At 51.7% G+C, this 57,336-nt stretch carries 60 protein-coding genes and 1 pseudogene (2 of these 61 only partly in view); 6 read left to right on the top strand and 55 right to left on the bottom strand.

All coding sequences use genetic code 11. From position 1 onward, the window contains the following. Positions 1–140 carry the end of an AraC family transcriptional regulator gene (locus tag AB1I67_RS18645; RefSeq protein WP_367031578.1) on the top strand. 736 nt of this gene lie to the left of the window's left edge, so only the last 140 of its 876 coding nucleotides appear in the window; the start codon falls outside the window, past its left edge; it ends in the stop codon at positions 138–140. Positions 141–169: 29 nt separating this feature from the next. Here the strand turns inward: AB1I67_RS18645 and lepB are convergent, their stop codons facing one another. From lepB to AB1I67_RS18670, 5 genes are read right to left on the bottom strand one after another with little or no spacing between them, the layout of a single operon-like run. Continuing rightward, positions 170–715 carry a signal peptidase I gene (lepB, locus tag AB1I67_RS18650; protein WP_367031580.1) on the bottom strand — a complete coding sequence of 182 codons (546 nt, stop codon included), beginning with the start codon at positions 713–715 and terminating at the stop codon, positions 170–172. A gap of 23 nt (positions 716–738) precedes the next feature. After that, entirely contained in the window at positions 739–978 is a 240-nt protein-coding gene (locus AB1I67_RS18655; protein ID WP_367031581.1) for a hypothetical protein, read from the bottom strand. A 17-nt stretch (positions 979–995) separates the two neighbouring features. Next, on the bottom strand, positions 996–1,223 hold the full coding sequence (locus AB1I67_RS18660) for a hypothetical protein (protein ID WP_367031583.1): 228 nt from the start codon (positions 1,221–1,223) through the stop codon (positions 996–998). Positions 1,224–1,245: 22 nt separating this feature from the next. After that, entirely contained in the window at positions 1,246–1,452 is a 207-nt protein-coding gene (locus AB1I67_RS18665; RefSeq protein ID WP_367031585.1) for a DUF4177 domain-containing protein, read from the bottom strand. A gap of 52 nt (positions 1,453–1,504) precedes the next feature. Further along, a complete protein-coding gene (locus tag AB1I67_RS18670; protein WP_367031586.1) occupies positions 1,505–2,509 on the bottom strand; it encodes a hypothetical protein in 1,005 nt (334 codons plus the stop codon). 354 nt (positions 2,510–2,863) lie between these two features. Here AB1I67_RS18670 and AB1I67_RS18675 point away from each other — a divergent pair, with 354 nt between their 5' ends. Both AB1I67_RS18675 and AB1I67_RS18680 read left to right on the top strand, forming a co-directional pair. Beyond that, positions 2,864–3,061 (top strand): helix-turn-helix transcriptional regulator, encoded by a 198-nt coding sequence (locus AB1I67_RS18675; protein WP_367031588.1) that lies wholly within the window; start codon positions 2,864–2,866, stop codon positions 3,059–3,061. A gap of 2 nt (positions 3,062–3,063) precedes the next feature. Continuing rightward, positions 3,064–3,549: a hypothetical protein gene (locus AB1I67_RS18680; RefSeq protein ID WP_367031589.1), complete on the top strand. Its 486-nt coding sequence runs from the start codon at positions 3,064–3,066 to the stop codon at positions 3,547–3,549. A gap of 78 nt (positions 3,550–3,627) precedes the next feature. Here AB1I67_RS18680 and AB1I67_RS18685 read toward each other — a convergent pair whose 3' ends face one another. From AB1I67_RS18685 to AB1I67_RS18700, 4 genes are all read right to left on the bottom strand, one after another. Continuing rightward, positions 3,628–3,801 carry a hypothetical protein gene (locus tag AB1I67_RS18685; RefSeq protein ID WP_367031590.1) on the bottom strand — a complete coding sequence of 58 codons (174 nt, stop codon included), beginning with the start codon at positions 3,799–3,801 and terminating at the stop codon, positions 3,628–3,630. A 391-nt stretch (positions 3,802–4,192) separates the two neighbouring features. Next, the gene (locus AB1I67_RS18690) at positions 4,193–5,125 is read right to left on the bottom strand and encodes a ketopantoate reductase family protein (RefSeq protein ID WP_367031591.1); all 933 of its coding nucleotides are present in this window, start codon (positions 5,123–5,125) and stop codon (positions 4,193–4,195) included. A 47-nt stretch (positions 5,126–5,172) separates the two neighbouring features. Continuing rightward, entirely contained in the window at positions 5,173–5,529 is a 357-nt protein-coding gene (locus tag AB1I67_RS18695; RefSeq protein WP_367031592.1) for an MGMT family protein, read from the bottom strand. Positions 5,530–5,601: 72 nt separating this feature from the next. Beyond that, entirely contained in the window at positions 5,602–6,969 is a 1,368-nt protein-coding gene (locus tag AB1I67_RS18700) for an MATE family efflux transporter (RefSeq protein WP_367031593.1), read from the bottom strand. Positions 6,970–7,172: 203 nt separating this feature from the next. Between AB1I67_RS18700 and AB1I67_RS18705 the strand changes: the two genes are divergently transcribed. Next, positions 7,173–8,081, top strand: a complete 909-nt coding sequence (locus AB1I67_RS18705; protein WP_367031595.1) for a hypothetical protein — start codon at positions 7,173–7,175, stop codon at positions 8,079–8,081. Between the two features lie 105 nt (positions 8,082–8,186). Here AB1I67_RS18705 and AB1I67_RS18710 read toward each other — a convergent pair. The 34 genes and pseudogenes from AB1I67_RS18710 to AB1I67_RS18875 form a co-directional block, all read right to left on the bottom strand. Then, positions 8,187–8,883, bottom strand: a pseudogene (locus AB1I67_RS18710) (response regulator transcription factor). Further along, positions 8,873–9,988 (bottom strand): DUF4118 domain-containing protein, encoded by a 1,116-nt coding sequence (locus AB1I67_RS18715; protein ID WP_367031596.1) that lies wholly within the window; start codon positions 9,986–9,988, stop codon positions 8,873–8,875. The pseudogene AB1I67_RS18710 and the gene AB1I67_RS18715 overlap by 11 nt, the downstream one beginning before the upstream one ends. Positions 9,989–10,119: 131 nt before the next feature. Further along, positions 10,120–10,872 carry a triose-phosphate isomerase gene (gene tpiA / locus AB1I67_RS18720; RefSeq protein WP_367031598.1) on the bottom strand — a complete coding sequence of 251 codons (753 nt, stop codon included), beginning with the start codon at positions 10,870–10,872 and terminating at the stop codon, positions 10,120–10,122. Between the two features lie 48 nt (positions 10,873–10,920). After that, positions 10,921–12,132 (bottom strand): phosphoglycerate kinase, encoded by a 1,212-nt coding sequence (locus AB1I67_RS18725; RefSeq protein WP_367031600.1) that lies wholly within the window; start codon positions 12,130–12,132, stop codon positions 10,921–10,923. A 210-nt stretch (positions 12,133–12,342) separates the two neighbouring features. Next, positions 12,343–13,371, bottom strand: coding sequence for a type I glyceraldehyde-3-phosphate dehydrogenase (gene gap / locus AB1I67_RS18730; protein ID WP_367031602.1), 1,029 nt, complete (start codon positions 13,369–13,371; stop codon positions 12,343–12,345). Between the two features lie 126 nt (positions 13,372–13,497). Continuing rightward, on the bottom strand, positions 13,498–15,168 hold the full coding sequence (locus AB1I67_RS18735) for a Na/Pi cotransporter family protein (protein ID WP_367031604.1): 1,671 nt from the start codon (positions 15,166–15,168) through the stop codon (positions 13,498–13,500). A 772-nt stretch (positions 15,169–15,940) separates the two neighbouring features. After that, positions 15,941–17,398, bottom strand: coding sequence for a M14 family zinc carboxypeptidase (locus AB1I67_RS18740; RefSeq protein WP_367031605.1), 1,458 nt, complete (start codon positions 17,396–17,398; stop codon positions 15,941–15,943). Further along, positions 17,388–19,511, bottom strand: a complete 2,124-nt coding sequence (locus AB1I67_RS18745; RefSeq protein ID WP_367031606.1) for a polyribonucleotide nucleotidyltransferase — start codon at positions 19,509–19,511, stop codon at positions 17,388–17,390. The genes AB1I67_RS18740 and AB1I67_RS18745 overlap by 11 nt, the downstream gene beginning before the upstream one ends. Positions 19,512–19,720: 209 nt before the next feature. Further along, complete coding sequence (rpsO, locus tag AB1I67_RS18750) at positions 19,721–19,987, bottom strand: 30S ribosomal protein S15 (RefSeq protein WP_367031607.1); 267 nt, start codon at positions 19,985–19,987, stop codon at positions 19,721–19,723. A 333-nt stretch (positions 19,988–20,320) separates the two neighbouring features. Beyond that, entirely contained in the window at positions 20,321–20,674 is a 354-nt protein-coding gene (locus AB1I67_RS18755; protein WP_367031608.1) for a LytTR family DNA-binding domain-containing protein, read from the bottom strand. A gap of 197 nt (positions 20,675–20,871) precedes the next feature. Then, positions 20,872–21,333, bottom strand: a complete 462-nt coding sequence (locus AB1I67_RS18760; RefSeq protein WP_367031609.1) for a divergent PAP2 family protein — start codon at positions 21,331–21,333, stop codon at positions 20,872–20,874. Continuing rightward, entirely contained in the window at positions 21,308–21,892 is a 585-nt protein-coding gene (locus tag AB1I67_RS18765; protein WP_367031610.1) for an HD domain-containing protein, read from the bottom strand. Before AB1I67_RS18765 ends, AB1I67_RS18760 begins: the two co-directional genes overlap by 26 nt. A 59-nt stretch (positions 21,893–21,951) precedes the next feature. Beyond that, positions 21,952–23,394, bottom strand: a complete 1,443-nt coding sequence (gene glgA, locus AB1I67_RS18770; protein WP_367031612.1) for a glycogen synthase GlgA — start codon at positions 23,392–23,394, stop codon at positions 21,952–21,954. Positions 23,395–23,496: 102 nt separating this feature from the next. After that, complete coding sequence (gene spo0A / locus AB1I67_RS18775; protein ID WP_367031613.1) at positions 23,497–24,303, bottom strand: sporulation transcription factor Spo0A; 807 nt, start codon at positions 24,301–24,303, stop codon at positions 23,497–23,499. Between the two features lie 176 nt (positions 24,304–24,479). Then, entirely contained in the window at positions 24,480–24,953 is a 474-nt protein-coding gene (locus tag AB1I67_RS18780) for a hypothetical protein (RefSeq protein WP_367031614.1), read from the bottom strand. Between the two features lie 94 nt (positions 24,954–25,047). Next, complete coding sequence (locus AB1I67_RS18785; RefSeq protein WP_367031616.1) at positions 25,048–25,344, bottom strand: 4Fe-4S cluster-binding domain-containing protein; 297 nt, start codon at positions 25,342–25,344, stop codon at positions 25,048–25,050. A 248-nt stretch (positions 25,345–25,592) separates the two neighbouring features. Then, the gene (locus AB1I67_RS18790) at positions 25,593–26,054 is read right to left on the bottom strand and encodes a YbhB/YbcL family Raf kinase inhibitor-like protein (protein ID WP_367031617.1); all 462 of its coding nucleotides are present in this window, start codon (positions 26,052–26,054) and stop codon (positions 25,593–25,595) included. 953 nt (positions 26,055–27,007) lie between these two features. Then, positions 27,008–28,285, bottom strand: coding sequence for a SpoIVB peptidase (spoIVB, locus tag AB1I67_RS18795; protein WP_367031619.1), 1,278 nt, complete (start codon positions 28,283–28,285; stop codon positions 27,008–27,010). 331 nt (positions 28,286–28,616) lie between these two features. Next, positions 28,617–30,293, bottom strand: coding sequence for a DNA repair protein RecN (gene recN, locus AB1I67_RS18800; RefSeq protein ID WP_367031621.1), 1,677 nt, complete (start codon positions 30,291–30,293; stop codon positions 28,617–28,619). A gap of 12 nt (positions 30,294–30,305) precedes the next feature. After that, a complete protein-coding gene (gene argR, locus AB1I67_RS18805) occupies positions 30,306–30,755 on the bottom strand; it encodes an arginine repressor (protein WP_367031623.1) in 450 nt (149 codons plus the stop codon). A gap of 16 nt (positions 30,756–30,771) precedes the next feature. After that, complete coding sequence (locus AB1I67_RS18810; protein WP_367031624.1) at positions 30,772–31,623, bottom strand: NAD(+)/NADH kinase; 852 nt, start codon at positions 31,621–31,623, stop codon at positions 30,772–30,774. A gap of 42 nt (positions 31,624–31,665) precedes the next feature. Further along, positions 31,666–32,577 (bottom strand): TlyA family RNA methyltransferase, encoded by a 912-nt coding sequence (locus AB1I67_RS18815; protein ID WP_367031626.1) that lies wholly within the window; start codon positions 32,575–32,577, stop codon positions 31,666–31,668. Next, positions 32,574–34,466 carry a 1-deoxy-D-xylulose-5-phosphate synthase gene (gene dxs / locus AB1I67_RS18820; protein ID WP_367031627.1) on the bottom strand — a complete coding sequence of 631 codons (1,893 nt, stop codon included), beginning with the start codon at positions 34,464–34,466 and terminating at the stop codon, positions 32,574–32,576. Before dxs ends, AB1I67_RS18815 begins: the two co-directional genes overlap by 4 nt. A gap of 83 nt (positions 34,467–34,549) precedes the next feature. Further along, positions 34,550–35,431, bottom strand: coding sequence for a polyprenyl synthetase family protein (locus tag AB1I67_RS18825; protein ID WP_367032660.1), 882 nt, complete (start codon positions 35,429–35,431; stop codon positions 34,550–34,552). 46 nt (positions 35,432–35,477) lie between these two features. Further along, a complete protein-coding gene (xseB, locus tag AB1I67_RS18830; protein WP_367031628.1) occupies positions 35,478–35,681 on the bottom strand; it encodes an exodeoxyribonuclease VII small subunit in 204 nt (67 codons plus the stop codon). 57 nt (positions 35,682–35,738) lie between these two features. Further along, complete coding sequence (gene xseA, locus AB1I67_RS18835) at positions 35,739–36,938, bottom strand: exodeoxyribonuclease VII large subunit (protein ID WP_367031630.1); 1,200 nt, start codon at positions 36,936–36,938, stop codon at positions 35,739–35,741. Between the two features lies 1 nt (position 36,939). Further along, positions 36,940–37,392: a transcription antitermination factor NusB gene (nusB, locus tag AB1I67_RS18840; RefSeq protein ID WP_367031632.1), complete on the bottom strand. Its 453-nt coding sequence runs from the start codon at positions 37,390–37,392 to the stop codon at positions 36,940–36,942. Positions 37,393–37,863: 471 nt separating this feature from the next. Further along, positions 37,864–39,180, bottom strand: a complete 1,317-nt coding sequence (locus AB1I67_RS18845) for an L-serine ammonia-lyase, iron-sulfur-dependent, subunit alpha (RefSeq protein ID WP_367032661.1) — start codon at positions 39,178–39,180, stop codon at positions 37,864–37,866. Positions 39,181–39,352: 172 nt separating this feature from the next. Next, positions 39,353–39,739, bottom strand: coding sequence for a RidA family protein (locus AB1I67_RS18850; protein ID WP_367031633.1), 387 nt, complete (start codon positions 39,737–39,739; stop codon positions 39,353–39,355). Between the two features lie 41 nt (positions 39,740–39,780). Continuing rightward, the gene (locus AB1I67_RS18855; protein ID WP_367031635.1) at positions 39,781–40,038 is read right to left on the bottom strand and encodes a glutaredoxin; all 258 of its coding nucleotides are present in this window, start codon (positions 40,036–40,038) and stop codon (positions 39,781–39,783) included. Between the two features lie 76 nt (positions 40,039–40,114). Next, complete coding sequence (locus AB1I67_RS18860) at positions 40,115–41,362, bottom strand: dicarboxylate/amino acid:cation symporter (RefSeq protein WP_367031636.1); 1,248 nt, start codon at positions 41,360–41,362, stop codon at positions 40,115–40,117. Positions 41,363–41,404: 42 nt separating this feature from the next. After that, the gene (locus tag AB1I67_RS18865) at positions 41,405–42,580 is read right to left on the bottom strand and encodes a MalY/PatB family protein (protein WP_367031637.1); all 1,176 of its coding nucleotides are present in this window, start codon (positions 42,578–42,580) and stop codon (positions 41,405–41,407) included. 354 nt (positions 42,581–42,934) lie between these two features. After that, complete coding sequence (locus tag AB1I67_RS18870) at positions 42,935–45,013, bottom strand: sigma 54-interacting transcriptional regulator (RefSeq protein WP_367031639.1); 2,079 nt, start codon at positions 45,011–45,013, stop codon at positions 42,935–42,937. After that, a complete protein-coding gene (locus AB1I67_RS18875; protein ID WP_367031641.1) occupies positions 45,010–46,386 on the bottom strand; it encodes an L-serine ammonia-lyase, iron-sulfur-dependent, subunit alpha in 1,377 nt (458 codons plus the stop codon). The genes AB1I67_RS18870 and AB1I67_RS18875 overlap by 4 nt, the downstream gene beginning before the upstream one ends. 136 nt (positions 46,387–46,522) lie before the next feature. Here AB1I67_RS18875 and AB1I67_RS18880 point away from each other — a divergent pair, with 136 nt between their 5' ends. Then, positions 46,523–46,951 carry a DMT family transporter gene (locus AB1I67_RS18880; protein WP_367031643.1) on the top strand — a complete coding sequence of 143 codons (429 nt, stop codon included), beginning with the start codon at positions 46,523–46,525 and terminating at the stop codon, positions 46,949–46,951. Positions 46,952–47,080: 129 nt separating this feature from the next. Here AB1I67_RS18880 and AB1I67_RS18885 read toward each other — a convergent pair whose 3' ends face one another. From AB1I67_RS18885 to AB1I67_RS18905, 5 genes are all read right to left on the bottom strand, one after another. Beyond that, entirely contained in the window at positions 47,081–48,100 is a 1,020-nt protein-coding gene (locus AB1I67_RS18885) for a cytidylate kinase-like family protein (protein WP_367031644.1), read from the bottom strand. Between the two features lie 15 nt (positions 48,101–48,115). After that, the gene (locus AB1I67_RS18890) at positions 48,116–49,558 is read right to left on the bottom strand and encodes a sodium:proton antiporter (protein ID WP_367031645.1); all 1,443 of its coding nucleotides are present in this window, start codon (positions 49,556–49,558) and stop codon (positions 48,116–48,118) included. Positions 49,559–49,788: 230 nt separating this feature from the next. Next, complete coding sequence (locus AB1I67_RS18895; protein WP_367031646.1) at positions 49,789–50,175, bottom strand: Asp23/Gls24 family envelope stress response protein; 387 nt, start codon at positions 50,173–50,175, stop codon at positions 49,789–49,791. A 77-nt stretch (positions 50,176–50,252) separates the two neighbouring features. Beyond that, positions 50,253–51,056, bottom strand: a complete 804-nt coding sequence (locus tag AB1I67_RS18900; protein ID WP_367031647.1) for a SpoIIIAH-like family protein — start codon at positions 51,054–51,056, stop codon at positions 50,253–50,255. A 258-nt stretch (positions 51,057–51,314) separates the two neighbouring features. Next, positions 51,315–51,659, bottom strand: a complete 345-nt coding sequence (locus tag AB1I67_RS18905) for a helix-turn-helix domain-containing protein (RefSeq protein ID WP_367031649.1) — start codon at positions 51,657–51,659, stop codon at positions 51,315–51,317. 114 nt (positions 51,660–51,773) lie between these two features. Between AB1I67_RS18905 and AB1I67_RS18910 the strand changes: the two genes are divergently transcribed. Further along, positions 51,774–52,682, top strand: a complete 909-nt coding sequence (locus AB1I67_RS18910) for a PhzF family isomerase (protein ID WP_367031651.1) — start codon at positions 51,774–51,776, stop codon at positions 52,680–52,682. A 43-nt stretch (positions 52,683–52,725) separates the two neighbouring features. On the opposite strand, the gene AB1I67_RS18915 is transcribed toward AB1I67_RS18910, so the two are convergent. From AB1I67_RS18915 to spoIIIAA, 7 genes are all read right to left on the bottom strand, one after another. Then, positions 52,726–53,370, bottom strand: coding sequence for a stage III sporulation protein AG (locus AB1I67_RS18915; protein ID WP_367031652.1), 645 nt, complete (start codon positions 53,368–53,370; stop codon positions 52,726–52,728). Then, positions 53,342–54,025, bottom strand: a complete 684-nt coding sequence (locus AB1I67_RS18920; RefSeq protein WP_367031653.1) for a stage III sporulation protein AF — start codon at positions 54,023–54,025, stop codon at positions 53,342–53,344. The genes AB1I67_RS18915 and AB1I67_RS18920 overlap by 29 nt, the downstream gene beginning before the upstream one ends. Before the next feature lie 19 nt (positions 54,026–54,044). Then, positions 54,045–55,130, bottom strand: a complete 1,086-nt coding sequence (locus AB1I67_RS18925; RefSeq protein WP_367031655.1) for a stage III sporulation protein AE — start codon at positions 55,128–55,130, stop codon at positions 54,045–54,047. 113 nt (positions 55,131–55,243) lie between these two features. Further along, a complete protein-coding gene (gene spoIIIAD / locus AB1I67_RS18930) occupies positions 55,244–55,630 on the bottom strand; it encodes a stage III sporulation protein AD (RefSeq protein WP_367031657.1) in 387 nt (128 codons plus the stop codon). An 8-nt stretch (positions 55,631–55,638) separates the two neighbouring features. Then, positions 55,639–55,833, bottom strand: a complete 195-nt coding sequence (spoIIIAC, locus tag AB1I67_RS18935) for a stage III sporulation protein AC (protein ID WP_103228610.1) — start codon at positions 55,831–55,833, stop codon at positions 55,639–55,641. A gap of 23 nt (positions 55,834–55,856) precedes the next feature. After that, entirely contained in the window at positions 55,857–56,399 is a 543-nt protein-coding gene (locus AB1I67_RS18940; protein WP_367031659.1) for a stage III sporulation protein AB, read from the bottom strand. Next, positions 56,396–57,336, bottom strand: the 3' portion of a protein-coding gene (gene spoIIIAA, locus AB1I67_RS18945; RefSeq protein ID WP_367031660.1) for a stage III sporulation protein AA. The gene runs 25 nt beyond the window's last position; only the last 941 of its 966 coding nucleotides appear in the window; the start codon falls outside the window, past its right edge — the gene reads right to left on this strand; the stop codon is at positions 56,396–56,398. Before spoIIIAA ends, AB1I67_RS18940 begins: the two co-directional genes overlap by 4 nt.

Genomic DNA, 57,336 nt, shown 5'->3' on the forward strand with positions numbered 1-57,336 from the left:
CACGCGAACTGCTCGGCACTGATATCCCGCTCACGGATATCTGCTACCGCTGCGGCTTCCAGAACTACTCCTCCTTCTTCCGCGCATACAAGGCCGAATTCGACGAAGCGCCGCGTGCGGGGCGGCGTCATGACCGCTGACCTGGATATCCCCCGCCCACAGCATACTCCTACCGGAGCTTCCCAACAGATGGATAATAGCGGAAAACCACTTTTGCGATGATCTCCTTCTTCGGCACATAAGGATCTCCCCACCCCCGCGCATCAGCAGAATGGTTCCGGTTATCCCCCAGCATCAGATAGCAGCCCTCCGGAACCTCAAAGTGATAATCCTCCGAGTCCATCTCCTCCGGCAGATACGGCTCTGCAAGCGGCTCCTTTGCCCCATCAATATAAATGCGGCTGCCAAGAATATCCACAGTCTCTCCCGGCAGTCCGATGACCCGTTTGACCAGCCTTGTCTTATCCTTCCCCGGTTCCGCCTTGTGGTCAAAGATCACGATATCCCCCCGCTCCGGCTCACGGCCAAAACGGTAAGAAAGCCTGGAGCCGACGATCCTGTCCCCGGTCATGATCGTCTTTTCCATGGAGTCAGAAGGAACTGTGCTGTTGGCGATCAGGCAGGAATTAGTAAAGAGCGCGATCGCTGCCGCTGCTGCAAGGATCTTGATCCACTCCAGGATTTCTTTTTTCATATCAAACGGTTTATCCGCCATATCTTTTACACCTCGCATCTGTTTTATCGATCAGAGTCCTGCTCTGAATGCGCTCCTTCCAGCTCCCTGATCCGTCTTTCCAGTTCATCCACCCGTTCTTCCTGACTGATCCAGACACAGATCAGAACAGCCATCAAAAATGCAATGGACGCAGCAGTACGGTATGGATGTTGGCTGAAATAAAACAAATGAAACCCGCCAAAGAAAAAGAACATTGCCATAAATACAAAGCACATGAAAAAAGTCTGTATAAACCGCTTCAATATTGTCACCTCCAAACCTATTTTAACAGCTTCCGGATCAGGATCTTTCCAATAATACAAAGCGTCAAAGCCGCCGCCAAAAGCACACCATACATAAGTATCCCTGTATACCATGGAGCTGACTGCCATTCGTAGATCATTGGATGGGTCTTATAGTCCCAGTACGTAAATCCGGCATATCCGAAAAATCCGCCGATCAAACAGCCAGCCAGCAAATTGATCCATTGATTCAAACGTTTATACATACCAGGACCCTCCTTCGCTCAGCTATTCCTCTTTTTGAAATATCAGCGATATGGTTTCCATATCTCCCGTCCCCCTTGTTTCCAACGGAACATACCCGGTGTATTCCCAACCGCTCTCGATTTTATCTTTGATCATATCCTCAATCCCTTCGAAACTGTATTTACTCCCCTTCCCCAAACCATACCCAACCAATACAGAACTGACTTTTACAAATTCTACCTTCCTCATGGCCCTTATCCCTCCTTCTATCTATTCTATCCCATCTATCATCACATTTTGTCTATATCAACCAGTTCCCCAAATGGACACCGATGCCCGGCAATAAATAATTGAGCCCGATCCCCAGCAAAAAGCTGGTCAGATTCGCCGTAATCGTAAAGATCAGGATCCGGCGCTGTCCACAGGATACAAGCCGTCTGCGGTAAACCAGATATTCTACATAAACCACCCCCGCTTCACCGGCTGCCACAAAAATCAGATAGGGGATCTGGAGTACAGAGGTTCCAACGAACAACAACAGGTTAAAAATAATATTACTTATAAAATTCACCAGAAATACAACCGGCCACGGCCGAATCCGGAAAAAGAAGGCAACCACAGATTCCGTCACCGCGTTAAGTACCGCCCTCACGGTCAGGTAAACCATACCCAACAACAGAAATAAGACAAGCACCACAAAGCTTCCCAGCCTGGCTCCTTTATAAATATCGGGAGATAACCGGCCTGCAGCGCAATCATAGTCAATTACGCCTGTCAGATACGCATGCCTGCCAGGTTTGACAGACGCCGCATCAGATACAGACAGGACATTTCCCTCACGATCTACCAAAGCCGCCTTGATCGTACCGAAATTGCGCTGAATATATTGAAGATGCGTCTCACTTCCCGCATAAGCCCCGCTGCCAAAAGAAAGGGGGTGAGCCACTCCGTTTCCATCACCGTCCTTCTGCATTTTCATCCTGGAAACAGCATTTACCATATGAAAAGAATAGCTGATGTACCCCTCCCCATCCCGATACTGCACAATCGGCGCTTCCTCTGTCAGGCCAGTCTCATCCGCCGCCGGCTGGTTAAAGCTGCAGTAATAAGGATCATCCTGAGACATAGGGATCAGAAGCTCCAGATATACAGCCTCTTCCGGAACATTCTCAGGCGAAATCATAAGGTAGCTGGCCGCAGCCGGACTGTTCGCCAGGCTCACGCTCATGCCAAACCTCAGCACAATGGCAAAAACGAATACAAAAAGAAGCAGACCAAACCCTCTTCTGCACTTAAAATTGCTCACGCTCATTTATCCTTTCTCAAATATTTCAGACAGCACGCAATAAATAAGATAAGCGCAATCAGCTTGGCGATGTTAAAAACCAGACTAAACGCCAGTGTCACAAAACCTGTAACCATCACGATAATACACCTCCTCGAAATCCGGACCAGTTTTCTTTTATTATAGAATGTCCCGCCTGGAAATAATAGTGGCGTAAATATTAAGATTCCTTACAAAAACACAGATCTATTTAAAAAACATTATAAAACAAAATAGTAAAATCAAAATGTAAAATTCACTTGACATTATATGTAAAGCACGCTATACTATTTTTGTAAAGCAAACATTACATTTTCAAGAAAGGAGCCTGCATCTTTGGAATCGAGAATACAGGAACTTAGAAAAAGCAGCAAGATCACACAGGAAGAGCTTGCCGAAGCAGTCGGCGTGACCAGGCAGACGATCATATCCCTGGAGAACGGCAAGTACAACGCATCTCTGCAGCTGGCCCACCGGATCGCCCGGTTCTTTGGCCTGAGTATAGAAGACATATTTTTATTTGAGGAGGAATGAACATGTGGTTGAACCAGTTATTTACAGAAACACCGATTGATTTTGACAGGCGCTGCCGTAACCGGATTGCCCTGGGCGTCCTTATTGCAGTTTTAGGCGCAGTTACACTCCTGCTTCCATTTGCCGTCAAACATCTCCCCGTACTTTTCCTGGAACCGGGATGGCAGGATTATGTCCCTGACTTTTATACCGGCCTGGGATTCGGACTTCTCGCCGCAGGGATCATCACTGCACTGAAAAATAACCGCTACCTTAAAAATCCCGGTTTAAAAAAAGCCCGTGAAATCTACGAGACGGACGAGCGGAACCGGATGCTGGGCCTGCGGTGCTGGGCTTATGCCGGATACAGCATGTTTCTCGCATTGTATCTCGGTGTGATCATCAGCGGCTTCATAAGCCTGACCGCCATGAAGGTGCTCTTTGCCGTCGCAGCTGTTTTCAGCCTTCTGCTGCTGATCTTCAAAAGGCTGCTGCAACGTTCCATGTAATAAACCATAAAAACGCCGCTGCGCTGCGCCGGATAACCAGGCCCTGCCCCAGATATTCAGCCAGCACAGCAGCGCTTATCAAAACTCTGCCTCTGTTCTCATCTTCTTCATACTCGCCTTAGACCGCCAGAATTCCCTTTGCCTCGCAATCTTAAGCCTTATAAACCGTTCAAACGCTTCAGGCTCATCAATGACCGGCATGATCTCTTCCAGAAGCTCCGTCTCCCATCTGCTGTGCTGAAATTCAACCACAATAAAAAACCACCCGCTATCATCAATCCATATCCTCGATGAGCCCCCCGCTCCCCTCTACGCAGCCCCATCCCATCAGCCACAAGCCACCCCAGCGGAGCCAGAGCACAGGCCGGTAAGGGGCACGCGGGAATTGGGATGCGGGCTGGGGATGCATCTTGCGGAGGCCTGGAAACACTTAGACCCTGGCGCCAGAAAATCCGGGGGCGTATCCTGATGCACAACATCAGGATACGAGGGGACCGGAGAAGCGAATTCATCAAGAATTCGGTTCGACTGTCCCCGCTCCCCCGGATTTTCCGGTGTCAGGGTCTTAGCGTTTCCCGCCGACGGCAAACAGCATCACCGGCCCGCATCCCAATTCCCGCGTGCCCCTTACTGGCCGTACCTCTCACCGCCCGTACCTCTCCTCCAAAACCCGAATGGCATGATACAAAAATTCATTAAGCGGCGTCGCCACTCCAACCTCTTTCCCCAGGCGGACCACAGTCCCGCCGAACATCTCCACCTCGGTCTTTCTCCCATGCTCGATATCCTGCAGGGTAGACGGCTTATTGTCAAACGGCACCTTCTTTAAATGATCCAGATGCTTTACCGCATAATCCTCATCAATATCAATGCCCTTCTTCCGTGCTATATCAATTACCTCTTTCGCCACCATCACCCGCAGCGCATTGGCATGCTCACTGGCTCCCCAGGCTCCAAACGGTATCCCCAGGACTGCCGCCACCTGATTCTCACTGACATTGCAGACGTATTTCATCCAGATGGCTTTCTCCATATCCTTCTGAATGACCGGCCGGATCCCGGCCTGCTCGAACAGTTTCTTAACCGCCAGCACATTTGCGGACAGCTCCTCATTACGCCTCTCCCCAAATTCCACACAAGCCGTTGCCGGATTGAATGAAACCTGGTTGCCGTCCATCACTACGCTGAGCCTCACCAGCGAATAAAGAAGCCTGTCCCAGCCATAGACAGCCGCCACCCGTTCCTCGCTCTCGATCCCATTTAAAGGCGACATCAATATGGTATCCGGCCCAATCTGGTTTTTGATATCCTCAAGTGCCTGGGAAAGCCCGGTCATTTTCGTAATGATGACCGCCAGATCAGCATACCCGGTCCGTTCTTCCGGGGAAACAATGTGGAAATGGTATGGCTTCCCATTGATCACAACGCCGTCCCGCTCCAGGCGCGCCTTCCGCTCGCCCCCCGCGATCACCCGCAGCCCATCCCCCAGTACCGGTTGCAGGCAGCTGGAAAGATAACTGCCAATAGCCCCCAGGCCGATCAGGGCCACCGTTTTGATCTCTTTGATCTGATTCATCTGCATTCTCCTCCTGTCTCCAGAATCCTATTGAAATACTCTGCTGTTTAAATGCCCTGTTCCTTAAAGTATTCCCGGAACCACAGCGCCTCCTCCAGAGTATTCTTCCATCCATATGTCTTCATATCCACCCGGTTGTCCCGGTCAGGATATATGCCCTCTGCTTCCAACAGCCTCCTCTGGGTATCCGGCCCGTCAAAAGACTGCGCACCGGTCAAATAGCCTTTGGAATTGACTACCCGGTGTGCGGGCGCCTCCTTTCCTGCCAACCCGCGGTTCAAAGCATATCCGACCTGCCGAGCATTCCCCGGCATCCCGCAGAGAAGAGCAATCTGCCCGTAAGAAGATACATTTCCTCGCGGAATTCCCCCGCAAACAACCTCAACCCGTTTATAAAAATCCATATTTCCTCCCCAAAATACCGCTGCAATCAAATATCCGTATGCCGCAAAACGGCCTGCCGCGCCGGACCTCCATCAGACTGCCTGCTTCTTCCTGATCTTCAGCTTGCTGAAAAACAGATAATACACCGCAAACAGCACCGTTGTAGTCACCCAGGTCAGCGGATAGCTGAACATGATAGTGAAAATATTTCTGGAAAGCGGCACCACACACAGGATCCATATCACACGCAGCGCGCAGACTCCGAAACAGCACAGCATCATGGGGATCCAGCAGTCTCCCACGCCCCGCAGCGCGCCGGAAAGGATCTCAATCGCTACATAGGTCACATAAACCGGAGACAAATAACGCATCATGGCAATCCCGATCTGGATCACATCTGCATCCGTCGTAAACAGCTCATAGCCGTAGACGCCCCAGTTATAGATCAGAACTGACATTCCCACAGAAGCGATCACGGACATGGCCATGCAGACCCGCACTCCGCTGCGCACCCGTTCATGCTTACCAGCCCCATAATTCTGGCCCACAAAGGTCGTGACTGCGATGCCAAAGGAACTCACCATCATCCAGAATACCGCATCGATCTTACTGTATGCCGTCCATGCAGCCACTGTATTGGTCCCAAGGGAGTTGATCCCCGTCTGAATGATCACATTGGACGCCCCATACATGACCGACTGCAGTCCTGCCGGGAAACCAATCCGGATGATCCGCTTCAGCATCCGCTCATCCAGTCTGACCTGCGGCCATTCCAGGCGATACATGTCCTTAGTACGCATCAGGCAGACCACCACCAGCACTGCGCTCAGTACCTGTGACAGGATCGTAGCCAGTGCCGCCCCCAGAACCTCCAGCTTGAAAACCACCACCAGGATCACGTCCAGAGCAATATTCACCAGACAGCTGGCCATCAGGAAATAGAGAGGCCTTCTGGAATCCCCCACAGCCCTTAAGATCGCTGCACCAGTATTATAGATCAGATTTCCTATGATACCTGCAAAATAAACGCGGATATAGAGCACCGACATATCCAGTACATCCTCCGGCGTGCCCATGGCTTCCAGCATCGCAGGCGCCAGCCAGATCCCCAGCACCATGATGACAGCTCCTGACAGGATGGAAAACGCTACTGCCGTATGCACCGCATACCCGACCATCTCCGGCCGCTTCGCCCCATAGTACTGGGAAATGATCACCGATGCGCCGGAAGAAAGGCCCACAAAAAAACCCACCACCATCTGAGTCAGCATACCCGTGGAACCGCCTACCGCCGAGAGTGCTTCCTTGCCCACAAACCTGCCCACGATCATGGCATCCGCCGCATTATAAAGCTGCTGAAAAAAAGTCCCGAACAGGATCGGGAAGAAAAACAACAGGATCTGCTGCCAGATAACCCCTTCTGTTATCTGATTCTGTCTGGCAATTTCCGTACGCTCCATATATGTAACCTCACCACATTTTTCATTTGTTTATCGCCGCAAATATCGTATACCAGGATTACTATAGCTCATTTCCCCATCTCAGTCAAGCATGGCCACGGTTATCTTCTTTAATCTTCTTTAATAAATAAAGCAAAATTAAAAATATCTTAAAGCATTCCTGTACAAGGCTTGATATAATACTCAAAATGGAGGTTTTTACTATGCAAAAAGCTTATTTTCTGCTTGTGCTCGCCGCAGGGATACTATCCTTTTCCGGCTGCGCCGGCCCCAATATAAATGATCCCCATGGTACTACTGCAGAAAGCGTTTCCCTTTCCCAGGCCCCCGCCGTAGCTGCGGCTGCACCGGCAAACAGCAGCAGTTCAGCGTCCGAAGCCTCGCAGCAGGAAAAGGACGTCCTGCCCCAGATGATCTATATGAGAGACACCTGCATGACTTCTACCGGAAGAACAGCGGTCGTCACCTGCGGGACAGAAGACGGGACGATAGAAGTACTTGTTCCCCCCACAGAACGCCCGGCAGAAAATGGACAGGCCAACTTTGACTGCCAGGGCAGTTCCTACATCAGCCTTGCCGATGGAGCTGCCGCGGTACACCTTGACGGCTCCTATATTCTGTTCCTTGCCGACGACACAGTGGAATATCATGGAATTTACAAAAAGAAGAGCGATGTGTCGGAAGACACCTTAAAATGGCTGGATTTTTACTATTCACTGCCGGAGTCAGGACGTGATGCCCTGTCCATGGTACCTTCCGAATTTGCAGGCGAGATGTTTCCCTCTGCTGCTGTAGCAGAGACCGATGCCGGCGACATCTCCTATCTGGACGCGCTTACTGAAGAAGAAGTCCTGCAGACAGAAGCCCTGGCACAACAGTATTTTATAGAAGATGCCCCTATGTTTGAAGGTGTGGACCAGATCTATCCTGTCACCGCCGATACCACCCTGTATGGCAATGCAGGTCTGGAAGGGGAATATTCCCTGGGCAACATTATCATCTACAAGGTACTGACCGTGAAGGACCGCAGGGACGGCAACCCTTTCCGGTTTATCAGTATTGCCCGCAATTCCAAATCTGACGATTGGAAAGTCATCAACTGCGGATATTAAACTGTTGGTACTGTTTTATTTTTCCGCTCTCTTATCCAGAATTGACGTTCATGTATCAGAAAAGGTGTCCCGCCCACATTTTGTGCAGGCGAAGACACCTTTTTATTATTCCTTCATCCGGTATCCCACTCCGATCTCCGTAAAGATATAGTGCGGCTCCGCTGGATTCTTTTCCAGTTTCCGCCGGATATTTGCCATATTCACCCTCAGGATCTGATTGTCCGTATCTGCATACGGCCCCCAGATATCTTTTAGGATAAAATCATACGTAAGCACCTTTCCTGCATTCCGGGCAAGCAGAGACACCAGCTTATACTCGATCTGGGTCAGATGAATGTCCTGCCCCTCCAAAGTCACAAGGCGCTTGTCAAAATCGATCACCAGTCCATCCCGGGAGTATACAGGTTTGGCTGACTGCATATTGCCTGTCTGCGCGCTGTGCCGCAGAGCCGTACGGATACGCGCAAGAAGCTCGTCTGAGCCAAAGGGCTTGGTAATATAGTCATCCGCCCCCTTGTCCAGCGCCTCCACCTTTTCCTTCTCCTGGGTCCTGGCTGAGATCACAATCACAGGTACACTGGAAAAGCCGCGGATACGCTCGGAGCACCTCCATACCGTCCACATCCGGCAGTCCCAGGTCCAGCAGGATCATATCCGGGTGATGGGATGTGCACAGGGACAGACCGGACATACCATTCAGCGCCCGGACCGCCTTATAACCATTTGAAATCACAATCGTCTCGATATAATTACCAATATTCTTCTCATCCTCAACAATCAAAATCGTCTGTTTATTCATCATCTTCTTTTCCCTCTCCCAATGGTAATGTAAAAACAAATTCCGCTCCCCGCTCCCGGTTGGCTGCCTCGATCGTCCCGTGGTGTGCTGTGATAATGGTCTTGCAGATCGTCAGTCCAATACCCATGCCCTTGTGAGAATCCCCACTGGCGTTGCGCTCCATACCACAGCCGTCGAATATTGTATCCAGGCGCTGAGGATCTATCCCCTTTCCATAATCCCGTATATGGAATTCCACAAATCCCTCTTCTTTTTCCACATACAGCTCGACCGCATCCTCTACTCCCGAATGGTAAACTGCATTCTCCAACAGATTGATGATAACCTGCTCGATCAACATAGCGTCCATCGGCACCATCAGGAATTCATCTGGAACATGCACTTCTACCCGCGCCTTCGGCAAACGTCTGCGGAGCCGCTGCACCGCCTCTGAAACCACTTCCTCCAAAGGCTCCGGGCTGGTGCTTACCCGCGCATCCCCTACTCGGATCCGCGTTACCGAAAGCAGATTTTCCACCATATTGAGCAGCCAGTTAGCATCCTCACGGATGCTGTCTACCATCTCGGCCTTTTTCTCCCGGCTCAGTTTCGACTCATTATCCAGATATGTATTGGCGAGACCGATGATACTGGTCAGAGGAGTCCGAAGATCATGGGATACTGCGCGCAGCAGATTGGCGCGCATGGTCTCCTTTTCCGCTTCCATCAACAGCTTTTCCCGTTCATTTAGCATCTGGCTCTGTTTCTTAAACTTGGTAGTCATTGTGCTGGTAATGCCAGACACCAGCATCATTCCCACAAAAGTTACCGGATATCCGTCTATGGTAAAATTCAGATTCATATAGGGATAAGTAAACACATAATTCACAAAGATAACACCAAACACAGCCGCCACGATCCCCGGTATATATCCCACCGTATAGCGCGCCACCATCATCACTGCCAGCACATAGATAATAGCCACCGTGGTAGAGTTCCTGCTGTAATGGAAAAATGCCTGTGCCACCAGGGTAGAAATTCCCATGATCGCTACTGTGACACCTATATTGGTGAGGAGGGTGCGTTTATCCATCCGGGATTTTTCTTCCCTGTGCTTTCTCCTGTCCATGACTCTCTCCTGTCCATATCGACAACGCTTTATGATATCAGCCGCCGTTTTTTCACATCAAAAATGGGACAGAAAGCTAACAGCTCCTGTCCCAATCCATTTTACTACAAATCTTAATCCATGTACATAAATTATTTGTTATAATTTACGATTGCACCAAAATCCGGTTTTAAGGAAGCTCCGCCAACCAGGCCGCCGTCGATGTCTGCCTGAGCAAACAGCTCCGGTGCGCTGGATGCAGATACAGAACCGCCGTACTGGATGCGGACAGCTGCTGCAGTGGCTTCATCATAAATCTCGCCGATGCACACACGGATCGCTGCACATACTTCCTGTGCCTGCTCTGTGGTCGCTACCTTGCCTGTTCCGATCGCCCAGATCGGCTCATAAGCGATCACAGCAGTCTTGGCCTGATCTGCAGTCACATTCAGGAAAGCGATCTTGATCTGCTGACGGATCCAGTCGATCGTGATCCCCTGCTCTCTCTGGGTCAGGCTCTCGCCGCAGCAGATGATCGGGGTCAAGCCGTGCTCAAATGCCTTCAGGACTTTCTTATTTACGGTCTCATCGGTCTCTGCAAAGTACTCTCTGCGCTCAGAATGTCCAATGATCACATATTTAACGCCTGCATCCACAAGCATAGCCGGAGAGATCTCGCCGGTATAGGCACCCTTCTCCTCATAGTACATATTTTCTGCACCAATGTTGATATTGGTTCCCTTTGCAGCCTCCATTGCCGGAATAATGTCGATAGCCGGCACACAGAACACCACGTCAACCTCGTCGTTTGCAACCAGCGGTTTTAAAGTCTCAACCAGGCCAACTGCCTCGGACGGCGTCATGTTCATCTTCCAGTTGCCTGCAATGATTTTCTTTCTGGACATATTGTTTATTCTCCCTTTTGATTGTATTGAAGATCAATGTTCAATGCGTCAGCGCGCATCTGCTGCTGCTACGCCCGGAAGCTCCTTGCCCTCTAAGAACTCTAAGGAAGCACCGCCGCCGGTGGAAATATGGGTCATCTTGTCTGCAAAGCCCAGTCTCTTAACTGCATTTACAGAATCGCCGCCGCCGATCACGGTGGTTGCATCCTGAAGCTCAGCTACTGCACGGCAGATCTCCAGAGTACCCTCTGCGAAGTTGGAGAACTCAAATACGCCCATCGGCCCATTCCAAACTACGGTCTTGGCGCCTTCTAAAGCCTTCTTGTACAGCTCGATGGTCTTCGGTCCGATATCAAAGCCTGACCAGCCTGCATCGATGGTCTCCACCACCTTGCGCTCAGTATCGTTGGAGAACTCTTTGCCCTCTACATGGTCAACCGGCAGGAGCAGGTTCACGCCTTTGTCTTTTGCTTTCTGGATCATCTCCAGAGCATAGTCTAACTTGTCCGCCTCGCACAGGGAATTACCGATCTCCTGACCCTGTGCCTTTGCGAAGGTATATGCCATACCGCCGCCGATGATCAGGGTATCTACCTTATCGAGCAGGTTGTTGATCACGTTGATCTTGTCGGATACTTTCGCACCGCCCAGGATTGCCACAAACGGGCGAACCGGGTTCTCAACAGCTTCGCCTAAGAACTTGATCTCTTTCTCCATCAGATAGCCAACCACGTTCTCCTTGCAGCATTTTGCAACGCCGACGTTGGAGCAGTGAGCTCTGTGAGCGGTACCGAATGCATCGTTTACAAAGATGCCGTCGCACAGGGATGCCAGCTCTTTTGCATAATCCTCAGCAGCCGGGTCCTTGCCGTACTTGGTCTCTTCGCCGCGGTAACGGGTATTCTGGAGCAGCAGCACCTCGCCGTCCTTCAACTCCTCAGCCATCTTCTGGGTCTCCGGGCCGGTAACCTTCGGATCATCAGCAAACTTTACGGTAACGCCCAATCTCTCAGACAGTGCCGGAGCAACCGGCGCCAGGCTCATCTCCGGAAGCGGCTCACCCTTCGGCTTGCCCAAATGGGAACACAGGATCACACGGGCGCCCTGGTCAAGAAGCTTCTTGATCGTCGGGATCGCGCCGTCGATACGGTTATAGTTCTGGATAACGCCCTCTTTTAACGGAACGTTGAAATCGCAGCGTACCAGGACTCTCTTGCCCTGTAAATCTTTTAAATCGTCAACAGTTTTTTTGTTCAACATAGTGTTGCCCCTTTCTTGTATACAATATTCTTTTACATCAGAAAAAGGTCCGGTCCTTTTTAGACCGGACCCTTATTGAGTCTTAACTGTATGATGATAATGATGTTCCACCCGACTAAGGCTCGAAAGAACCTCGCCAAGTCTCGGGAACAGCTTTCACACTAACCTCACCTTTCGCCTGACGGCTCGGGTTCGCCAAGTGTTCAATACTTACAGCTCAGCGAAGTACTTAATGGTGCGAACCATCTGGCTGGTGTAAGAATTCTCATTGTCATACCAGGAAACAACCTGTACCTGATATAAATCATCGCCAATCTTGGAAACCATGGTCTGGGTTGCATCGAACAGGGAACCGAACTTCATGCCGATAACGTCAGAAGAAACGATCGGATCCTCATTGTAGCCGAAGGATGCAGAAGCTGCTGCCTTCATAGCTGCGTTGATGCCCTCTTTGGTCACGTCAGCGCCCTTAACCACTGCGGTTAAGATGGTGGTGGAACCGGTCGGTACCGGAACACGCTGTGCAGAACCGATCAGCTTGCCGTTCAGCTCCGGAATAACCAGGCCGATTGCTTTTGCTGCGCCGGTGGAGTTCGGAACGATGTTAGCTGCGCCAGCTCTTGCTCTGCGCAGATCGCCTTTTCTGTGCGGGCCATCCAGGATCATCTGGTCGCCGGTGTATGCATGAATGGTGCTCATGATACCAGACTGGATCGGAGCATAATCATTCAGAGCCTTAGCCATCGGAGCCAGGCAGTTGGTGGTACAGGAAGCTGCGGAAATGATGGTGTCATCCTTGGTCAGAACGTTCTCATTTACGCTGAATACGATAGTCGGCAGATCGTTGCCAGCCGGTGCGGAGATAACAACCTTCTTAGCGCCTGCATCGATATGAGCCTGAGACTTGTCCTTAGAGCAGTAGAAACCGGTACACTCTAATACTACGTCAACGCCAACCTCTGCCCACGGAAGATCTGCTGCGTTCTTCTCTGCGTAGATCTTGATCTCTTTGCCGTCTACAGTGATGGAACCCTCGCCAGCCTCTACAGTGTGCAGGCCCTCGCCCAAACGTCCGCAGTAGCCGCCCTGAGCGGTATCATATTTTAATAAGTGAGCCAACATCTTCGGATCGGTTAAATCATTGATAGCTACTACCTCATAACCCTCTGCTCCAAACATCTGTCTGAAAGCCAGACGGCCGATACGACCAAAACCATTGATTGCTACTTTTACTGCCATGATTCATTCCTCCTACATTGTTAAAAATTTAATGATTGTTAAATTATAATCAACCTACCTTCTATTTTACCTAATTATACATAAAATAGCAAGAGGTTTTTTCCTATTTTACGAACTCTTTAAAAATTACATTTCATCTTTCACATAACCAGCCAGATTGTAGGCATGATCAGACACTCTCTCCAGGTTGCTGATGATATCCAGGAACACAACACCGGCAGAAGGCTTGCACACGCCGTTGGATAAACGCTCGATATGCTTCTCCCGCAGCTCCTCTTCCTGGCTGTCCACATCATCCTCATACTGGCTCACCTTGCGGACCGAATCCATGTTGCCGGTCTGACGTGCATCGATGGCGTACTGGAATGATTTGATCACGCTGGCGCCAATCGATTTCAAATCATCAAAACCGGTCTCAGAAAAGTCCAGATGATGCTCCACCATATACTCCGCCTGCTCTGCCAGGTTTTCCGCATGATCACCGATGCGCTCGATATCGCTGACGCTGTAGAATAAGTTGTTGACGACCTTTTTCTGCTTTTCTGTCAGGGACAGATTATCCACCTTGATCAGATACTCTGTCAGCATCTTCTCCATATTGTCGATGGTTTTCTCCGTTTTATACACGGTTTCCACTTCTTCCAGATTTTCAGTCAATATGGCATCCAAAGCACGCTTTACATTATCCAGGGTGATCTGCCCCATATGGACCACTTCAAGAGCCGCAGTCTCCACCGCAAATGCCGGAGACTCGAAAATACGCTCATCCAGATGTTTGAACGTAGCCGCAGTCTCCTCGTCCTCCACCGGTACAGTCTCCGGCTTCTCCTTGACCACCAGCCCGGACAGCTTCACCAGCTGGTTTGCGAACGGGAACAGCAGCGTAGTCATACTCAAGTTAAACACCGTATGGAATATGGAAATCTGTACCGCACTGATATTAGAAGCGGCAAAGGCCGGACGCAGCGCAAACAACACAAACCCAAGGGTTCCAAACAGTACAGCACCAATAATATTAAACGTCAGATGCATCACAGCTGCCCGCTTCGCCGTGCGGGACCCGCCCATACTGGAGAGCATAGCCGTCACACAAGACCCGATATTCTGTCCCAAAGTAATATAAATAGCCGCATTAGTCGTAACGATCCCATTCATGGCAAGGGTCTGCAAAATACCCACAGATGCAGAAGAACTCTGCAATAACGCCGTCACCAGCGCACCGATCAGCATCCCCAGCAGAGGATTGCCGCCCAGCACCTCAAACGCCTTTGCAAAGATCGGAGCATCCGTATAAGGCGAAATAGATCCCGACATAAAGTCCAGCCCAATAAACAGCAGTCCCAGACCGATCATGATCTCGCCCACTGTCTTTTTCTTCTGGCTCTTTGCAAACACCAGCAAAAGTGCGCCGATCCCAATAATACATGGAGCATAAAAGCCCGGTTTCATGATCTCGAACGCATCCCCCAGCTGGCTCATGGATACGATCCACGCCGTGATGGTAGTACCGATATTGGCACCCATGATCACTCCCACCGCCTGAGTCAGGTTCAGTACACCAGCACTAACAAAACCGACCACCATAACAGTCGTAGCGCCGCTGCTCTGAATGATCGCCGTGATCAACGCGCCCAGCGCAATAGCCAGCAGCCGGTTATTGGTCAGCATCCCCAGAAAACTGCTCATCTTACTCCCCGCCGTCTTCTGCATACCATCCGCCATGATGTTCATACCATACAAAAACATCCCCAGCCCGCCTAAAAAACCAAATGCATTTGAAATGTCATTAATTGACATATCTTCCTCCTCATACCCACTTCGTACTTTTATTCATTTTCCTTATCCTGCAAAAAACGCATACACGCTAATGATAACATACAGCCAACTCTTATTTCAACCAGAATTAACAGAATGTTAAATTTTAGGCTAATTTGTGTAAATTTTTCCAATTCCCCCACCCCAAATTGTCACTTCAACAAAACCACAGCACAAAAAACAGACGCAAAAAACAGGATTTCAAAACGTTAAAATGGAATTTCACTTAAGAAACAAAAATAAAAGACACTTCAAGGATTCAAGATAAAAAACAGTTAAGAATTTTTAAACTTTTTAAGATTCAGAAAACTTTAAAACTCAAAAAAATTCTAAGGTTTTTAAGGTTTTAAGGTTTTAAGGTTTTAAGGTTTTAAGGTTTTAAGGTTTTAAGGTTTTAAGGTTTTAAGGTTTTAAGGTTTTAAGGTTTTAAGGTTTTCCTCCCCAGCGGCCGCCAGGAAACAGGCCGGGAATGGGCGCCGGGGCCTGGGATGCGGGCAGGGACTGCATATTGCGGAGGCCTGGAAGCACTTAGCTTCTGGCAGCAAAAAAAGCGGGGGCGCAGTTTGATGCACAACATCAAACTGCGAAGGGACCGGAGAAGCGAATTCATCAAGAATTCGGTTCGACTGTCCCTGGTACCCCGCTTTTTTGCTGTCAGGAGCTTAGAGCTTCCCGCCGACGACAATCCAGCAGTCCCGGCCCGCATCCCAGGCCCCGGCGCCCATTCCCGGCCGTCCCCCCTGCGGCCGCCCCATTAATGCTCCAAAGCAAACTTCATAACCACCGCCCACACTTCATTGTTGCGGTTCCAAACATCCGTAAACTCCGAAACCGGCATCGGGCAGGAAACGCTTCCCACCTCCAAAGTCAGGCTTGGCACTGGACTATCGTTAATCTGCACCCAGTCCTTAAATCCACCATGACCGCTGCTTCCCGCCAGCCGGTATCCGGTCTTCCCAGAAACCATATTCGCCAGATCTCTGGACTGGTCAGTCACTTTGTTGCCCGGATAATCCCAGTAAATAATATTTCCCATGCTGTGATAGCTGATAGTCGCCGCCCAGCTGCGGGAACTGATCAGATTGGCAAGCGCCTGGCTCTCAGGCTCCGAAAGAGCGCTGGTCCCGCGGTAGGTTGCATAGGACGGAGCCGGAGCCGATGTCACCTGCTCCCAGTTTGCCGGAAAATTCTGATTCAGATCTACACCGCGCCCGTTCGCCTTCCAGTAATCCAGATAGCGGTCAAATGCGGCGCTGGTCCTGCCAAGGGACTGGTCGCTTGCGTAGCACTGGTTGATCGTCTGCCTGAGCTGTTCAGAACGGATCGCGCTGATTCCAAACTGGCTCAGGCTGATACCGTCCGGATTCACCATGGGAACATAGTGGATAGCCACCTGATTGAACATATCAGACAGAGGGCGTCCCTCATAGCTTCCGCTGGAATAAAATGCCAGGCCGTATTCGAGCTGTTTCATCACCAAAAGCGGCGTCATATACTCCCTTGCATGGATTCCTGCGTGGATCAGCACATGCTTCGGCGCGTTGGGGTTGCCCACCACGATCTCATAGATACTCCTTCCGTCAAAGGTTGTACCGATCACGTTCGTCTTCATCAGGCTGCTGTAACGGGACTGCAGATTTCTGATGTCACGGCTCATCTGATCATAGGAGTATTTCTCTGCAACTGATACAACCGGATTCTGGACTGTGCCTGCAAAACCGTCAACACCTTTGCTTACTTCCGGCACAACCACCATACCCGGACCTCCTGCCATACCGCCCGGTCCGATGACTGGGGAACCCAGTCCCGCCGTCACTGTACCGGAGCCTGCCACAACGGTGCTGCTTCCAGGAGCAGGTCCCGCCGGGGCGCCTGAAGTAACCGTTGTACTGCCGCTATTGGACGAACCCGATGTCACGGTCGTGCTGCTTCCACTGCCCTCTGGCTGAGAGGAACCCGCCGTCACCGTCGAACTGCTTCCGCCGCCCTCTGGCTGAGATGCTCCCGCCGTCACCGTCGTGCTGGCCTGCGTACTCTCCGCCTGGGCAGGAACTGCCGTCTCCGTCTGGTTTTCCACTACAGCCTGGCCAATATTTTCTTCACCGGGCGCAAGTCCTGTCACCACGGTCTCTGTCTCTGCAAATGCCATAAAGGAACTACTGGCTACCATAACGGCAGCCAGCATTCCTGTAACTATTTTTTTAATCTTCATGCTCTTTTTTGTCATTGTCCTTTTTTGCAAGGTCTCCCGGTTTCATGCTCAGGCTGATTTTGCCCATCTTGTCTACATCCAGCACCTTCACCGTCACCATGTCGCCGATGTTCACCACATCCTCGACCTTCTCCACACGCTTGTCGGAAAGTCTGGAGATATGGATCATTCCATCTTTTTTCGGTTTCAGCTCTACAAATGCTCCGAACGGCATGATCCGCACAACCTTGCCGGTGATGACCTGGCCCGGCTCGATGTCGGTCACGATGCTCTTCACAATGCTCTTGGCCTTCTCGATCATCTCCTTGTCGGTGCCGCAGATCGATACATTGCCTTCCTCGGAAATATCAATCTTCACGCCGGTCTCTTCGATGATCTTGTTGATGGTGCTGCCCTGTTTGCCGACAACATCGCCGATCTTCTGAGGATCGATGCTGATGGAGTCAATCTTCGGAGCGTATTTGCCCACTTCTTTTCTCGGCTCAGAGATAGCCGGCTTCATACAGGTGTCCATAATGAACATCCGCGCTTCGCGGCATCTTGCGATGGCACCTTCTACGATCGCTCTGGTCAGCCCATGGATCTTGATGTCCATCTGGATCGCAGTGATTCCGTCTTCCGTACCAGTCACCTTGAAATCCATATCGCCGAAGAAATCTTCCAGGCCCTGGATATCGGTCAAAAGGACGAAATCTTCATCCGCATCGCCGGTCACCAGGCCACAGGAAATACCTGCAACCATCTTCTTGATCGGAACGCCTGCCGCCATCAGGGACATGCAGGAGGAACAGGTGGACGCCATGGAGGTGGAACCGTTAGACTCAAAGGTCTCGGATACCGTACGGATTGCGTACGGGAATTCCTCCTCGGAAGGAAGCACCGGAATCAGGGCGCGCTCAGCCAGAGCGCCGTGACCGATCTCACGTCTTCCCGGTCCTCTGGACGGTTTGGTCTCGCCAACCGAATAGGACGGGAAGTTGTAATGATGCATATATCTCTTTGCAACTTCATTCTCATCAAGGCCGTCCAGCTTCTGCTGCTCAGACAGCGGAGCCAGGGTACAGATATTGCAGATCTGGGTCTGTCCACGGGTAAACATGGCGGAACCATGCACTCTCGGGATTAAGTCGATCTCTGCCGCCAGCGGACGGATCTGGGAAAGCTCACGGCCATCCGGTCTCTTGTGATCTTTTAAGATCATCTTGCGGACAGTCTTTTTCTGATACTGGTAAATCGCTTCGCCAAGAACAGCCATCCAGTCTTCTTTATCTGCAAAAGCTGCTTCCAGCTTCTCAGTGATCAAGCGGATATTCCCCTCGCGGGTCTGCTTGTCGTCAGTAAATACTGCAACCTCCATCTCCTCCGGAGTTACGATCTCACGGATTGCGGCGAACAGCTCCTCCGGGATCGCACAGCTCTCGTAGGTGTGCTTCTCTTTGCCGCACTCTGCCACGATTCCGTCGATAAACCGGATGATCTCCTGGTTCACTGCATGAGCCTTATAGATCGCCTCGATCATGGTCGCCTCCGGAATCTCATTGGCTCCGGCCTCGATCATGATAACTTTCTCTTTGGTAGATGCAACCGTCAGGGTCAGATCGCCGTTCTTCCACTGGATCTGAGACGGGTTGATAATAAGCTCCCCATCGATCATGCCCACCTGCGTCATAGCGCACGGACCGTCAAACGGGATATCGGAGATGCTGGTCGCGATCGCAGAACCCAGCATAGCCACGATCTCCGGACGGCACTCCGGATCAACGCTCATGACCAGATTGTTCAGGGTCACATCATTGCGGTAATCCTTCGGGAACAGCGGTCTCATGGGACGGTCGATCACGCGGGAGGTCAGGACTGCATTCTCAGAAGCCTTGCCCTCTCTCTTATTAAATCCGCCCGGGATCTTCCCGACTGCGTATAACTTCTCCTCAAACTCCACGCTCAGCGGGAAGAAATCGATACCCTCCCTCGGTTTGTCTGATGCGGTAGCCGTTGATAATACGGTGGTATCACCATAATGCATGAATGCCGCGCCGTTTGCCTGCTTTGCCACTCTGCCGATATCTACGGTCAGGGTTTTGCCTGCAAGCTCCATACTAAAACTTTTGTACATGCTTTTTGTCTCCTTTAAAAAATAATTTATATTCAGCAGAAGACTCCGAAACTACTGCTCTGCCTGCAACCTGTGATCCTCACTCTGTCTCCGGGTTACGGGTACAGCAGCGGCTTCGGGGTGCGTCTTCTGACAAAATATCGCGTTTTTCTACAACCATCCGGAAAGCAAAATAGGGTGGAGAAAACCTCTCCACCCTAACGTCCTCATTACTTTCTGATGCCTAACTTTTCAATCAGCGCACGATAGCCTTCCAGGTCGGTTTTCTTTAAGTAGTCTAAGAGACCACGTCTCTGTCCTACCATCTTCAGCAAACCACGTCTGGAATGATGATCCTTCTGGTTCTCCTTTAAATGCTCGGTCAGCTCTGCAATTCTTGCAGTCAGGATCGCGATCTGAACCTCCGGTGAACCGGTATCTCCAGCTTTTCTGCCGTACTCGGCGATGATTGCTGCTTTCTTTTCCTTTGAAATCATAATGATTTCCTCCTTTATTTTTAGTCTTACCGCAAACCAGGTCATCGGTTGGAGTATCCGGACGACTGGGTTTCGGCGTTAATTCATACCGATTTATCATAGCATATTCTATTGGGACTGTCAATTCATTTCCAAAGCATTTCCCTGTATTTCTTCTACTTTTTTTCATGTCCTGCCTTTGAGGCAGTAAGAATCTTACCGCCATCAGGTAAGATTCCCTGCAGATATGGATGGCAGACAGCGAGAACACTGTCGAATTGTGACAGACATACTCTAGCACAGGTTTTGTCCAGCCACAATAAAACTTCCAAAAATGACTTTCTCTCTGCAATTTTATCCCAGCTTCTTGCAGTTTTTCTGGTCAAAATAACTCCTCACCGTATCCCGCACCTGCTTTCTCCGGGTCTTACTGACAGGCACCCGGGCGCCGTTGCGCATGATCAGCTCATCCTGCCCAACCACCTGCACGTACCGCAGATGGACCAGATAAGAATAATGCGGCCGGATGACCGGCATCCCCTTTAAATGCTCCTCCTCATCATTGATCCGGTTTCCGATCGGATAGACCTGCGTCTTCGTATGTACATAGATCACCCTCTGTTCCAAGTGGATATAGTAGATTTCCCGTTCATACAGATGGATCAGTTTACCCTTGTATTCCCATACAAATTCGCGTTCTTTTTTCATAGTTCATATTCCCCGTTTCATAAAATAATAAGCCTGCCGAAAAAAACGGCAGACCCATTACATAAACGCAGAATATTCCATTTTATAACAATAATTATGACATTTTTCGACAAATCTTGCTACTTCTTACTTTACAGCTGGGCTGATCATGAAAGAACACCTCGCATTCCGGCGGCTTCCCATCTCCCAGATCAGGCCTATATATATGCCTGATGTACCAGAAGCGCCAGAAGAATCCCCAACACCGCACCTGCAAATACCTGCAGCGGCGTGTGTCCCACAAACTCCTTCAGCTTCTTCTGGAAATGCTCATTATCCAGCTTAAAAAAGTCCTGCTCCATAATGATATTCAAAAGCTTCGCCTGCTTGCCGGTCTCCTGGCGGACACCGATCGCATCATACATCACCACCGACGCCAGCACAAAACATATGGCAAACTCGAAAGAGCCGACTCCATAGCACAGCCCCGCACTGGTCGTCAGTCCACAGACCGTGGCTGAATGGGAACTGGGCATACCGCCCGAGCCTACCAGCCGCTCTGCCGAAAAGCTTCTGTTAAGTGCAAAATCCAGCATCGTTTTCAGTACCTGCGCCACCGTCCATCCTACCAGGGCGCTGATCAGGATTTCATTACTAAATAGTTTTTCCCAGAATGTCATGTCGTACTCCTGTTTTACTCCGTATCCTGTCTCGTATATTCTCCACAACTTCCGCCAAACTGCATACCTTGTCTGCATAACAAACAGCCAGGCCCTCACGCGTGGAGGGCGGAACCGGAGTCAGCGGCCACATATGTCTCAGGATCATATCCTGTTCCTGCTCCGTCAATTCAAAATACCGGACCGCATTTTTAAGGGCCGTCCTCGGATGGGTAAAGCCATGGAAACGCTGCCCTGTCAGCTTTGCATGGGTATGCCAGTCATACAAAAACAGATCATGCAAAAGTGACGCACGGGCTGCAGACCGGCTGTCCCATCCCATCTTCCGGCAGATCCGGTAGCTCAAATAGGACACCCGGACACAATGCTCTTTACAGGTGGTGGTTCCATGCTGATAGTAATGGTCCATGGAACAGAACACCGGATGCTCCAGGATGTCCTGCACACAGGCAAGGTACTCCATATCCCCGGCGTAAAGGCGCCGCTCGGCCCAGTCCTCATTCTCCATCCACTGTTTCATCTGTCGGCGTTCAGCCGGCGTCAGCCGCAACGCTCCCATTGCTATTATCTCACCTGTCCTTCGTTCAATCCCTGCATATAGTTTCCAGAAAAACCAGCTTACCCGATCAGCCAGTCGTACAACTCCTGGTACTTAAGCGCTGAGGTCTGCCATGAGAAATCCGCAGCCATAGCCCTGTCAATGATCTTGTTCCATTCCCGCTTTTTATCGTAGTAGATATGCTTTGCATAGCGGATCGTATCCAGCATCTCATGGGCGTTATAATTGGCAAAGGAAAATCCTGTGCCCTTGTTCTCGAATTCATTATACGGCTCTACCGTATCCTTGAGTCCTCCGGTCTCCCGCACGATCGGCACGGTGCCGTAGCGCAGCGACATCAGCTGGCTTAAGCCGCACGGCTCAAACAGGGACGGCATCAGGAACGCGTCACATGCCGCATAAATCTTGTGTGACAGTTCATTGGAATAGTATATCTGAGCGGAAACCCGGTCATGATATTTCCAGTCATAGTGACGGAACATGTTCTCATACTTCTCGTCTCCGGTGCCCAGCACAACAAGCTGGATGTCTTCGCTGCACAGCTCATCCATCACGGCCTGGATCAGATCCAGCCCCTTCTGGTCTGTCAGACGGGAAACAATACCCACCATAAACTTCTTATCATCTACCGGCAGACCCAGCTGCTCCTGCAGCGCACGTTTGTTTTTAACCTTTTCCTTGCGGAAGGTCCTGGCGCTGTAGTTTTGTACGATCATGCTGTCAGTCTCCGGGTTGAACTCGTCGTAATCAATGCCATTGACAATCCCGCGCAGGCTGTTTGCCCTTGCCCGCATCAAACCGTCCAGGCCCTCGCCGTAAAACGGCATCTTGATCTCTTCTGCATAAGTCTGGCTCACGGTGGTGATTGCATCTGCAAATACGATGCCGCCCTTCAGCATATTGCCATCCTTGTATGCCTCCAGCTTATCCGGAGTAAAGTAGTAATCCGGAAGCATGGAAAACCGTTTGATCGTCTTCACATCCCACACACCCTGGAACTTTAAGTTGTGGATGGTCATCACCGACTTCATTGCGGAAAAGAACTCTCCTCCGTGGAACCGGTCCTTTAAGTATACCGGTATCAGGCCGGTCTGCCAGTCATGGCAGTGCACCACATCAGGCTTGAACCCGATGACAGGCAGTGCGGACAGCGCCGCATTACAGAAGAAGGAAAACTTCTCCAGGTCATAGAACCAGTCACCGTAAGGCTTTGCTCCATTAAAATAAGCTTCATTGTCAATAAAATAGAAGGTAATTCCGTCATATATATATTCCAGGATTCCCACATACCGGCTCTGCCCCAGATAATCCATGTAAAAATGATTCACATAGGTCATCTCATTGCGCCACTTTTCATTGATGCACAGATATTTCGGAATCATCACGCGCACATCAAAAAACTCTTTGTCAAAGCACTTCGGCAAAGACCCCACTACATCGGCCAGTCCTCCGGTCTTGATAAACGGTACGGCCTCTGATGCAACAAACAGAATATTTTTCATCGAATACCCTCCTCTAACATCCGTCTGAAAAAAATCGCAGACATTCATTAAATATCAGTATACAATATTTAGGCCGATTTAGGAAGCGGAATCTTTGAAAAACTATGAGATTCTTTTATAATCCAGCCTGATCTTATCAGAGATCAGCGCAATAAACTCGGAATTGGTTGGCTTGCCTTTGCCATTATTGACCGTATAACCGAACAGTTCATGGATCGTGTCAAGCCTTCCTCTGCTCCATGCCACCTCGATCGCATGACGGATCGCCCTCTCTACGCGGCTTGAGGTAGTGTTATGCCGTTTTGCTATCGTCGGATAAAGGACTTTTGTCACCGACACCAGCATATCCTCCTCTTCTACAGAAATAGCAATGGCGTCTCTCAGATACTGATATCCTTTGATATGCGCTGGAATCCCGATCTCATGGAGGAGACGTGTCACATCATTTTCCAGATTCTGGCGTATGTACTCGCTCTTGTCAACGTATGGACTGACCCGTTTCATCTCTTCATTGCTGCTTAATTTTGCGCTCCCTCTGCAGACCCGGCGGATCTTATCCATAACCACTTCCCGGTTAAACGGCTTCATGATGTAATAGCTGGCACCCAACTGAAACGCATCCGCCGCCACATTGTCATTGCCTGCAGCTGTTACCATGATAAAAGACGGGATCCGTTTCCCATAGCGCTCCTTTTTCACCCGTTCCATGACGGAAATACCATCCAGCTTCGGCATGATCACATCCATCAGGACCAGGTCCGGGTTGGTCTTCATGATCATATCATAAGCATCTTCTCCGTTATCTGCCTTTCCAACCACGCAGAATCCGTCTTCTTCCTCCAGCATATTATTCAACAAACTGAGCATTTGTGGGTTATCCTCTGCAATCGCAACATTTAAATCTGACATTCTCCATTTCCTCCTGTTTTCTCTTGTTGTAAATTGTATTATAGTCGCTTACTTTGTCTGTGCGCAACGAGATTCAGTCGCAAGTTTCGACAAAGTATGCAATATTAGATATAACGTGGTACAGAAGGAAATGTAACAGGCTTTTAAAATAAAGGTTTTCGGAGGCACTGCCTTTTTCAGATTTCAAATAATATCCTGCCATCCTGAAGTAATGTTTTTATTTTTTTACTGCACCGGTTCTGGTGGCTCCTGCCCGCCATGATGATCAGCGATCCTATGAGGAGATTGGGCCACAGAGACAGGCTTTGCCGGTTGAGAAGAAAACAGGCCAGATTGAACAGGATGTCCAGGACGCAATACAGCCAGAACATTAGTCCTGGATATATGACGTACCGTACATTCACGGAGTGGTTTTCCAGGCATGGGCTGATGGTTCCTGTTATGTAAAAAAGATCTATGCCTATGCGCGCTCCGAAAATGCCTCTAATCAGCGCCAGGAGGCGGAACGTATGTCCAGTTGGCGAGTATGCGACGTTTCCAGCCGAAAGTTTTTGCAGCCTCTGGATGATTGTTTCGGGCGGGATATTTAGCTCTAATTCGGTTTGGAGCGGGAGGATGGGGTGTGGGCGGGACGGGGGTATGGTTGGCATGAGGGGGGTCTCCTTTTTTGTAAGGATTTTTTAGGTTATTTGGTGTAGGTTGTATTCTTACCATGGGGTCAGTGAATCCGTCTATCTTGTTTCACTAATGTTTATGTATAAGTGGTTCTCCTCCGCCAAATGTGACCCCACCTTCTGTCATCCGGAAGTATATATCATCAATTTCAATGATATCTATTAGTTCCTTCGGACTATATTCTGCGCGAATTGTATTTTCATCACTACACTGCGGATTTAAACAATACGCACACTTAAGAGGACAGCCGGTTGGGCACCATTTTGGCACCGCAACGCTTTCTTCTCCAGTTGGTAAATCCGGTACACTATCACACATTAGAAGCGTGTTTTTTAGAGTATGGGTAGAAAAATCGACTGTCTGCATTTAGGTGTCACACGAGGGATGTGCACTCCATACAGGAAGGTCTAAATAACGGTGGAAAGACCAGGGATAGACTGCTATTTGTTGTAGCTTCCTAAGGAGCATTGCCGCCCCAGAAAGGGGCGTTCAAAGGGCTTGGGGTATGATAGTACCCCAACAAGTGAAAGCACAAGGGTATGTACCGTTGTGCCCTGCTTGCCACGATTGAAACAATAAAATGGTAGTACATCTTATACTCAAGAAGGAGCGCCTCAATTATAATGCCCTGCTAAAACGGCTTGTTGCAAAATATGCCCCTGCATGGCAGCCATTAAATTCTTTTTACGGGAGGTGCTTGGTAAATCCAGCATACAATCCAGAACAAATACATTGAAATGGTAAGTATGTGACCACCGAAATGGTGGCTTTGGCCCTCGATACCTGTGCTTTCCATAGCCAAGTCCTTGTATAGCGCCTCCTAAAGAACCCACTTGTTCTCCATAAAGTATTTTCCCCGGAATGACCGATGTAGCAGGAATATTCCAAATAACCCAGTGGTTATATGCTGGGATGGGATGGCTCATATCATCCATAATAATTGCAATTGACACGGCACCTTCGATTAATCCGGTCAACACCAGTTCGGGGGAGCTGTCCGCGCCATACCCGGTATGCTCGACTGGAATCAGTCCCCTGTGTTCAAAACAAGGTGATGAAATAATTAGATTTTCCATTCGCTTTCCCTTTCATATTTCATACGCCTTATCCGCCTAAAACGAACAGATACGTAACTTGTTTTTTCATTTTAATATGAACGGATGGAACTGTCAAACAATTCATTTCATGTCATAACTTTGTGCTACTGTTCGTAACACAGTTTGTATTTTACATACAATTCATGTTGACATCCCAAAACATATTAGGAGATGAGATAATTATTTTCATAAAAATGTTCTCGTTGTTAAATGTGTTTACTCAAAAAATAAGTAAATTAGATACGACGTTCCTCTTACTCATGTCTAATTAAAGTTTTATTTTCTCAGGATGTAAAATCATAGCATAAATACTCGTTTACCAGTAACTCGAACGTCACCATCATTTGTTTGGTATATCTCTATTAACGGCATGTATCCTATGGTTATGTTTGGGAGAACATAAAACCATAATCAATCACATTTATTATATCACATTACTACTGTATTTTTAGTACTTTATCTGTATAAATTCGCTTTGGTTTTTTAGAACCCGATTAAATAAATTTGAATTATGACTATTTTTTGATTCCTCCCGCTGCTCCGTCCGGGCGGCAACCGCTGGCACGCTTCGCGCACCATCGGTTGCGCGGCTTTCGCCGCATAGGCCACTCGCAAAAAGACTGCTCACGCAAGCAAGCTTGCATCACCTTTTTCTCGCCTCCCGCTGCTCCGTCCGGGGGCAACCGCTGGCACGCTTCGCGCACCATCGGTTGCGCGGCTTTCGCCGCATAGGCCACTCGCAAAAAGGAGGCTCACGCAAGCAAGCTTGCATCACCTTTTTCTCGCCTCCCGCTGCTCCGTCCGGGCGGCAACCGCTGGCACGCTTCGCGCACCATCGGTTGCGCGGCTTTCGCCGCATAGGCCACTCGCAAAAAGGAGGCTCACGCAAGCAAGCTTGCATCACCTCCTTTTCACTCCTGTCCTGCCCGGACTCAATGCTTCAGCATGTCTTCAACAAATATCCCATACCCCCTGGTTGAATCCTGCACAAACACATGGGTCACTGCCCCGATCAGCTTCCCATCCTGTAAGATTGGCGAGCCACTCATACCCTGCACGATCCCCCCAGTCAGCCTCAAAAGTTCTTCATCTACCACTTTTATCACCATACTCTTATTCTGCTGCACCGGGTTATAGTCCACTTTCTGGATCTCGATCTCGTAGTCCTTCAGTTCCCCCGACACATCGCTCCGCACCCAGGCCTGGCCTTTTTTCACATCCTGGCGGTAGCCTACTTCCACGGCCTGGGCCTGGAGTGACTTTTTCATCTTATCGTTCACTTTTCCAAATATCCCGATATCGGTATTATCCGTGATCGTCCCCAACTGCGACCCTGGACCATAGTATATTACACCGGCCATAACGCCCGGATTTCCTATGGTCCCCTTTTCTATCCCCAGGATCTCTGTCTCATAGAGAGCGCCTTCCTCGATCTCCACCACTTTCCCGGTGTCGCTGTCACTGATACCGTGGCCCAGGGCGCCGAAGTTACCGCTCATGTCGATGTAAGTCATGGTTCCGATTCCCTGAGTGTCGTCCCTTACCCAGGCTCCCAGCTTGTAGCTCCCATCCTCCGTTTTTACCGCATTCATCCGAACGTCCATCTCTTCGCCCTGGCGCCGGATCCGCAGCAGCGTTTCGCTTCCTTCAAGATGGTTTAAATTCGTGATCAGCGCTTCCTTGTCACGAAGCGGCTGTCCATTGATCGCCTCAATATAATCACCGGTCTGAAGTACACCGTAGGCCGGCTCCACCTCCTGGCCATCCTCTCCGACGATCTGTCCGGTTCCGATCACCATAACCCCTTTTGATTTTAAGTAAATTCCTACGGGTAATCCACAGGGAATCGCATACTGGCTGTCCACCACATCCACCTGGATTTCTTTGAACCTGATCTTTCCAAACAGATTCAAGCCGATCCGGTAGCTGCCCTGGTTCTTTGCATATAACGAAAGAGATTCATCCGTTTTCAACCGGATCTGATTGGATGGGATGTCCGATTCATTGCCCAATACCACCTCTTCGCTCTCGCTGAAAAGAGTCACATCAAAAGGGAGCTCCAGATCCAGTTCCTCCCTCTCCTGTGCCACAATATTCAAGTGGTCCGGAATCCGCCTTTCCATATAAAACCAGGTAAACCCCAATGTGAACAAAACCCCTGCCCAGAATGTCCATATCAAACATCTGCGAAACTTCCGTCTGCCCGTCATCTCACATACCTCCTCACTTTTTTGCCGTTGAATCGAAAAAGGAGCCTGCTTTAAGCTCCTTTCTAGTATGTGAGTATTATTGAAAAACACACTGTCAGATTTTGACGTAGCCAAAAATCCATGCAAAAAATAAACCACAGATTCCCGTTGCGAGCTCGCTCGCATAAGGAAATCTGCGGTTTATTTTTTATAGGGCGGCACGCCCGCATGAATAATCTGGCAGCCAACCCAACACCCATCTGCCAAAACGTAACCCTGCCAGATTATGAATGGCATGGCCGGACTAGCCATTTTTCACAGGGCGCCCGCCCGCATGAAAATATGCCAGCCATCACAACCGCTCCCGCAGCCTCCCTTTCGTCCCACCTGCCAGCCGTTTCATCTCCCGTGCATTCTCCACCACTGCCTCGGTGATCTCCGCACCGCCCAAAAGCCTCGCCAGTTCCTCCACCATCCGCTCTTCATTTAAAGCGGCGATCCTCGTCCTTGTCTTCCCATCCGCCGTCGACTTCGCGATTTCAAAATGGCAGTCCGCCATGGCAGCGATCTGGGGAAGATGGGTAATACAGATCACCTGATGTCCCCTGGAAATAATCGCCAGCTTTTCCGACACCTTCTGCGCCGTGCGCCCGCTGATCCCCGTATCAATTTCATCAAAGATCAGTGTCGGAATCTCATCGCTGTCCGCCAGCACCGTCTTGATCGCCAACATGATCCTCGAAAGCTCACCACCAGAAGCCACATTGCCAAGCGCCCGTTCCGGTTCCCCCGGGTTCGTGGAGATCACAAACTCTGCCTCGTCAAACCCACCGGCCGTAAACTGTGAAAGACGCCTAAACTCCATCGAAAAACGCACATCCAGAAAGTTCAGATCCACCAAACCTTCCCGGATCCGCTCTGTCAGTACCCTGGCTGCCTTCTGCCGCTCCCCGGAAAGCGCTTCGCACCGGTCTGTCAAAGCTTCTGTTACTTTTTTATAGTTTGCCTCCGTTTGCCTCCGGTATTCATCAAAATGCTCAATTTGTTCCAAACGCGCCTTTTTTTCTTCCAGGGCCGCATGGATACGAACGACAGTATTTCCATATTTTGCCTGAAGATTATGGATCAGATCCAGGCGCTCCTCAATACGCGCCAGCTCCTCCTCGTCAAAATCCACGTTTTCCAAATACTCGCCGATGGCATGGTGCACATCATTTAAAATAGCCTCCGCATCGTAAAGCTGGTCCTCGATCGGCTTAATATCCGCATCATAGGCCGCCACACTGCTCACCTGGTGCAGCGCCCTCCCTACTCCATCTGAATCCACGGCTTCATATGCCGCCGACAGGCTTTCCAGAATCCTACGTCCGTTGGAATATTTCCGGTACTGTTCCGTCAAAAGCTCTTCTTCCCCATCCTTCAGCCCGGCCTGCTCGATCTCGTCAATCTCAAACTGTAAAAAATCCGCCTCCCGCTTCCGGCTCTCCGCGTCCCCGCCTGCTTCCTCAAGGGCCGCCCAAAGAATCTTATACTGGTGGTACAGTCCTGATATTTCTTCTTTGATTGGGCTGATCCGGGTTTTTGCATAGGTATCCAGAATCTCCAGATGCTTCGATGCATGGAGCAGAGACTGATGCTCGTGCTGACCATGGATGTCGATGAGCAGGCTGGTCACGGCTTTCAGCTTTGCCGCCGTCACGGTCTCATCGTTGATCTTGCTGACGCTGCGGGCTGCCATGATCTTCCTCGTGATTATGAGGAGGCCATTCTCATCCGGGTACACGTCAAGCGCTGTAAGGGCGGCTATTTTGTCCTCCTCCGCCTGGAAGATCAGTTCCACATAGGCATACTCCGCCCCGCTGCGGATCATGTCTTTCGATGCTTTTTGCCCCAGGGCCAGGTTCACGGAACCGATGATGATCGACTTACCCGCGCCGGTCTCACCGGTCAGGATATTCAGACCCTCTGAAAATTCCACATCCGCCTGCTCGATCAGGGCCAGATTTTTAACATGTAACTCCAACAGCATGGTTTACTCCCCCTATTCTGCCACCAGCTTCTTTATCTTATCCATCACTAAAATGGTGTCGTCCACACTCCGCACCGCGCACATGATCGTGTCATCCCCTGCAATACACCCCACGATCTCATGAAAATGCATGGCGTCAAGCGCCGCCGCCACCGCCATAGCCATGCCGGAGACTGTCTTGATCACCAGAATGTTCTGAGCCATATCCATGGATGCAAAACCATCCTTTAAAATACGAATATATTTGTCGCTGAACGCCCCCTGGCTGTGCATGACCACATACCGCTGCCTGCCGCTCTCCGCCTGGATCTTGGTCAGCTTCAGTTCCCGGATATCCCGGGACACGGTGGCCTGAGTCACATGGTATCCGGCTTCTTTTAAGCGTTCCGCCAGCTCTTCCTGGGTCTCAATCTCATATTTGCCAATCAGTTCCACTATTTTGCTGTGTCGTTCCAGTTTCATAAATCTTCCTCCGGTCTTAAATGCGATCCATTTTGCTCCTCAAATTTTCCAGGAATGATACATTCTTAAGCTGTATCAAAGTCGTGCAGCTCTCCGATCGGCAGATCTCCAGCGAATCCCCCTGTCTCAGCTCCAGCACCTGGTCCCCGTCAAATACAGCGGTCTGCTCGCCGCCCTGCTGCACCAGACGAAGGCTCACCTTGTCCTCCGGCGACAGCACAATGCTCCTGGAGTTTAAGGAATGGGAGCAGATGGGCGTCAGTACCATCAGCTGTGCGCCGGGCGCCACGATCGGCCCGCCTGCCGACAGATTGTACGCGGTGGAACCGGTGGGCGTCGCCGCGATCATACCGTCCGCCATATACTCGTTAAAATACTCACCATTTAAAAAAACCTGGAATTTGAGCATCTGTAATACATCTTTACGGGTCAGGACAATGTCATTTAATGCGATCCCTTTCCGCACTCCGCCAGGCCCCACGATCCGTCCCTCCAGCATCATCCGCTTCTCTATGGTAAAATTATCCGCCAGAAGGGCGTCCAGCATGGGTGCGATATTCTCACCCCTGGAAACCTGCGTCAGATAACCCAGATTCCCCAGATTGACACCGATCATCGGAAGCTGCAGATCCACCAGATCCCGCGCCGCCTGGATCAGGGTTCCATCCCCGCCTAAGGTGATGACACACTGGGTATCCGCAGGGATACAGTTGATATCGGTATAACCCTCTCCGGAGCCGCCGCAGTGCTTTTTTTGTGCACTGCCCTCGCAGGTGGCTCCACGTTTGTGAAGATATTCTGCGATCCGCTCCGCAGTCTGTGCCGCCCCCTCCTTCAGAGGATTGGCTATCACATAAAAATGCTTCATGTCCTTCTCCTGTCGTATACTGATGTTGTCGAAAAACAAACGCTACGCCTGCAAAGTCTGGTGCGCCGCCTCCACAACCGCCTTTGCGTCTGCCCCAGGTGCCGTGCACGCCTTTACCTCAGTCTGCTGCCCGGCGTTCATATTGCCATCTGCCGCCTGTGCCATATGGATATCCTCAGCTACATCGTCTGTCAGACCGGCCTCCCGGACCGCACTTTCATCCCCATGGTTCTGTAAATACAGCAGATATTCGATATTCCCCTCCGGCCCTTTGATCGGCGAAAATTCCAGATTCAGGATCTCAAATCCGATCCCGGCTGCAAACGCCATGACCTTCTCTATGACCTCCAGGTGGGTGCTCTTTTCCCGCACCACACCCTTTTTGCCTACCTTTTCCCGGCCCGCCTCAAACTGCGGCTTGATCAGGCAGACGATCTGCCCGTCTTCACTGAGAAGCTTCTGTACCGGCCCCAATACCTTTGTCAGGGAGATAAAGGAAACGTCAATGGAAGCGAACTGGATCTTGTCCGCGATATCCTCCGGCGTCACATAGCGGATGTTGGTCTTTTCCATACAGACCACGCGCGGGTCGTTGCGCAGCTTCCAGTCCAGCTGTCCGTGCCCTACGTCTACCGCATACACCTTAACCGCGCCGTTTTGCAGCATGCAGTCGGTAAAACCGCCGGTAGAGGAGCCTACATCCATACAGATCTTCCCCTCAACCTCTACTCCGAAATGGGTCATCGCCTTCTCCAGCTTCAGCCCGCCTCGGCTCACGTATTTTAATGTGGCTCCGCGGACCTCGATCTTCACCGTCTCCTCAAACATGGAACCTGCCTTGTCTTCCTTCTGGCCGTCCACATAGACGATCCCGGACATGATAATGGCCTTCGCCTTTTCCCGGGACGCCGCCAGGCTGCGGTTCACCAGCATGATATCCAGTCGTTCTTTCATCTGTCTTCCTCTCTCTCCGCACCCAGCGCCGGATAGAATTCCCTCATGGTCTTTATGATGGAATCGCTGTCAATCTTTAAGGTTTCCCTCAAAAGCGATACGTTGCCGTGCTCCACATAGGCATCCGGCAGTCCGATCGTGAGAACCTTCACCTGCGGATCATGCTCCTGTATATAAGCCTTTACCGCCAGTCCAAAACCGCCCTGCAGCACGTTCTCCTCCAGGGTCACGATCAGTTTATGGCTCTGGGCAAGCCGTTCCACCAGTTCAAAATCGATGGGCTTGATAAATCTTCCGTTTGCCAGGGTACAGTCATACCCCTCATTCTTTAGCTTGTCCCGGATATGCTCCGCTGTGCTGACCATACTTCCCACTGCCAGCAGTGCGATCTCACTGCCCTGATATAAGACTTCCCCTTTTCCGTACTCAACCGGCTGGGTGAATTCTTTCAGCCCCCGGTATGCCTGTCCCCGTGGATAGCGGATGGCAATGGGGCCTTCATACTGGTTCACTGCAAATTCCAGGTCCTGGCGCAGCTCCCAGAGGTTCTTCGGCGCCAGCACGCTCATGTTTGGAATGCAGGTGAGGAACGACAGATCAAAGATCCCCTGATGGGTCTCGCCGTCGCTTCCCACCAGACCGGCCCGGTCCAGCGCAAACACAACCGGAAGATTCTGGATACAGACATCGTGCAGGATCTGGTCAAAGCCTCTCTGCATGAAGGAGGAGTAAACTGCCACCACCGGCTTTAGCCCTGCCGCCGCCATACCGGCCGCGGAGGTCACCGCATGCTGCTCTGCGATCCCCACGTCAAAGAACCGGTCGGGATATCGTTTGCTGAAGGCTTTTAAACCTGTCCCGTCCGGCATCGCTGCCGTCACTGCCACAATGCGCGGGTTGCCCTCCGCCAGCCTGCACAGCTCTTTGGCAAATATATCCGTATAGCTGGGATAGACCTTTTCCTTCAGGGCCTTCCCCGTTGCAATGTCAAAGGGTTCAACCCCATGGAACCGGGAGGGATTTTTCTCCGCCGGACTATAACCTTTGCCCTTCTTGGTAAGCACATGCACCAGGACCGCATGGTCCATTTTCCGCGCTTCCTTAAAAATCTTTACCATGGCTTTTACATTATGGCCGTCCACAGGTCCCAGGTAGGTGACTCCCATATTTTCAAACAGCATTCCGGGGATGACCAGCTGCTTGATGCTGTTCTTGGTACGGCTGATCTTATCCACCAGCCCTTCCCCGATCACAGGGATCTTCGCCAGCGTCCCGGACACATATTTTTTCAGCTCATTGTATCCGGCGTCTGAACGGATACCGTTTAAATATTTTGACATGCCCCCCACATTTTCTGAGATGGACATGTTATTGTCATTCAATACGATGATAAAATTCCGGTTTAAGTGGGCGGCATTGTTGAGCGCCTCATACGCCATGCCCCCGGTCAAAGCTCCATCTCCGATCACAGACACCACCGCGTAGTCCCCGCCCATCAGATCCCGCCCCTGCGCCATGCCAAGCCCGGCAGAGATGGATGTGGAGCTGTGTCCTGTGTCAAAAGCGTCGTAAGGGCTTTCCTTCCGCTTCGGGAAACCGCTAAGGCCCCCATACTGGCGCAGATCGTCAAACATCTCCTTCCGTCCGCTCAAGATCTTGTGGGTGTAGGACTGATGCCCCACGTCCCAGATGACCTTGTCCTTTGGCAGGTCAAAAGCAAGATACAGGGCAATGGTCAGCTCCACCACCCCCAGATTGGACGCCAGATGGCCGCCGGTCACGCTGATCTTTTCGATCAGGAACTGGCGGATCTCCGCTGCCAGAGTCTTAAGCTCCTCCGGATTTAACTTTTTCACATCCCATGGACCCTCGATATGCTCCAAAATCATGGCTCTTTACCCTTCTGTTCTTCCTAAAATCATAGATCCCTTGTACCGCTGTCCTCCGAAAAACCTCCCGGCACATTCTGCGGTCAATTTTCCCGTGTCACCAGCATCTGGATCAGGCTCTCCAGGAATGGATTATTCCCCGGCAATGTATGAAGCAGTCCCACTGCCTTCTCCGAGATCTCTTCCACATCCTGCCTTGCCTTTTCGATACCGAACAGCGTCACATAAGTCGTCTTGTTATTCTTTTCATCACTGAGCACCGGCTTGCCAAGCTGCTCCGGCGTGCTGGTCACATCCAGGATATCGTCCTGGATCTGGAAAGCCAGCCCGATGGCGGAAGCCATCTGCTCCACAGCCGCCAGCTGCTTATCATCCGCCCCGCCAAGGATCGCCCCGATCATCATGGACGCCTCTAAAAGCGCTCCGGTCTTCAGCCGGTAAATGAAATCCAGCTTTTCCTGCGGCACCGGCCTGTTAGTCAGCTCCACATCTACCACCTGGCCCCCGATCATCCCGTAGATCCCGGTCTTTTCCGCCAGAAGGCCGATACTCCTGCCCACCCGGTCCATATGCTCTGTCTGTGCAAATGCCTTTGCCGCCGTCTCCACCGCGTAGATCAGCAGAGCGTCGCCTGCGAGCACTGCCATATCATACCCGAATTTCACCCAGGTGGTCGGCAGCCCGCGGCGCAGCTCGTCATTGTCCATACAGGGCAGGTCATCATGGATCAGGGATGAGGTATGGATCATCTCGATCGCCGCCATAAACGGCTCGATCTCAGGTCCGCTGCCGCCAAACAACCGGTAGGTCTCCTGCATCAGCATAGGACGCAGCCTCTTGCCTCCTGCACGCATACTGTAATTCATCGCCTCAAGTATAGTCTTCTGATGGCCGGTCTCCTCCGGCAGATACCGCTCGATGACGGCCTCCACATCTGCCGTCCTGATTTTCAGCTCCGCCTGCATCTGGAGCTTTTCCTGCATCTCCGGTCCGTTTTGCAATTTAAGCGCCTCACGCATCTCCATCTGCTTCCATGCCTCCCTGTAGGATGATCATCTGTTTTTCCACTTTATCTATCTTCTCGCCGCACGCCTTGACCAACTTCATACCCGCCTCATAACAGGCAAAGGATTCCTCCAGGGTAGTGTCCGGCGCCTCCAGCTTTTCCATAATCTGGTCCAACTCTTCAAAGGTCTGCTCGATTGATTTGTCCATGCCCATATCCTTTCTGCCAATGTGGTCTCGTTAAGACCGTTCCTGCTCCGGCTTCTTCTACAATTCTTCCCGCTCCGTCACCTTCGCAGTCAGCCGCCCGTCCGAAATCCGGATCGTGATGGCCTCATCCACCTCCACATCCCGCACATGCTCGATCCTGCGGTTGTCTGCGCCGGTCAGGAAACCAAAGCCTTTACTGATCTTTTCAAGGGGTGACAGCCCATGCAGCCGTCCGCCTGCCAACGCCAGCCGGTGCCGGGCATCTAAAAGCTTCCGCTCCATCATCGCCTGGATCCGCTCCTGGTCATCCGCCAGCCGCTGCCGCTTCTCTCTGATCTGCCGCTCCGGGTCATGCAGCTTCAGCCTCAGCCGGTACTGTTCCATCCGGTACCTGCGGCGCTCCGCCTGCCGCTCCATAGCGCGGTTGAGCGCCGCCAGATAAGCCTGCCTCTGCTCCTCAAACTGCCGGTAATCAAATACCGCCAGCTCCGCCGCAGCTGACGGCGTAGGCGCCCGGAGATCCGCAACGTAATCTGCAATGGTCACATCCGTCTCATGTCCCACCGCCGAGATCACAGGGGTCCGGCACTCGAAGATGGCTCTTGCCACCGGCTCCTCGTTAAATGCCCAGAGGTCTTCGATAGAACCTCCTCCGCGGCCCACGATCAGCACATCCAGCCCCATTTCATCCAGGGTACGGATACCAGCCACAATACTCGGCACTGCGCCCTCCCCCTGAACCAGGGCGGGGTATAGCACGAGCTGTACATAAGGATTGCGCCGTGAGGTGATATTCATGATATCCCGGATAGCAGCGCCGGTGCTGGCTGTCACCACACCCACCTTCCGTGCATATTTGGGGATAGGCTGCTTGTACTCCGCCGCAAACATCCCCATTTCCTCCAGTTCATCCCGCAGCTTCTGGAACCGCTCAAACAAGTCTCCCTTGCCGTCCTGCTCGATCTTCCGGGCATAGAGCTGGTATTTGCCGTCCCGCTCATACACATCCACAGCTCCGGTCACTACCACCTGCTGCCCTTCCTGTAACTGAAAAGAGAGACCCCGGCGCTGGCTGGCAAACATCACCGCCGCGAGGGTCCCGGTCCTGTCCTTTAACGTAAAATAAATGTGCCCGGACGTGTGATATTTGCAGTTGGACACCTCGCCCCGCACGGAAATGCGGCTCAAGGCAAAGTCCTGGGCAAACATATTTTTAATATAAGAATTTACCTGTGAAACTGAATAAATACTCGCCATATCACTCCGTGGTCACCAGTTTCGCCAACACTCCGTTGATGAATGCCGGTGAATCCTTGCCTCCGAATTTCTTCGCCAATTCCACCGCCTCGTTGATCGCTACCTTTGACGGCACCTCGATGTCATATTCCATCTCGTAAAGAGCCTGACGGAGGATCGTCAGTTCTACCCTGCCCATACGGCGGGTTTTCCATCCCTGCGCCACATCGTTGATCTTCGCATCCAGCTCCGGGATCTTTGCTGCCATTCCCTCCATGCGGTCGATCAAAAACTGCCGTTCCTCTTCCTTCATATCCACCTGGTGGACAATCTCCACAGTACCGTCCTCAGCGGTATCGTCCTCCTCCGGCGAATTAAAATACTGCTCTGCCTGCCCTGCGGTCTCCTCTGTCGGGTAAAAATCCACCCCAAACAGCATTTTAAAACAGTGTTCCCGCATTTCTCTTCTGGTCATCTATCTTTCCTCCTGGCATTAAACTCATTTCTGCCGCCATATTATCAGCTTGAAATCATAGCTTTGCATTATCATATCATATTTTTTTCAGTTTCACAACGGTTTCGAGAGATTCCGCGTTTTACAGCGGCGGCAGTGGGGGCGGGGAGCGGCAGGGATTTTTGTTCCGGTTTCGGCCATAAGTAAATGTAAGGATCCAGAATTTTCTTAAAAGCCTGCCAGGGGAAGGGGCAACTCGCTGACGCTCAAACAACCCCTTCCCCTGGCAGAACAGAAAATCCTGGATCCTAACATTTTCTAATGGCCTGCAAAGTCACAAAAACCCCTGCCGCTCCCCGCCCCCACTGCCGCCGCTGTAAAACGCGGAATCGCCACATGTATTTCAGGAGCAAGAAAACCCTAAAAACAGAGCTTCCATTTGGTGAGTCCGTTTTTAGGGTTTCTTTATCATGGGAATCATCTTTTTATTTTTTATTCGCCGATCATCATTTTGACGATCTCCCGGTCAGTCTCTCTCATGCCCTCTTTTCCGAGGCGGCCTACGTTGCGGATGGTTGCCTCCACGTTGCAGGTTACGATACCGTCGCCGGACTTGAACTGCTGGCCGCCGTTTTTGTACATGTCGTATCCCAGGATCCCGGTCATGACGCTGGCGGCGATCTTGCCTGCGCAGGATGGCTTGGCTCCGTCACAGATGATGCCGGACGTGATCGCCACGGAATTTACAAGGGTATGGGCGATCTCTTCGTAGCGGCCGCCTTTGAGATACGCGATCCCGCAGGCTGCGGCACATCCTGCGCTGACCGCGCCGCAGTAGGCGGACAGACGGCCGATCCCGGTTTTCTCATGGATGGAGATCAGGTTGGCGAGAGTTAAGGCGCGGTACATTGTTTCTTCTCCGACGCCCAACTCCCGGGCGTATTCGATCACCGGCACTGATACGGTGATCCCCTGGTTGCCGCTGCCGGAATTGATGACCACTGGAAGCTCGCAGCCGCTCATCCTGGCGTCGCTTCCTGCCGCAGCCTTGGCGATGGCACGGTTGCGCACGTCGTTTCCATAGGAGGCCAGCCAGGTGCTGCCGATGTTGGCTCCGTAGCTGTTCTTTAAGCCTTCCTCTGCGATCGCCATGTTGCACTGGATCTGCGGGTCCAGAATATCTTTTACATCCTCTAACAGAAGAGTATCTGCAAATTCCAGGATGTCTTTTAAGTTTAAAAGTTCTTTATTGGTCAGGCCTCCTTCCCGGTCAGAGTCCTGTGCAGCCTCATGGCCCTGGTCTAAATGCCGGTTGGTCTCTGTCTCGAACATAACGTTGCCGTTTTTCTCGATCAGGATGATATTGGTGTGGTACTGGGCGATCCGCAGCTTCACGCTGTCGTCCCCCTTATGCAGGACCAGCACGATATCAAAGGTCAGTGTCCCGTCAATGGCCTTCACCGCAATGGGCGCCGTCTCAAGGAATTCCCGGATCGCCACCTTCTGGCTGTAAGTGACTTCAGAAATGACCTCCAGGATCTTTGAGGCGTCTCCCGCCACGATCCCGGCAGCCACCGCCGCTTCGATCCCCTTCATGCCGTCCGTGTTGGGGACAATGACGCTCTTTACATTTTTAATGATATTATAGCTGGACCATACCTCTACCCTCTCCGGCATGGCTCCCAGCACTTCCCGGGCCTTTGCCGCGCCGTAAGCCAGGGCGATCGGCTCCGTACAGCCCATGGCCGGCATCAGTTCTTCTTTCAGTATCTGCACATAAGTTTTATATCTCAAATCCTCCGGATTCATCAAAGCTCCTTTCCCGGCCATGCCGGCATATGGGAGCGGGAAGGCGTCCCCTGCGGATAGCTGCTGATCAGGCGTTTCATTTCGTTTGCAGTGGGAAATGATCTTCTTATTGATTCCGCCTGTTTGAGCAGCCTCCCTGTCTGGTCCGCCTGCGCTCCCGTACCTTCTCACATTATTTCTGCGGGCACCATGCGACCGCTTCGATCTCTACCAGGGCGTCCTTGGGAAGACGCGCCACCTCCACTGCCGCCCTGGCCGGACAGTCCGTTTCAAAGAAGGCGCCGTACACCTGGTTCATCTCTCCAAACTGGTTCATATCCTTTAAAAATACGCCGGTGCGGACCACATGCTCCATGGAAGCGCCTTCGCTTGCAAGGATCTGTCTGATATTGTTAAGGGACTGGCGTGTCTGGGAAACGATATCGTCCCCGGCAAACGCTCCGGTTGCAGGGTCAATGGGCAGCTGCCCGGATACAAAGATCAGATCTCCCGCACGCACAGCCTGGGAATAGGGGCCGATGGCTCCCGGCGCTGACTCTGTCGCTATGATTTTTTTCATGGTTTTCTCCTCCTCGTTTTGTATTCCTCATTTCATGGCTTTTAAAGCTTTTTCAGCACTTCGTCCAGATCCAGGGTTTTTGTCCCGTCCTCCAGTGCAAAGAACGGAATCCCAATGCCGCCCCCGGCTCTCACAGCCTCATACTGGGGTTCTGTCTCACGGACCGCCAGATAGGCTTTCAGATCCGGCAGGGACGCGGATAAGTCCTTAAAATCGATCTCTGCATTCTTCTCTCTCAATCTGCACAGGGCATACAGGGTATCCGGGCATAAATGGCTTCCAATCACGATTACTTTCATAACATTTTTCTCCTTTTTCATTCAATCTTATTTTCTTTTTTAATTTTCTTACTCTATGTAACAGACCAGGTGATATCTACTCCGCTGCTCCGGCTGCGAAACAGCCCTTGACCCAGTCTTTGCCTTCCACGATCCTGGAGACCATCATGGAGGCGATCGCATCACCAGAAGCGTTTAAACAGGTGGCTGCCGGATCAAATAAAAATCCCAGGGTGGCAATGAGCGGGAACGCTTCCGATGGGAATCCGAACAGGCTGACGATCAGCATTTCCCCCACCAGGCCGCCGCCAGGCGCGCCGGACAGCACGAAAGCGGAAAGGATCGCAACGGCAATCGCCATCAGATAGGTTCCGATCCCGGTAAACGGCTGGTTGAACACTCCGTACAAAAATGCGATCTTCGCGATGGAGGACAGCACCGAGCCGTCCATGTGCATGGTAGCCCCCATGGGCAGTACGATCTCGCGGATATCCTTTGGAACCCCCATCTTGTCGCAGGCGTCCAAATTGACCGGAAGGGTTGCCATGGAGCTCTGGGTCGCAAACGCGGTCAGGGCCGGCGTCGGCACATACTTTATGATCCGCCTGATGCCCTCTTTTCCGCCTGCCAGGTACGCGTACAAGGGGAAGAATACCAGTACATAGATCAGGCACAGCGGATAGTAAAGCAGCATTGCGCGTCCATAGTCCCCGATCAGGCTCGGTCCGAACTCGCCCACCAGGTTTGCAAAATAAGCTCCCAGCCCGATCGGAGCCAGCTTCATGATCAGGCTGACCATTTTCATGATGATCGCGTTTAAGCTGACCAGCATTTTCCCTACCGGGCATTCTTCGCCGCCGCAGGCGCTGATGCAGAACCCGAACATGACGGAAAAGATGATCAGCGGCAGGATATGCTCACGGCTTAACAGCTCCGGGAAATCCGATACCGTCAAAGCGCCTACGATCATATCGCCCACATTCTGCGCCTCCCCAATCTCAGCCGCAGCCAGTGTGATCGAGGTGTTCGCCGCCGGCGGGAAGATATTGACCGCTGCCAGCACCAGCACTGCCGCAACCGCTCCCGTACCCACAAACACGATCAGAAGGCTTCCCAAAATACTGCCCAGGCGTTTCATGTTCACCATGCTTCCAACTGCACTGGATATGGAAACAAACACCATGGGAACCACGATCATAAACATCAGGTTTAAAAAAATATCCCCCAGCGGCTTCACAATCGCCGCCTTATCTCCCGCGACCGCACCAAAACCGGAACCGATCAGAATTCCCAGCACCAGCAGGATCGGGAACCGGTAGCTCTTCCATATTTCTTTCTTATTCATACCATTTCTCTCCTTTGCTTATTGACCCCAATTTTTCGTTTGTTACGGAAGCCTGTCAACCGCTTCCTTCAGCTGTTCCAGCGCCTTTTTCAGTACGCTTCTCGGACAGGCCGCATTGAGACGCATATAACCGCTTAAGCTGCGTCCAAAGGTATACCCTTCATTCAGTCCCAGCTTTGCCTTCTCGATCATGAAACGGCGCAGCGTCTCATTGTCCATCCCCAGCTCCCGGCAGTCCAGCCATACCAGGTAAGTCGCATCCGGGACCGTAGGTTTGATCTTGGGGATGTACATCTCGCAGTAGTCCCGGATAAAATCAAAGTTTTCGGATAAGTACGGCAAAAGCTGCTCCAGCCATTCCTCCCCTTTCGTAAATGCCGCCTCCATGGCCACGGAGCTGAAGGCATTGTTGCGGTGGATGTCCAGGTTCATCCAGAACCGGTCATACCGCTCCTTCATCTCCAGCGTGGGGAAGACCGTGGCAGACGCCTGAAGCCCGGCCAGATTGAAGGTCTTGGTGCCGGATATACAGCTGATCACCTTGTCCTTTGCACCCGCAAGCAGCGCCGTGGGAATATGCTTTTTCCCGTGGAAGACCAGGTCAGAGTGGATCTCATCTGATACCAGAAGCACCCCGTTTGCCTCGCAGATGTCGAACATCTGCTGGAGCTGCTTTTCTGTCCATACGATCCCAAGAGGATTGTGAGGACTGCACAGCAAAAACATTTTCACCTTCGGGTCTTTCGCTTTCTGCTCAAAATCTTCAAAATCGATGGTCCAGGCTCCGTCCTTTTCCACCAGCTGGTTCTCCACCACGGTCCGCCCCCAGGCTTCCGTCACATCGTAGAACTCAGAGTACACCGGAGTCTGGATCATAATGGAATCGCCGTCGTCGGAAAACAGCTTTACAAGTGCAGACAGAGCGGGGACAACCCCCAGGCTCCAGCTCATCTTCTCGCGCTCGATGGTCCAGCCGTTTCTGCGCTCCTGCCAGCCGATGATCGCGTCAAAGTAAGAATCCGGCCTGGAGGTGTATCCCCAGATGCCCTCCTTTGCCTTCTCCACACAGGCGTCAATGACCGGCTGGGCCGTGCGGAAATCCATATCCGCCACCCAGAGCGGGATCACGTCCATGGTCCCAAATTTTTTCATTCTCTCGTCATACTTTCCCGCGCGGTTGCCGCTGCGGTCAATGACCTCGTCAAAATTATATTTCATTTTGATGCTCCTTTCGGTTTGATACCCTTTATATAAGCAAATGCCATGCCAACTTTTTAAAAATCCCCGGAATTTTAATAACCTTTTCCATTTTTCTTATATTTTTACGAGTAATTCACGATTTTATCAGGTTTATGAACTTTAAGAAAAAATTGAAAAATAAAAAGACCCAGGCTGATATCTGGATCTTCTCTGTAAAACAATTGGTTATATGGGTTTATTGGTTGGTTTATTGGTTACTTTGCGTCTAATAATTGGTTGTTTATTGGTTTTTATCTTTCAAAATTTGAGCTTCAACTGGTGCAATTGCCGCCTTCTATATATATCTGCCTATTCCGATTTCCCAAACATTTCTCAAATGTCTCTCAAATACGCCATTCCTTTTTCCGTTATCACGCTTCCGCCCCGTCCCCTCGACACAGTCACATATCCCGCTTCCTCCATCCTGCCAAGGATCGTGCGGACCTGCGTCTGGCTCATGGTCAACCCGCGTCTTCCCGCCTCTGCAAGGATTCCCTCACGGCCGATCCGTCTTCCCTCACGATAGGCTGCAAAAAGCGTCTGGAGAACGAACTGATCGGCCTCTGCCGGCAGCGATGCTGCATATTCCCGAGCTGTCAGTTCAAGATTGTACCGCTCCGTTATCGCCAAAGGCAAGTCCTCCCGCGCATACACCTCCATCTGAAACGTCGGCGGCAGGTCTTCTCTTGTAATGACCGAATGTCCAGTAAAGTTCAAGTATTCCGCAATGTTTCTCAGCTCCCGGATATTCCCTCGGAACCGGTACTCCCGGAACAGCTGGCAGATCTCCTCACTCAACGTAAAGTGGCCGCCCAGCTCCTGGCGGAACTTCTCCAGCAGCAAAAACACGTCATCTCCCCGGTTTCTCAAAGGCGGGATCAGCACCGGCAGCGCATTCAGGCGGTAATACAGATCCCGCCGGAAGCTCCCGTCCTCCACCTTCTGCTCCAGGTCCTCATTGGTGGCTGCCACGATCCGGACATCCACATGGATGATCTGGTTGCCGCCCACCCGCATGATCTCCCGCTCCTGCAAAACGCGCAGCAACTTCACCTGAAGCGCCGGACTCATGCCCTCCACCTCGTCTAAGAACAGGGTACCCTGGTGGGCAAACTCGAACAGGCCCGGCCTGCCGCCTTTCCTCGCTCCGGTAAACGCGCCGTCCTCGTAACCGAACAGCTCGCTCTCCAAAAGGTTTTCCGGCATGGCTGCGCAGTTGATCGCCACAAAGGGCTGCCCTTTCCTTCTGGAAGCGTTATGTACCGAATGGGCAAACAGCTCTTTGCCGGTGCCGGTCTCCCCGATCAGCAGCACCGGTGACTCGGTCTGCGCCATTTTCTTAAGGATCTCTTTTGTTCTCAGAATCGGCTCCGACTGCCCGATCACGTCGTCAAAACAATACTTTGCCCGGTGTCCCTGGCCTTTTTTCATCAGCTGCCCGCGCAGCTCATTCTGACGCCGCTCCATCTCATTGAACTTCTGAAGGATGGCAAACGCCCCAATACAGCTCCCTCTGCGCAGCACAGGCCGCACATGGACACTGACCGGGCTGTCTGCCACCCGGACCACCTTCGGCTCGGTCTCCGACATCTCCTCCAAGCATTTTCCAAAGGGAATATAAGGAAACACCTTCTCCCCCTGCTGGCGCAGTGCGGTGTTGCCGAACACATGGGTGATGTCCCGCGCCATCTGGTTGATGGCATAGATCTCCCCGTGTTCATTGACCGCAACCACACCCTGGTCCAGCACGTCCATCAAAATATCAAACTGGCTCTCCAGCCTGCGGGACCGGTCCATCATCTGGTCAAAATACCAGGTATTGGTGCAGACCGAATCCCGATACTGCTTAAATACCGGTTCCTCCAGCAGCTCATCAAGGCCCAGCCGGATCGCCGCCTCGATCATGGTATCCGCCGAGCAGGTCCTCTGCCCGATATTGACCACCTGGTCTATCCCCTGCGGCACATAGCGCTCCTCATCCGGCGTCACCGCGATCTCCGTGCGTTCTGTAAGCTCCACTCCAGGCGCATAGAGAAGGAACTTCAAGTGGGTGACCCCCAACTGCTCAAGCTGCGTCACCGCCTCCCTCGCCATGGTCTCCGTCATATTGACGAACAGCACCTTCGTCCCCTTTGGGATCTCCTGCAAACGGCGGATGCTGTCCTTTCTGTAAGTCACCTGGATCTCCATCCGCTGGGCAGCCTCCGGCAGATACACCCCATGCGCGCTCATGGCGTCATACGCGTCCGTTGACCCCATATAAAGGTCGCACGGCTCCATATGGGCCGCCGTCCCGTCCATGATACTGTAGTTGCGCACCACCGCCCGTCCACCGAATACCTGCCGGACCTGTTGGGCATAGGCCTTTCCTGCAAACGGGTCCAGCGCGATCACCGCAATACTCTTTTTCACCCTCTATTTGCCTCCTGTCCCTGCCCGGCCTGCTTCTCCTCAAAAATACCCACGATCACGCCCTCTGTCTCCACCATTCCGGGAGAGGCGATCCTGCCCATATAGCGGAAGGTGTCCTCCGTAGTCCTGCCGTTGATGCCATGGACGTCCTCCACGCAGACCCCCTCCATCGCCAGGCCCACAGAGCGGAACGCGGCGTCCACCGCCACCACGCCTTTCATCGCACAGCCCTGGTTCCCGCCGTCACAGATCATTCCTGTGATGCTGGACGCCATATTGTTGACTGTGCGGTGCATCTCCAAAAGCCCGCCGCCTTTTAAATATACGCAGGCGCAGGCCATTCCGGTCCCCGCCGCGACCGCGCAGCCGCAGAACGCAGACAGCCTCCCGGAATATTCCTTGATGTACATGGTCACCAGGTAGCTGAGGGCTGTGGCGCGCAGCAGCTTCTCCTCCGGATAACCATGGACCTGGCATACCGCATAGAGAGGCATGGTGCAGATGATCCCGTGAGCGCCGGAGCCGGTGATACTCATCGCCGGCTTATCCAGCCCGATCACACGCGCTTCGATCGTCCCATTGCACAATAGCTGCGCCGTCAAAAGCTCCTGCCCTGAGATCACATGGCCTCCGTTGGCGCGCAGCAGGCTTTTCAAAAATACGGTGCGGTCACTGGCCATGCCCGCTTCAAACAGCTCCAAGTTCACCTCATAGGCCTCCCGCAGAAATGCGATCTCCTCCAGAGGCACACGGTTGCAGTATTCTAAAATCTCTGCCAGCGTGTGGCGGTGGATCTTTGGAATCTCCACAGGGTCATCCGATGCGCACATTGAAGTCCCGAAAGACGCGTTCAGCGCGGCCCCGGCAGACTCCGTCGGACAGGGCGTTTTTCCATCCGCCTCCGGTGCATCCGAGAAGATCACCTTTCCGTTCAGCCGGATCTCCACCACATGGGTATGCTTGTCGCGGATATGCAGACTGCACTCGTCCTGGTCCGTCTCAATGCTGGCCTTTATATCGATGCACGAGGAGATCTCCCCCAGGCGCACCTCGATCCTTCCCTCGTCGATCATCTTTTTCGCCGCCGCATTGTCCGCCGCCGTCACCTCCGCAAGGGACGACAGGCCCTTTTCCCAGCGTCCTGCGACGACTCCAAGTGCCGCTGCATACTGGTTGCCCACGTATGGGGAATTGGGGATCCCACAGGTAAATGCGTTTTTGTACATCCCTGAATTTAGTATTACGGTCACTTTTCGTACATCGCCTTTTGTATAGCTGCGCGCCCTGGAACACGCATAAGCGATCGCCCCCGGCTCCGTGACCCCGAGAGCCGGCTTCATGTCTTCCTGAATCAATTTGGTAAATGCGTTCATATTCTCCTCCTGCATTTCCCACTGCATGACCAGTATAGCACAGGTTTGGAGAAAAAGACAAGACGACGGATATTTTTCCAAAATCCGAAAATACTAGGGGAGAGAGAACAAATTTTCAAGCAGGAGGATTTTGATTATGTGGGGATTTCTGATCGCGCTGATTTCCGGCGCCCTGATGAGCATCCAGGGCGTCTTAAACACAGAAGTAACCAAACAGACCGGCATCTGGGTGTCCGCAGGCTGGGTCCAGCTCACCGCCTTTTTAACCTGCATCATCCTTTACTTTTTTGCCGATAAAAGCCCTGTGGGAGCCATCCTGGAGGTCCGGCCCTGGTACATGCTGGCAGGAGGTGTGATCGGGGCATTCATCACCTATACCGTCATCAGGAGCATGGACGGTCTGGGGCCTGCCAAGGCCACCCTGCTGATCGTCATCACCCAGATCATCGTCGCATACGGGATCGAGCTGTTCGGTCTGTTCGGCGTAGACAAAGCTCCGTTTGAGTGGAAAAAGGTCATCGGCGCCCTGATCGCGATCGCAGGGATCGTGGTGTTCCGCTGGTAGAAAACCGTCAGCCGCCTGTAACTGGCACACCTGGCACACATTAAAAAGGCAGATATCCGCCGGACGGTCCTGTATCGTCCATATCAGATATCTGCCTTTTTTATTAAGCTTTTATTCGCGTTTAAATCATTATCGTTCTTCGCTCTGGGCGATCACTCTCCGTATAAAATCCACCGAGCCCTCAATCCCGTACGCGGCGCTGTTTAAGCACAGGTCATAATTGACCGAATTGCCCCACTTGCGCCCGGTATAGTACTTGTAATAGTGAAGGTGCTGCATATCCAGCTTCTTCAAAAGCCGTCTCGCCTGCTTCTCATTCAGCTTGTGGACCTCCATGGTCCGCCTCAGCCTCTGTTCGAAAGGCGCGGTGATAAAGATGCTGATATGGGGGATGCGGTTATTGGTCAGGATCACATCCGCGCAGCGTCCCATCACGATGAAATCTTCCTTCTTTGCCATATCGCAGATCAGATCGCTCTGGTTGAAAAATACCGCGTCCCGTTTGGACAGGCCATGGTAGCGGGAAAACTGGCGTATATGTTCTTTGAGCGTCATCTTTTTTGCCGCCTCAAAGGCCCGCTCCAGATTCTTCTGCTCCGGTCCGTAAGTATAACCTGCCCGGTCAACCACCACATCCTTCTCCGCATCCAGCCGTTTTAACACCTCGGAGAAAATTTCCGCGTCATAATAATTGATTTTCAGCGCATCCGCCAATGTGAACCCGATCTCATTGCCGCCGCAGCCATAGGTCCGGCCGATGCAGATGATCAGATGGTCCCCTTTTGCAAAACGGTCGCGCAGGTTTAAGGCATTTAAGCTTGCCATATCCTGGTCCAGCACATCGCCGTCGCCAAAGCTGGTTGGCAGGGCGATCACCTGCTGCAGGATATTGTTGTACTCTGTCATGACCATTTTGCGGATCTCTTTATCCGGGATGGTCCTTGCCATATTACTGATCAGGGCCAGCTCACTGCGGAGCTTATGTCCCTGTCCCCTGGTGGTCATCAGCTCCACCATATCCTCCACACAGCCCTCCCGGTCCTGGTTAAACACGCGTCCCAAAGAGGATCCGAGCTGGGCATAAACCTCCGCATCCAGATCATAGATGCGCTCCGCCAGTTCCCGGAGCATTTCCTGAGTATATTCCATCTTCCGTTCCCCTCCTTACAAAAAGAATATCAGCATATCCAGTACGAATACCGGTACCAAAAATGCCAGCGACCACAACAGATAACCGAAAAACGACGGCATCCGGATACCGTTCTCATCCGAAATGGACTTGACCATAAAGTTCGGCGCGTTGCCTATGTAGGTGTTGGCTCCCATAAATACCGCGCCGCAGGAGATCGCTTCCAGCATGGCGACGGGAACCGTCCCCAGGGTAGTGGCCATCCCGCTTGTAAAGCCCAGCGATCCGGCCGTAGTCAAAAATACCAGATAGGTCGGGGTATTGTCAAGGAAGCTGGACAATGCGCCGGTCACCCAGAACATCTGATAAGGCTCCGTGATCCCCAGCTCCGCCCCCTTCGCCTTCAGGATCATCAGCGCCGGCTGCATGGTGATAAATATCCCAATAAACAGCACCGCAACCTCTTTGATCGCACCCCAGGTAAAGTGGTTCTTCCTGCGGATCTCCGGGTTGGTGGTCTTAAAGGAAAGAAATGCAGCTGACAGGATGAGAGCGATCTCGATCAGCTCCGGATACGTCAGCCGGATCTCCTGAAATACCGGAATCCCGCGGACCGCTCCCTCCGCATCCTGGAACGCCGCCAGTCCCGGCAGAGTCCCGCTTAAGATCACCGCAGCCACGATCATCACAAGGAATACCAGGTTATGCAGCCCGCTTATCTTAAGCTCCGTTCCCGGCTTGCTGATATCCGGCTTTAAGCCCTCCGCGATATCCTTCCGGTATGCGCGCCGGTCCAGCCAGTAAAAAACAAACAGCAGCACCACTACGTTGAACAGCAGCACCGGCAGAAGGTGCAGGCTCCAGAAAAACGGCACGCCCCTCATGAATCCCATGAGCAGCGGCGGATCTCCGATGGGAGTTAAACAGCCGCCGATGTTGGAGATCAGGAAGATAAAGAATACCATGATATGGCATTTCCGTTTCCTCCAGGAGTTCATCTTGATCACCGGACGCACCATCAGCATACTGGCTCCGGTCGTCCCGATCCAGCTTGACAGCAGGGTTCCGATCAGCAGAAGCCCCACATTGACGCGGGGTGATCCCGCCAGGTCGCCCTCCATGGTGATATTGCCCGCCACACAGAACAACCCGAACAGCAGGATGATAAAGGTCAGATAATCATCGATGATGCATTCCAGCACCGTCTCAAAGGCTTCCCCTGCACCAAAGGAAAACGCAAACGGCAAGATAAAAAGAAGAGACCAGAAGGCCACAGCCAGCGGCTGATGCTCCTCCCACCATACCGGCTTCACCAGTGGAAGCACTGCGATACATAAAAGAAGTCCTGCAAACGGGATGCAGAATGCCATGGACACGGCTCCTGCCGCCGCTTCCCCGCCTTCTGCTGCCAGGCATGTGATGGGCGTCACCGCAAATAACGCCGCGATACTTCCCAGAAAAACAATCAGCTTTTTCAAAATACTGCCTCCTAAATGCAATTATTAACATACGTTATTTTAGATCTGTGTCTTTGCACAAGGAAGCATTATAGCACATTTTCCAGCAATTGCAAGTTCTTAAATCATAGCTTAACGATTCTTTAGTGGCCGGATATACGGTCAGCCCGTCATGAATCAGGGTTACCGGGCATATCCGAAAAAAACCGCCGTCCATAAGACAGCGGTTTAACAAAGCTTTTCTTTTATCTCTACTTTTCTTCTGCCATGTTCACTCCGGCGATCTTGATATTCACATCCAGGACCGTCAGTCCGGTCATGTTCTCGATGGCGGACTTCACCTTCTCCTGAACCTTCTCACTCACGTCCGGGATGTTGTAGCCATACTTGATGTTCAGGGACAGATCCACGGAAACGTGCTCCTCCGTCACATCCACCTTCACACCCTTGGACAGATTCTTCATGCCCAGCTTGCCTACCAGTTCATTGGTAATGTTGCCGGCCATGGAATCCACGCCGTCCACCTCCGTTGCCGCCAGGCCCGCGATGATCGCCACCACTTCGTCCGCGATACGGACTTCTCCGATTGTATCTTTTTCATATACCTTGTGGGTATTTCTTCCTTCCAGTTCTGCCACGGTCATACCTCCTGTGTGCTTCTGATTCGTTACTGGTTCTATTATAACAAATCAGGTGGCTTTTGCAAAGGGCTATTTTATTCCTCCAGGTTCAGCAGAGTGATCACGATACCGTCAGCCGGGACTTCGGTCTTGCGCTTTACGATATCCTCGATCTGGGCGCGCTGCTGGTCCGTAATGGTGGCAGCGTTGATCACCACATCCACCTTCCCGTCGGTCAAACTGACCACCGGATCAGCAAAGCCTTTGGCCTGCAGAAGAGTCTCTGCGGCATTCTCTTTTTCCGCAATGGCAGTCATGGCGATCATATTCTGGATGGCTTCCTGCTTGGCAGCCTCCTCGATCGCTGTGTTGTTGATGATACTGTTTAAGGTCTCCTTATTCTTGGCACGGATCTGCTCGCGGTTGAGCTGCACGTTTGCTATGTAGTCAGATACCGTAAGCCCGCTGGTAAGGACCGCTTCACCCGGATTATCCATTCCGGCCTCCTCACCCTCATCCCAGCTCTCAATCTCCGCCAGCTGGGTGCCCTGGCCCGCTCCCGCATCGGCTGCGCCGGCGGCTTCTGCCTGCGGATTGCCCACAGCCTCTGCCTGAAGATTCTCCCCGGTTGCCTGGGGCTGGGCTTCTTCAATCTCACCCATAACATCATAGCTGGCCGCCTGGTTTTCCGCTAAAAGGTCTTCATCTGAAATCTCCATGGAGCCTGCCTGATACACCGTGTTGTCCGCACTTGCCTCCAGCTCCTTCTTGCCTGCATAGTTCAGATATCCCGCCGCCGCGATCATGATCGCAAGGGTCGTAATGATGATCTGATTCCTCCTGAACAGTTTTTTCATATTCACATCTTTCAGATGCTTTCCCGGTTTCCTTTCCTTCATACCTGACACTCCTTTATTCCACCCGCTTTAGTACTTTTATCTTATGACGATATCCTGGTTTTATGCCTGTCCCGGCCTATTTTACTTATCAAAAATCTATGATCCGCCTTGTCAAGCCCCCTAGTATACCAATTTTTCTAAAAAAGCAGCCAATTTTTCCAGGAAAGGGCTGTCAAGTCCTGTTTTCGCCAAAATCAGCCTGTTTTCGCCAATCAGTGTTTCTTGACGCCTTATATATCTGGATCAGCCCGCAATTTTCTACTGCATATACCTTCTCCCCCAATTGCACAACTCAGTCAATGCAGGCTCCAAAGTCTCTCCTAATTCTGTGACAGTATATTCGACCTTTGGCGGCACGGTCGCAAATGCTGTCCGTTTGATCAGTCCATCTTCCTCCAGCTGTCTCAGCTCCTCCGTAAAGACCTTATGGCTGATTCCTTTGATCCGGGATTTCAGCTCTCCATAACGGATCGGTGAAGCTTTCATTATATGCCACAGGATAACCGCCCTCCATTTGCTTCCGATCACTGCCATGGCAAAGCCGAGAGAACAATCAAATTCTTTTTTATAAGCTTCTCTGTTCTGAAAATAAATATCCCCCATCTACATCCTCCCTTACGTTTTGGTAAGCAACTCACCAAAAAGTGCATTCTTGCGCCACAGACTTTTTCATTTATAATAGCATTAAGACTATGATCACACAAGGAGATCCCCGCCATGGGCAAAATTTATCACCTGTATCAAACAGACGCGTTTACAAAAAAATGCTTTACCGGAAACCCTGCAGGAGTCATAACCAACGCAGACGGTCTGTCTGATCTGCAAATGCAGCAGATCGCCAGAGAATTGAACAATTCAGAAACAGCTTTTATATTTAGAAAGTCCGGAGGAGACTCCGATATCCAGGTGCGCTTTTTTACACCTGTCCGCGAAGTGCCCATCTGCGGACATGCCACCATAGCAGCGCACTATACCTATGCTATGGAAAATCATCTGCCTGCTGACTGCCGGATTTTGCAGAAAACGAAAGCGGGAATCCTTCCCGTTGATATTTGCCGAAAAGGCAACGATTATCTGATCACTATGACGCAGGGGGATGTGCAGATCGGTTCACCGCTTTCCCCGGAATATCAGAGTATGATCGTCCATGCACTGGGTTTAAAAAAAGAAGATCTCCGCACAGATTGCCCGATGGTGATCGCTTCAACCGGTCATTCAAAAGTAATGGTTGGCATAAAAAATCTGAAACAGCTCCACAGCTTACAGCCCGACTTTGCCGGACTGTCCCGTATCAGTGAAATCATTGGATGCAATGGTTATTACGTCTTCATCCTGGATGAGGGAAATACCCCTCTCGTCCACGGCCGTATGTTTGCTCCCGTCATCGGGATTGCAGAAGATCCCGTAACCGGCAATGCCAACGGTCCGTTGGGCGCGTATCTTGTTCATTTCGGCATAGCGGACGTTCATCACGGACAATTCTCTTTTGAAGCGGTCCAGGGGGAAGCCATCGGCCGGACCGGGACTATGACAGTCCATGTGTCCGTCGTTGATAAAAAACCTGTCAGCGTTCAAATATCCGGAAATGCCGTTATTGTTTTTTCGGCGGATTTGGAACTTTCATAATTTACAGACAGCATGATTAGCACAACGTCAAAGCGGGTGGTCTTTATTCCACCCGCTTCAGCACCTTTATCTTATGAGCCGGCAGTCCGAACAGCGCCTGCATGGCAGAAGAAATTTCCTCCTGCACTCTTGGGCTTCCTCCTCCGGACGCGCTGATCACGATTCCTGATATCTCAGGGTACAGCTCCTTCTCTACGATCGGGCCGTTGTTGCCGCCCACCGTAGTCAGCACGGTGCTCGTCTCCTGCTCCTCACTCTCAATCTTGCGCGCGCCCCCGCTGCTGTCCGTCTCATCTGTGATGGACCGGCTGCTGCTGCCGTCCACATGGATCACTTTTTCCGCGGAGGATCTTAAGACGATCATCACCTCCACCTCTCCCACGCCATCCACATTTTTCAGGATATCCTTTACCCGCTGCTCCAGCTGCTGCTCATAGTCGGAGGCCGGTTTTGCAGCGGAAGGGATGGCCTTATCCGTGACCTTTGCTTCCGCTCCCACATCTGCATCCGAACCGGCTCCGTCTGCCTCCGTTTCCGCTCCGGTCTTTTTTGCGCTTCCAGGGCTATCCCCGCCGCCGAAGATGCCGCTCCCGCTGCCTGTAGGGATCGCCAGAATGCATAAAATAACTCCGATGGTCAGCAGAAACAGCCATTTATCCTTACCCTTCCACGATTTGAATTTCCACATATACTTCCTCCAGACTATAATAAGATGCTATCTTCCGCCTGAGCTTACCTACCTCAATATCCATCTGCTCCCGTCCCCGGCTGTAGACATCCACAGCTTCCTCCTGCCAGTCTGGCGCAGGCTCTTGAGGCTCCTGGCGCGAATCTTCCGTTTTTCCGATTGTTACCGGCTCCACCGGGGTGATTGGCTGCACCGTACCTGTTCCACTTTCCTCCTGTCCAGGCTCATCCTTTGTAAGCCGCAGGCTTATGCCCGTCACGGTGCCAAACCGCTCCGTCCCTTCCTCCCCGTCTATGGTGACGCTGCATTCCAGGACAGAAAATCCCATATCCTCCGCCATCTGTCCCACGTCCTGTTCTACGGCGTGCTCATACTGGTCGATCATCTGGGTCAGGCGCTGCTTCTCGATGCCCAGGATCTCACTCTGTAAGTCCTCCGCCTGGTATCGGAACACAAAAGATTCATAGTAATGTGCGATCTTATCCTCCAGCCTCAGGCTTCCGGTCAGCGGCTGCAAGACCAAAAGGATCAGGATCATCCCGGAAAAAAGCCGGACGTATTTGCCGTATTTCTTGTTGGGGAGCAGGTTGTCGATCACCGACATAAACAGAAAAAAACCGGTCAGGTTCCGTATCCATCCATAGATTCCATCCATCCGATATCCCGCCCCTCTCTCATGCCAGATAGGAAACATTCGTGCCTGTGCAGATCAGCGCGATCGTGATGATGAATAACAGAAGCCCCGACGTGACCAGCCCTAAAAGCAGCTTCTGTCCGTCTGCAACGCCGCTGATACAGCCCACCAGCCGTTTGTCTGCAACCGGCTCCAATACCGCCGCAACAGTCCGGTACATCACCAGCAGGACCACCAGCTTCAGCACTGGGATCAGGCTTAACAGCACCAGGATCAGCACAGCAGCCGCACCCATGGTATTCTTGATCAGCACACCGGAACCAAGGATCAGCTTTGTGACTGCGCCGGCCCCGGCGCCGACTCCCGGGATCACCTGTAAAAGCTTCTGTACCCCGACTGACTTCACCGCGTCCGCATAGGGCAGCACCATTCCCTGGATCAGCTGGAACCCCAGCACCAGCCCGATCAGGGAACGGGTCCCCCACTGGATCCCGGTCTTTAAAAGCTCGGTCATTTTCGACAGCATGTCCTCCTTTGCCATGTGCCCCGCCATCACAAACAGGATATACACCCGGACGAGAGGCATCAGCAGATTTAAGTAAAGCCACTGCACCGCCGCGATCAAAAACAGCACCACCTCGTACCATGCCGCCGAGGATGCGCTGGCCCCAGCCCATGCCACCGCCAGAAAATAGGACGGCAGCAGCACCTTCATAAACATGACCTGACGCTCCAGTACCTCCATGGCAATCTGGGTACTCTCGAAGAAAGAAGCGGCAAGCACCGTAAACGCCATTAAATAGGTCATAAAAAACCCGGTTTCGGAAATCTGGTTCCCGGAAAATATCTCAGAAAAGCTGGCAAACACAGCTCCGATCATCCCCAGCGCCAGAAGCTGTCCGGCCATATGTCCCCCATTTGAGACTTCTTTAAACAGCGCCTGTTTTGCCGCGTCCAAAAGCATCCGCCCGGCCTCTTTGCCTTCTCCCGCCATCAGCTTTTTCACCAGCTCCGTAAAAGATATCCCCTGCCCGCTCCCGCCTGTTTCCTCCTGCAGAAAACGGTCAATATCTCCCCAGTTTTCCATCTGTTCCCCACCAAGGGCCGCCTCCACAGACTCAAACATGTCCAGCTCCTCACCGTAAGAAATGATCCGCGGTATAAAACAGAATACACAGACGGACAAAAAACACAATAAGACAGCTAATCTTCCGCCCCCTTTTCCATTGTCCCGCCCCTTCATACCAGAAATCCCTGCAGCGTCTCCATCAGCGCCAGCACGATCGGCATGCTGACCGCCAGGATTGACAACTTCCCGAATATCTCAATCTGGTTTCCGATCGCTCCATATCCCGCGTCCTTGCAGATTCCGGAGGAAAACTCAGCGATATATGTGATTCCAGTCATTTTGATCAGGGTGCTCAAATATACCTGGTTAATCTTTATAAACTCCTGGATCCTCCTCATGGCGTCGAAGATCGTCTCCATCTTGGATACCCCGTAGAAAAAAATAAAGCATCCAGCCGCCATCACCAGGTAGATCCCGTATTCTCCCTTCATGTTCTTCATCTCCACGGCCAGCAGCACCGCTGTAATTCCCACGATCCCAATCGTAATAACCGTCATGCCATCACCTACAATGCAAACAGATTTTTAATGGTTTCAAACAATTCATATATGTAAGGCACCATCCAGAACAACACCAGGATCAGTCCCGCCAGGCTGGTCAAAAATGCCTGTTCCTCCCTTCCGCTGTGTTTGAGCACCTGGCAGATCACCGAAACCAGGATGCCTACCGCGGCGATTTTAAATATCAGATTCACTCCCATTTCATTCTCCTCTTCGTCTGCCCCTATACCAGCAGGATTGTCAAAAACAGCCCGCCCATAATGCCCAGACTGGTGTACAGTCTGCACCGTTCCTGTTTGTGTTCCCGCATCTGCTGGATGCGCATGTCCAGCTGTTCCAGATAAAGGAGCAGATTCCGCTCCTGCATATCCCGGTCCAAAAATCCCAGATGTTCTCCAAGAGATTTAAGCGTCTGCCTGTCCGCCTTTGACATGGCCAGTCCTCCCCCCGGCTTTCCCGGCTGGGACACCTCCTCCTGCCAGATCTGCGAAAAAGATTCTCCCTGCTGTCCGTCGATCCTCTCTGCAACCCGGATAAACAAATCCGAAAGCGCGCCTTCCGTCCTGCTGCCCACGGTTTCAAACGCCTCCGAAAGAGGGGCATTGGCATACAGGATCTGTCCCTTAAGCAAAAATATCATTTGTCTGAGCTGCTCCAGCTCCCGCAGCCTCTGCCCGTACTGCCCCGCCAGCCAGAAGCCAAACCCGGAGGCACCGGCTATCACCATCAATGCCCCGGCTATCTTCATCCACATCTGTATTGTCATAGGCACTCCACCCCGATCGGGTACAGCTTGGTACCCCTGGAATCATAAATCTGGTCTACATTTCCAATCCTGCCCCGGTTATTTAAGATAATATACCGCTCAAACCACCGCTCCATCACCATTTTGCGCAGCACCGGCTTCTGCTTGATATCCTCAATAGAACTGCCATGGACCGTAGCGATCAGTTTGCAGCCACAGTTCATCACATACTCAATGGCCTCTAAGTCCTCCCTGCTCCCGATCTCATCCACCGCAATGACCCTGGGGGACATGGTGCGGATCAGCATCATCATCCCCTGGACCTTGGGACAGCAGTCCAGGATATCCGTGCGGATTCCCAATTCATTTTGAGGAACGCCCTGGTAACAGGCCCCGATCTCAGACCGCTCATCGATCACTCCCACCGTCATCCCCGGTTCCGTTCCTGTCCCGTTGGAGATCTGACGGATGATATCGCGAAGAAGCGTGGTCTTCCCACAGCGCGGCGGAGAAATGATCAGCGTATGCAGAATATCCCCGCTCTCATAAAGGTACGGCAGCACCATACTGGCACAGCCCTTCACCTGATGGGAAAGGCGCACGTTAATAAAGGATATGAACTTCATGCTCCGGATCCCATGCTCATCTGTGATGGTCTTCCCGGCGATACCGATCCTGTGTCCCCCCTGTATGGTTATGAACCCCTGCTTGATCTCCTCTTCAAATGCATACAGGGAGTAACTGCTCATATATTCCAGAGTTTCCTTGAGCGCCTGTCTGGACACCAGATAAGCCTCATCTGCACGTTTACTTAAATTTCCTTCTGGAGTAATGTAGAATTCATGATTATTGAAGATCATAAGAAGCGGCGCGTGGATCCTGAGACGGATTTCCTGCACCTGTTCAAAGTCCACAGTTGTCTGCTGCAGAATCTTTCTGATATCTTTGGAAAAAATCT

This window comes from Clostridium sp. AN503 (genome assembly GCF_040719375.1).
GTDB lineage: Bacteria > Bacillota > Clostridia > Lachnospirales > Lachnospiraceae > Brotaphodocola.

Bases quoted from the DNA above. Each gene is read 5' to 3' on its own strand.
- glgA (WP_367031612.1), bottom strand. From the start codon at position 23,394: ATGAAAAATATTCTGTTTGTTGCATCAGAGGCCGTACCGTTTATCAAG.
- AB1I67_RS18780 (WP_367031614.1), bottom strand. From the start codon at position 24,953: ATGCCAACCATACCCCCGTCCCGCCCACACCCCATCCTCCCGCTCCAA.
- AB1I67_RS18740 (WP_367031605.1), bottom strand. From the start codon at position 17,398: ATGAAGATTAAAAAAATAGTTACAGGAATGCTGGCTGCCGTTATGGTA.
- AB1I67_RS18920 (WP_367031653.1), bottom strand. From the start codon at position 54,025: ATGGATGGAATCTATGGATGGATACGGAACCTGACCGGTTTTTTTCTG.
- AB1I67_RS18910 (WP_367031651.1), top strand. From the start codon at position 51,774: ATGGGCAAAATTTATCACCTGTATCAAACAGACGCGTTTACAAAAAAA.
- spo0A (WP_367031613.1), bottom strand. From the start codon at position 24,303: ATGTCAGATTTAAATGTTGCGATTGCAGAGGATAACCCACAAATGCTC.
- AB1I67_RS18885 (WP_367031644.1), bottom strand. From the start codon at position 48,100: ATGGAATATACTCAGGAAATGCTCCGGGAACTGGCGGAGCGCATCTAT.
- rpsO (WP_367031607.1), bottom strand. From the start codon at position 19,987: ATGATTTCAAAGGAAAAGAAAGCAGCAATCATCGCCGAGTACGGCAGA.
- tpiA (WP_367031598.1), bottom strand. From the start codon at position 10,872: ATGTCCAGAAAGAAAATCATTGCAGGCAACTGGAAGATGAACATGACG.
- AB1I67_RS18810 (WP_367031624.1), bottom strand. From the start codon at position 31,623: ATGAAGCATTTTTATGTGATAGCCAATCCTCTGAAGGAGGGGGCGGCA.
- AB1I67_RS18765 (WP_367031610.1), bottom strand. From the start codon at position 21,892: ATGGGAGCGTTGCGGCTGACGCCGGCTGAACGCCGACAGATGAAACAG.
- lepB (WP_367031580.1), bottom strand. From the start codon at position 715: ATGGCGGATAAACCGTTTGATATGAAAAAAGAAATCCTGGAGTGGATC.
- AB1I67_RS18705 (WP_367031595.1), top strand. From the start codon at position 7,173: ATGCAAAAAGCTTATTTTCTGCTTGTGCTCGCCGCAGGGATACTATCC.
- AB1I67_RS18860 (WP_367031636.1), bottom strand. From the start codon at position 41,362: ATGAATAAGAAAGAAATATGGAAGAGCTACCGGTTCCCGATCCTGCTG.
- AB1I67_RS18855 (WP_367031635.1), bottom strand. From the start codon at position 40,038: ATGAAAGTAATCGTGATTGGAAGCCATTTATGCCCGGATACCCTGTAT.
- xseB (WP_367031628.1), bottom strand. From the start codon at position 35,681: ATGGACAAATCAATCGAGCAGACCTTTGAAGAGTTGGACCAGATTATG.
- nusB (WP_367031632.1), bottom strand. From the start codon at position 37,392: ATGACCAGAAGAGAAATGCGGGAACACTGTTTTAAAATGCTGTTTGGG.
- recN (WP_367031621.1), bottom strand. From the start codon at position 30,293: ATGCTGTTGGAGTTACATGTTAAAAATCTGGCCCTGATCGAGCAGGCG.
- AB1I67_RS18875 (WP_367031641.1), bottom strand. From the start codon at position 46,386: ATGAACGCATTTACCAAATTGATTCAGGAAGACATGAAGCCGGCTCTC.
- AB1I67_RS18865 (WP_367031637.1), bottom strand. From the start codon at position 42,580: ATGAAATATAATTTTGACGAGGTCATTGACCGCAGCGGCAACCGCGCG.
- AB1I67_RS18715 (WP_367031596.1), bottom strand. From the start codon at position 9,988: ATGGACAGGAGAAAGCACAGGGAAGAAAAATCCCGGATGGATAAACGC.
- argR (WP_367031623.1), bottom strand. From the start codon at position 30,755: ATGAAACTGGAACGACACAGCAAAATAGTGGAACTGATTGGCAAATAT.
- AB1I67_RS18940 (WP_367031659.1), bottom strand. From the start codon at position 56,399: ATGACAATACAGATGTGGATGAAGATAGCCGGGGCATTGATGGTGATA.
- AB1I67_RS18845 (WP_367032661.1), bottom strand. From the start codon at position 39,180: ATGAATCCGGAGGATTTGAGATATAAAACTTATGTGCAGATACTGAAA.
- AB1I67_RS18815 (WP_367031626.1), bottom strand. From the start codon at position 32,577: ATGAAAGAACGACTGGATATCATGCTGGTGAACCGCAGCCTGGCGGCG.
- AB1I67_RS18735 (WP_367031604.1), bottom strand. From the start codon at position 15,168: ATGTCAATTAATGACATTTCAAATGCATTTGGTTTTTTAGGCGGGCTG.
- xseA (WP_367031630.1), bottom strand. From the start codon at position 36,938: ATGGCGAGTATTTATTCAGTTTCACAGGTAAATTCTTATATTAAAAAT.
- AB1I67_RS18785 (WP_367031616.1), bottom strand. From the start codon at position 25,344: ATGCAGACAGTCGATTTTTCTACCCATACTCTAAAAAACACGCTTCTA.
- AB1I67_RS18680 (WP_367031589.1), top strand. From the start codon at position 3,064: ATGTGGTTGAACCAGTTATTTACAGAAACACCGATTGATTTTGACAGG.
- AB1I67_RS18665 (WP_367031585.1), bottom strand. From the start codon at position 1,452: ATGAGGAAGGTAGAATTTGTAAAAGTCAGTTCTGTATTGGTTGGGTAT.
- AB1I67_RS18825 (WP_367032660.1), bottom strand. From the start codon at position 35,431: ATGCAGGCGGAGCTGAAAATCAGGACGGCAGATGTGGAGGCCGTCATC.
- gap (WP_367031602.1), bottom strand. From the start codon at position 13,371: ATGGCAGTAAAAGTAGCAATCAATGGTTTTGGTCGTATCGGCCGTCTG.
- AB1I67_RS18900 (WP_367031647.1), bottom strand. From the start codon at position 51,056: ATGAAGGAAAGGAAACCGGGAAAGCATCTGAAAGATGTGAATATGAAA.
- dxs (WP_367031627.1), bottom strand. From the start codon at position 34,466: ATGATTTTGGAGCATATCGAGGGTCCATGGGATGTGAAAAAGTTAAAT.
- spoIIIAD (WP_367031657.1), bottom strand. From the start codon at position 55,630: ATGACGGTTATTACGATTGGGATCGTGGGAATTACAGCGGTGCTGCTG.
- AB1I67_RS18690 (WP_367031591.1), bottom strand. From the start codon at position 5,125: ATGAATCAGATCAAAGAGATCAAAACGGTGGCCCTGATCGGCCTGGGG.
- AB1I67_RS18725 (WP_367031600.1), bottom strand. From the start codon at position 12,132: ATGTTGAACAAAAAAACTGTTGACGATTTAAAAGATTTACAGGGCAAG.
- AB1I67_RS18755 (WP_367031608.1), bottom strand. From the start codon at position 20,674: ATGAAAAAAGAACGCGAATTTGTATGGGAATACAAGGGTAAACTGATC.
- AB1I67_RS18905 (WP_367031649.1), bottom strand. From the start codon at position 51,659: ATGGGGGATATTTATTTTCAGAACAGAGAAGCTTATAAAAAAGAATTT.
- AB1I67_RS18790 (WP_367031617.1), bottom strand. From the start codon at position 26,054: ATGGAAAATCTAATTATTTCATCACCTTGTTTTGAACACAGGGGACTG.
- AB1I67_RS18925 (WP_367031655.1), bottom strand. From the start codon at position 55,130: ATGTTTGAGTCTGTGGAGGCGGCCCTTGGTGGGGAACAGATGGAAAAC.
- AB1I67_RS18745 (WP_367031606.1), bottom strand. From the start codon at position 19,511: ATGTACAAAAGTTTTAGTATGGAGCTTGCAGGCAAAACCCTGACCGTA.
- spoIVB (WP_367031619.1), bottom strand. From the start codon at position 28,285: ATGACGGGCAGACGGAAGTTTCGCAGATGTTTGATATGGACATTCTGG.
- spoIIIAC (WP_103228610.1), bottom strand. From the start codon at position 55,833: ATGGGAGTGAATCTGATATTTAAAATCGCCGCGGTAGGCATCCTGGTT.
- AB1I67_RS18850 (WP_367031633.1), bottom strand. From the start codon at position 39,739: ATGAAAAAAATCATAGCGACAGAGTCAGCGCCGGGAGCCATCGGCCCC.
- AB1I67_RS18700 (WP_367031593.1), bottom strand. From the start codon at position 6,969: ATGGAGCGTACGGAAATTGCCAGACAGAATCAGATAACAGAAGGGGTT.
- AB1I67_RS18660 (WP_367031583.1), bottom strand. From the start codon at position 1,223: ATGTATAAACGTTTGAATCAATGGATCAATTTGCTGGCTGGCTGTTTG.
- AB1I67_RS18915 (WP_367031652.1), bottom strand. From the start codon at position 53,370: ATGTGGAAATTCAAATCGTGGAAGGGTAAGGATAAATGGCTGTTTCTG.
- AB1I67_RS18880 (WP_367031643.1), top strand. From the start codon at position 46,523: ATGTGGGGATTTCTGATCGCGCTGATTTCCGGCGCCCTGATGAGCATC.
- AB1I67_RS18695 (WP_367031592.1), bottom strand. From the start codon at position 5,529: ATGGATTTTTATAAACGGGTTGAGGTTGTTTGCGGGGGAATTCCGCGA.
- AB1I67_RS18760 (WP_367031609.1), bottom strand. From the start codon at position 21,333: ATGACATTCTGGGAAAAACTATTTAGTAATGAAATCCTGATCAGCGCC.